Below are 57179 nucleotides of genomic sequence, written 5' to 3'. Positions count from 1 at the left end.
GAGCGCCGGAAGCTTTCCTTCGCTGACGACGAGCAGAGAGGCCCCGTTGGCAAGCGCGATCCCGGCATAGTCATGGCCATCGACGCGATCGCCTCTGATCGCGAAAAAGGCCTCGCCCTTGACGATCGTGCGGCTGTCGATCGAGATGCCGATGATTCCTTCGGGCAGGTTGCCGACCGGACGGCCGTTCATGGCCGCCAGAAGATCGCTGCATGTCCAGAGCCAGTTCAACTCACTGCCCTCCCAGCGCCTTGCGTACTTCCGCATGATCGGAGAACGGCAGCGTCACGGCACCGATCGTCTGCCCTTCCTCATGTCCCTTGCCGGCAACGATCAGCGTATCACCTGCCTTCAGCATGCCGACAGCCGTCCGGATCGCCTCGGCTCGATCGCTGATTTCGGTGGCGCCCCTGGCACCGGCCATGATCTCCGAACGAATCACCTCCGGAATTTCCGAGCGCGGATTGTCGTCGGTGACGATGACAATATCGGCCAAACGAGCCGCAATTTCACCCATGATCGGCCGCTTGCCTTTGTCGCGATCGCCGCCGCAGCCGAAGACGATGATGACTCGGCCGGTGGTGAACGGCCGCACCGATTCAAGCACGTTTTCGAGAGCGTCCGGTTTGTGGGCATAGTCCACATAGGCAAGCGCGCCGTCCGTCGTCTGGCCGACGAGTTCAAGCCGGCCGGAGGCGCCTTGCAGTTTTTCGAGCGCCGAGAAGGCGGCCTTGGCCTCGATTCCGGTGGACATGGCGAGGCCCGCGGCGACAAGCGCGTTGGCCACCTGGAAATCGCCGGCGAGCGGCACGTGGATTTCGAAGATGTCGTCACCCACATGCACTTCGGCCGACTGCTTGTGGCGGAAATGCTCGACCCGCTTCAGGCTGATGAAGTCGCCGTTGCGGCCGACGGTACGCACGTCGTGGCCGGCCTTGCGAGCAGCAGTGATCGCCTCGGCCGACCATTGGTCGTCGGCAAAGATTACTGCCGGCGAGCCCTTGGGCAGGAGCGTGCCGAAGAGACGCATCTTCGAGGCCATGTAGTGCTCGACGGTCGGATGATAGTCCATGTGGTCGCGGCCGAGATTGGTGAAGGCGGCGGCGGCCAGTCGGACGCCGTCGAGCCGGCTTTGGTCGAGGCCGTGGCTGGAAGCCTCCATCGCCGCATGGGTGACGCCCTCGTCGGCGAGTTCGGCGAGCAGCCTGTGAAGCGATACCGGGTCCGGAGTGGTGAGCGAGCCATAGTCGTTGCGGCCCGGCGCGGTGACGCCGGTGGTACCGATCATCGCCGCCGAAAGCCCGGAATGCGCCCAGATCTGCCGCGTGAAGGAGGCGACAGATGTCTTGCCCGCCGTTCCGGTCACCGCCACCATCGTCTCGGGTTGGCGCCCGTAGAAGGCTGCGGCCGCCTTGGCGAGAAAGCGACGCGTATCTGGAAGCACGAACACCGGCGCGCCCGCGTCCGGGTGGGCATCGGCAGCCACGATTGCCGCGGCGCCGCGCGAAAGGGCATCGGCGATATAAGCGGTGCCGTTCGCCTTCGTCCCGGCGACAGCCACGAACAGGTCGCCGGGCCTGACCTGCCGGCTGTCGGCTGTGAGGCCTGAGATTTCCGCATTCGCGGAATCACCGTTCAATTGCGCCGAGAGTTCCGGGAAATCTGTTCCCGCCAGGTCCTTGATCTTCATGAACTGCATGTCTCACTTCGATACCGATCCGCCAAGACGAATCGTCCGCATTTTCATTTCACGGTCAATAAGACACAAGCAAGGCAGACCCGTCTTCTCCGAATTTCGGTTCGACGCCGAGCAGCGGCGCCGAACGGCTGATGATGTCGCGCACCATCGGCGCGGCGTTGGAGCCGGCGGTACGCCCGCCGCCCTCGCCGGTCTTCGGCGCGTCGATGAAGGTCAGCACGATGTACTTGGGATCGTCGATCGGAAAGGCCGCGAGGAAGGCATTGAAGTTCAGGTCGTTCGAATAGCGGCCATTGACCACCTTGTCGGCCGTGCCGGTCTTGCCGCCGACGTTGAAGCCCGGCACGAGCGCCCGCTTGCCGGAGCCGGCAATGCCGTTCCAGCGGAGCAGGAACCGCATGTCGTCGCTGGTGCTCTTCTTCACGACCGCGGTCGCGAGCTCGTTCGCCTGCTCTTCCGTGCGCGGCAGGAAGGTCGGCGGTATCAGCTTGCCGCCATTGACGAGTGCCGCTCCCGCAACCGCCGTCTGCAGCGGCGTGGTCGAGACGCCGTGGCCGAAGGAGATGGTGATCGAGTTGATCTTCTTCCATTCGCGCGGCTGGGAGGGCGATTTGACCTCCGGCAGTTCCGTCGGCAGCTTGGAAAGCAGACCGAGGCGGGTGAGGAATTCCTTGTGCCCGGGGATACCAACGAGATCAGCGATCTTCGCCGTGCCGATATTCGAAGAATACTGGAAGATTTCCGGAACGGTCAGAACCCGCCGCTTGCCGTGGAAGTCCTTGATGGTGAAGCCGCCGATGCGGATCGGCGCCGTCGCGTCGAAGCTGTCGTTGAGCGTCACCTTGCCCGAGTCGAGACCCATGGCGATGGTGAAGGTCTTGAAGGTGGAGCCCATCTCGAACGTGCCGTTCGACATGCGGTTCATCCAGCCCTCTTCGGCGCCTTCGGCCGGCTTGTTGGGGTCGTAATCCGGCACCGATGCCATCGCCAGCACCTCGCCGGTGTGGACGTCCATGACGACGGCGCCGGCGGCGATCGCCTCATAGTTCTTCATGCCGGAAGCAATGACGTCGCGGACGATATTCTGGACGCGCACGTCGATCGAGAGCTTGACCGGCTCGAGCTTGGCATCGCTGGTCATGCCGATCGCGGCGAGATCGGCAAGCCCCTGGCTGTCGATATAGCGCTCCATCCCGGCGACGCCCCGGTTGTCGATGTTCACGTGACCGAGGATATGGGCAGCCGTCGGCCCTCCGGGATAGAAGCGGCGCTTCTCGGGGCGGAAGCCGATTCCCGGAATGCCCAGCGCCAGGATTTCGCTCTGCTGCTTCGGCGTCAATTGCCGACGCAGCCACTGGAAACGCGAGTTCGACTTGAGCTTGTTGTAGATCTCCCGGGCGTTGAGGTCGGGCAGAACCGTCGCCAGCCGCTCAACCGCCTCGTCCGCATCAACGATCTTGTGCGGCTCGGCATAGAGCGAGACGGTGCGGATGTCGGTCGCGAGGATCTCGCCGTTGCGATCGAGGACGTCGGGACGTGATGCCATGAGGCTGTCGGCGCGACCGATCGAGGAAACCGTCTCCGGCTGCGCCATGCCGTACTGCACCAGCCGGCCTCCGATCACCGCATAGGCGATGCCGAAGCTTGCGATGACGATCGCGACGCGGCTTTTCGCCTGGCTGGCGCTCTTCTTGCGCGTCCCTTGGAACGTGACGTTGACGCTCGCCTCGGCGGGGCGGTTGTTGCCGCCGGCAGAGAAATGCGCCTTGCTCTTCAACACCATGATACGGGAGAGAAACGACATCAGCGCGCCACCGAACCTGTTGCGATGTTATCGGCGTTGATGACGGCGGCGATGCCGTCGTCCTTCTTGCCCTTGCCCTTCTTATCCTTGCCTTCCTCCGGAGGCGGCACATCCGCCTTCAGCATCGGCAGTTCCTCGGGCCTGGCGAGTTGCGTCGAGGGCGTCGGCACGAGTTGCAGGTCGGCCGCGAAGGCGCCCACGAGCCGCTCCAGCCGGTTCGGCTGGGTGAGCAGCGCCCAGTCTGCCTTGAGCAGGTCGATTGTGTCCTCCTCGAGCTTGATCGCGGCGTCAAGCCTGCGGACCTCCTCGAGCTTGTTCTCGGCCTGGTGCTTGATCGTGTAGGTGACCGTGGCGGCACCCGTCATGATGACAATCAGCACGATATCCAGCGTTCTGAGCATCGTCTCTTAGCCCCCTAGTCTGGCAAGGCTCGCCAGCTCCGGCAGGTTGAAAATGGACAGATCGCTTCCCGGCGACGGAGCCTCTGTTCGGATACCGGCCCTGAGTTTCGCCGACCGGGCGCGCGGATTGCGGGACGCTTCTTCCTCGCTCGCCGCAATCATAGGCTTGCCGACTGGCGTGAAGGTTGCGTCGCGTGCCGCGACCAGCGGAAGGTGACGCGAGCCACCGGCCTTGCCCGAGCGGTCCTGGAAAAACGTCTTGACGACCCTGTCTTCGAGGGAATGGAAGGTGACGACGACGAGCCGCCCGCCGGGCTTCAGCACCCGCTCCGCAGCGAAGAGCGCATTGGCGAGCTCGCCGAGCTCGTCGTTGACGAAAATGCGCAGCGCCTGGAAGACGCGCGTTGCCGGATGGATCTTGTCCTTGGCCTTGCGGGGCGTGACGATCTCGATGAGCCCGGCAAGATCGCGGGTGGTTTCAAAAGGCTGCTCGGCACGCCGCTTCTCGATCGCACGGGCGATGCGGCCCGCTTGCTTCTCCTCGCCCAGGAAGCCGAAGATGCGAATGAGGTCGGGGACTTTCGCCCGATTGACGACATCGGCGGCCGAAACGCCGGCGCCGGACATGCGCATATCGAGCGGCCCCTGCTTCTGGAAGGAGAAGCCGCGCTGCGCCTCATCGATCTGCATGGACGAAACGCCGATGTCGAGCACGACGCCGTCGAGCCCGCCGTCCGGAGCATGATCGGCCAATTCGGAAAAGCGCGAATGAATGAGTTTGAGCCTGCCTTCGGCAGCGGCAACCATCGGCTGGCCCGCAGCGATCGCGGTCGGGTCCCGGTCGAGCGCGATCACTCCGGCACCCGCATCGAGGATCGCCGACGTATAGCCGCCGGCACCAAACGTGCCATCGAGAACGACCTTGCCGGGCGCCGGATCGAGAGCCGCAACCACCTCGGCGAGCATGACGGGAATGTGACGAACCGGTCCGCCGTCGGCTTCAGAAGCTCTGTCGCCTTGATCCGTCACCATTCCGCCTCTCCACACTATTGCGGACGCAGCCCCCGTTGCTTGCGCCCTTCCCGGGCCTCCGCCTGCGCCCTCGCAAACGCCTGCGGCTCCCAGAGCTGAAAATGATCGCCCCGCCCGACGAAAGCCACGTCGGTCGAGATGCCGGTGAAGTCGCGGATGAAATCCGTCACCATCAACCGACCCTCCGGGTCGAGCTTCACGAAGACGCCGCCCCCATGAACGAGGAGCGACATCTGGTTGGCCGCATCCGAGAACGGATCCTCGGACGCCATCTGCCTCTCGAACCGGTCCAGAAGCTCCGGCCCGCCGACGCTGATCGCCGGAAAAACGAAGTCCTGGAAGCAGTATAGCTCCTTCGCACCCGCCTCCGTAAGCACGGCGCGGAACGCCGAAGGCACGGAAACCCGTCCCTTCGCATCGATCCGGTTCGTGGCATGTGACAAGAAGCGGTTCATGACGCGAAACGGCCGCCCCCGACTGACGGACCCTGGTCATCGGCCCGAAAGAACACTCGCCTGCGCGCGCAAAAGACCCCCGCCGGACACGAGCATGCCCGCCTGAACCTCCCGAGGAAGGCACCCTGGAATTTCGCGATGATGGGCCACGACGCGGCCCTTGCGCAGTACCATTATGGGATAACATGGGACCATATGGGCGTCAATGGGAGAAGCTCGTAAACAGCCTCGCGGATGATCAAATATTGATAGGTTGTTAAGTTTAACGAAGGGTTACGATCGCCCGCCTAACGGCTTGGAATCGCGCAAGCAAGCACCCGTCCAGCCGCGTGGAAGACGCGGCTCTTCCGCCGGACTCATGCGCCAGATTGGTTCGGAGAAGAATCGCCAGTTGGCCTGTAAGCCGGGTTCTGTATGGCTCCACCTCCGAAGAGGCGAAACGTGGCAGCCATTCATCTGGGACTGCGCTTGCGCACAGCCTCGTGCAACCCACCCGGATGACGGGCCTGGAAACCGGCTGGGCGCTCGCGCGCCCGTGTCATCCCTATTCGGTCTTGCTCCCGGTGGGGTTTGCCGTGCCGTCCATGTCGCCATGTCCGCGGTGGGCTCTTACCCCACCCTTTCACCCTTACTCCGCAGGCGGAGCGGTTTGCTTTCTGTGGCACTTTCCCTGGGGTCGCCCCCGCCGGACGTTATCCGGCACCGTGTCTCCGTGGAGCCCGGACTTTCCTCGCCCCGCGGCCTTTCGGCACCTGCGGGGCGCGGCTGCCCGGCCAACTGGCAGAGGCTCATTAACCGACCGGGGCGAGAAGCGCTACAAAAAATCGGCGTCTTCACCTCGGTATGCTCATCCGCCTATCGATAAGCGACGGCAAAATCGGTCTCGTACTCACCGGCATCGAGCCGGCCCTTCAGCGCCAGCACCGCCCCGAGCCGCCCGATCTCGTCGGAACTCTTGGCCGCCTGGCCATTGCCGCCGGTGAGCACGGCGATCCGGTCGCTGGCAAAGCCGATATAAGGATAGCCGTGCCGCGTGAACGTGGTGACGCATGGCGAAAAATGCGTCGATTCCGGCTCGAAGCCCGGCATCAGGCAGGCAAGCAAGCCGCGCATATGCGCTGCCGCCTCAGCGCTCGCGCTGCCGCGGAACCACTCGCGGACCGCCGCCTCATCGGCAAGGATCCGATCGGTCGGGTCACCGCCGATCTTGATGTAGTGTTTGCCGTCGGCATAGGCAACCGGCGACAGCAGATAATAGCTCTGGTGCTGATCGGGCGCCGCACAGATCAGCGACGGCATGGCGCCAAATCGGGCGAGATCGTCGGGGCCGACCTCGGCAAAAAGCACGGTACGGGCTTTCACCGTCAAGTCGATCGGCCTCGGCAGAAGCGCTTCGGAGAGCGAGAAACCGCCAGCAGCGACGAGGACGCGCCCGCCGCGGAGCCTGTGTCCCTCGGTGGTCGAAACGTCGACCGCACCGGTGACCTCGTCGACGGCAACAACTTCGGAGCGGATCACCCGCGCACCCAGTCTCTCTGCCGCAACCGTCTGCGCACGAACCAGGGCGCGAGGGTTGATATAGCCGGCGCCCAGCGCCTCATGAATGCCGGCATAGTGCCGCGGGAAGTCGAACCACGGAAAGCGCTCGGCGAGCTGCTCGCCGTCGATCAATGGTGCTGCGACACCGAGTCCGTCCCGTGCAAGTGCAACTCTCTCGAGATAGTCGAAATTGCAGCCCGGCGCCGGTGCGGCAATCAGGCAGCCGACCTCGTGGTAAAATTCGATTCCGCTTGTCTCTGCGATTTCCCGATAGCGCTCGATCGATCGGCGGGCGAGACGCGCCCAAACGGGATCATTGTCGATCGTGCGGGTGATCCGGGCATTGTCATAGTGGCTGGCGAAAACGCCGCGGTGGTTTGCCCAATCCTCCGGTTCGTCCGGCCCGACAAGTGCGACACGGGGGCCTGCTAGGCTCAGGTGGCGCGCCGCCGCCGCACCCATCATGCCCTTGCCGACGACAACGAAATCAAAGCTTTCCGACATGGATATCCCTCGACGCTTCGCTTCGGGAATAGCATGCCGCCCGGGCAATGGCACCGAGCTCTCTCTAAAAACTATTTTGCCGGAACGCGATACCTATCCGGCTATCACCTTGGATCAGCGAAGGGTCCAAGGATCGATCGTTAACCGCTGCTCGGGGAGTAGCGACTTGTGCCCAGCATCAATTCAGGATGCTTTGGACCTTGCCGCAATAGCGCTTCGACACCGGGTTCATGCGCTTGGCGCCATGGCCGGCATTGTATTTGAGGATGGTGCCACAGGTCGTGCCGTCTGAAAGCTCCTGGGCCTTCGCCAGATACAGCATGCCGAACTTGATGTTGGTGGCCGGATCGTAGAGACCCTTGGTCGAACCGGAATAGCCCATCATGCGCGCCGTGGCCGGCTTGATCTGCATGAGACCGACTTCACCCGCGCTGCCCCGGGCACTCGCATTGAAATTGCTTTCGACCTGAACGATGGCATGGGCGAGATCGACGGGAACGCCATACTGCTTGGCGTAGCTCTGGATGAGGATCGTGTATTGCGATCCGCGCGTCAGGTCGAATTGGGGAGCCGGATAGCCTGTGGTTCTCGTCACCGAGGGGATTGCGGAAGTCTTGATGGTCTTGTCGACACCCCCTGCATACGACGTACCCATCCCGGCAACGAACATGCCAAAGCATGCCGCCGCCGCAGCAACAAACGCTATTCTCATTTAGTTTGAAGTCTCCGGTCTGGGGAACTGGCGGGACGGCGCACCCCACCGTCACGACCGATTTCCTGATCGTTTTCATTGACAGGAGCACGGCACTTAAGACGCCGCATCTCCTGCGTTGATGGACCGGAAATGAAGGGCCTAACATGGTAAACATGTGGCAAACGCGAAAAAATCGCGCAGCAAAGCGTCGAGGGCGCTAAATCAGGGCGCTCGAAAATCGCCGACTAGGCACCGAAATTCGGCAGTGTCGAGAGCAGCCGATGAAGCGTATCGATGGTGGAAGCGTCGGCGATGCCGTCTACCCGTGATTGACGGAAATGCCGTTGGAAAGCGGCCACCACGCCTTCCGTCCGCTCGCAGAAATCTCCAGTGACTTCAATGTTGTAGCCGTAGAGGGAGAGCATCGACTGGAGGGCCTCGACCGGCTGTCCGCGGTCGCCGCGCTGAAAAAAGTGCCCGCCCCCGACAGGAGCCGGTTCAACCCAGTGACCGACCCCGCGGCGAAATAGCACAATCCAGGGAAAATTTTCTCCCGGATCGACCTTGCGAATCGGTGCTACGTCGCTGTGTGCGAGCACCCTTTCGGGGGCGATTTGCCATCGTTCGCCACAGTACCGACATAATTCGGCGACCGATTGGATCTGCACTTCGGGGAAGTCCGGCAGCCCTGCCGGATGACCAGCATTGGCGATCTCGATGCCGACCGAACAGGAATTGATGTCCGTTTCGCCTTTCCAGAAACTCTTGCCGGCATGCCAGGCGCGCCGCTCCTCCGGCACGAGCTGATCGATGCGGCCGTCCTCGTGAACGAAATAGTGGCTGGAAACCTGGCTTTCCTCGCGACAGAGCCAGTCGAGCGCCGAGAGCGCCGTTTCCATTCCGGTATAATGCAGCACGATCATGTCCGGCCGGCGCCCGCCGGCCCGTTCGCCATGGTTGGGCGACGGTACGAAGCGCGCGCCCGGAAAGTCGCAGGTGCTGGCGGTCATGCGGCGCGGCGTTCTCTCTCGATCGCCTCGTAAGCTGCGTTCAACGCGGCCATGCGGTCGTTGGCAATCGCATGGAATTCCTCCGGCACGCCGCGCGCCACCAGCATGTCCGGATGATTCTCGGAGACGAGCACCCGATAACGCCGGCGGATATCGGAGAAATCGTCCTTCGGCGAAACACCGAGAACCTGATAGGGATCGCGGTCGTCGCCATGGACGTGGCGCGCCATGATGCGCTCGAACTGCGCCTCGTCCATGTTGAAGATTTCCGCAACCCGCATCAGATAGGCGAGCTCCTTGTCGTGCACGGCGCCGTCCGACTTCGCGATATGGAAGAGCCCGTCGACGATATCCTCGAGAATTGGGCAGTTGCGCTCGCAGGACGAGCAGAGCGACGCCATCTTCTCCGCATAGGCCTCATAGCCCGCCACGTCCTGGCGTGCGAGGTTGTAGAGCCGAGCGACGTTCCTGGCCTGGTCCGCGGGGAACTTGAAGATATCCCGGAACGCCGCGACTTCGGCTTCGTTGACGATGCCGTCAGCCTTCGCCATCTTGGCGGACAAGGCGATCATCGCCACCGAGAAAGCCACCTTGCGGCGTGTCTCCGGATCCCCTTCGAAAAGTGTACGGACCGCCTCCACCACACCGGCGAGCGCATTGCCGGTGGCCGTCACGATCTTCAGCAGGCTGTCCCAGAATGACATAAGTCCGATTTTCCCCTGTCCACGACCGAGCATGGCCCGACGTGGTGGCATATTGCAAGCGGCCGCCCGTGCCAAACGTCACAGATGACGGAATTGTGATGGCCCCTCAATAAATCAGGTCGCCGTAAATCTCAAGTGAATTGCACTGATGCTGCCTTTTGCCGCGCTGATGCGCGCCCTTTTCAGACATCCACAGTCCTGTCATTTTATTTCCATCGGAATTGCGTTAGACCACCCCCTGGTCCTTGACCTGCGCAATAGAGACAAGGCGGTCGATCTTTCGAACGACAGCCTGATGCCGAAATCCGAGGAGGAAACATGGCCAAGAAGAAAGTCGCAATGCTGACGGCGGGAGGGCTCGCACCCTGTCTTTCATCCGCTGTCGGCGGGCTCATCGAACGCTATACGGATATCGCCCCGGACTACGAACTCGTGGCCTACCGCTCAGGCTATCAGGGCCTGCTTCTCGCCGACCGCATCGAGATCACCAAGGAAATGCGCGGGCGGGCGCATATTCTTCACCGCCATGGCGGATCGCCGATCGGCAACAGCCGCGTGAAGCTCACCAACTCAGCCGATTGCGTCAAGCGTGGCCTGGTGAAGGAAGGCGAAAACCCGCTTCGCGTCGCGGCCGAAAGATTGGCTTCGGATGGAATCAGCATTCTGCACACGATCGGCGGCGACGACACCAACACGACCGCCGCCGACCTGGCCGCCTATCTCGGCGCCAATGGCTATGACCTGACCGTCGTCGGCCTGCCGAAGACCGTCGACAACGATGTGGTGCCGATCCGCCAGACGCTGGGCGCCTGGACGGCCGCCGAATACGGCGCACGCTTCTTCGACAACGTCAGCAACGAGCAGAGCGCTGCGCCGCGCACGCTCGTGGTCCACGAGGTGATGGGCCGCCACTGCGGCTGGCTGACGGCAGCGACAGCGCGCGCTTACATTCAGTTGGCCGCCGGCAAGGACTATGTCGATGGCTTCATGATGAACGAGCAATTGAAGAACATCGACGGCCTCTATCTGCCGGAAGTGAAGTTCGACCTCGAAGCCGAAGCCGAACGCCTGCGCCAGACCATGGACCGGAACGGCTATGTCACCCTGTTCGTGAGCGAAGGCGCCTGCCTCGACGCGATCGTCACCGAGCGCGAAGCCGCCGGCGAAACGATCAAGCGCGATGCTTTCGGTCACGTGAAGATCGATACGATCAATGTCGGCAACTGGTTCTCGAAGCAGTTCGCCGCCCTGCTCGGCGCCGAGCGCTCGATGGTGCAGAAGTCCGGCTACTACGCCCGCTCCGCACCGGCGAACGGCGACGACCTGCGGCTGATCCAGAGCATGGTGGATCTTGCGGTGGAAAGCGCGCTCAACAAGGTCTCCGGTGTCACTGGCCACGACGAGGACCAGGGCGGCAGGCTTCGAACCATCGAGTTCCCCCGCATCAAGGGCGGCAAGCATTTCGACACATCCGCCAAGTGGTTCGGCGACGTTATGGGCGCGATCGGGCAGAAGTGGCAGGCTGCGGATTGACCTGAACCTACTTCCGGAAGCTAAAGAGCAGTTGACGGCTCCGCGTTTGAATGGCTCCCTCCGAATTCTCGGCTGGACGCCTTCAAACGCGGAGCTCTTTCATGTCTTTCGAACACTGGCTTGCCTTCGTCGCCGCCTCGGCCGTGTTGCTCGCCATTCCCGGCCCGACTATCCTGCTCGTCATCTCCTATGCGATCAGTCACGGACGCAAGGCGGCGGGCGCAACCGTCGCCGGCGTGGCGCTGGGCGATTTCACGGCGATGACCGCCTCCATGCTTGGACTGGGCGCGCTGCTCGCCGCCTCGGCAACGATTTTCACAATCCTCAAATGGGTCGGCGCCGCCTATCTCGTCTGGCTCGGCATCAAGCTCTGGAAGGCGCCCGTGGGCGTCAGCGGCGCGGATGACAGTGAAGCGCCTGCCGCGCAGCGACCGCTGCGGATATTCCTCCACGCCTATGCGGTGACCGCGCTCAATCCGAAAAGCATCATCTTCTTTGTCGCCTTCCTGCCGCAGTTCCTAGACCTGTCGCGGCCCCTTCTTGCGCAGATGGCAGTCTTCGAGGCGACATTCCTCGCCCTCGCGGCCGTAAACGCGATGCTCTATGCAGTGCTTGCCTCCGTCGCGGGAGGCGCGATTCGCAAGCCAAGCGTCCGTCGCGTCGTGAACCGCACCGGCGGCTCTCTGCTCATCGGCGCAGGGCTCCTTTCGCTCGGCCTGAAGCGTGCGACGGCGTGATGTTTGCCCCGCGCTTGCCGCAACCGGCGGCATAGGTTAAGGAAGATTCAAGCGCAGCGGTTGGCAGCTGCTGATTTGCAGGGGGCTACGGGGCCCAGTAGCACGAAAGCGACCGCATGGCGAAGATCCGCATTTCCCTTCCGAAACAGGCATTTACCGCCATCGCGCTAACATCGGCAATCGCTTCGGGATGCTCCACGGTCGAGCACACCTCCCTCGAAGAACTGACGGCCGTGCAAACGGTGACCCCCATAGCGAAGCCTGGAACGGAAATGACGGCTTACGCTCTGCCGGCGCCAATCGGCGTGGCGTCGAGCACCTCCGCCGCGCTGACGCAGACGGCGTCAGCCGCCACCGCGCCGGCGGACGCGGCAACAGCTCCGCAGAGCGCAATCGCTGCTGCCGCTCAGCCCAGCATGACGCCGGCGACGGACGCGACGCTTGCCTTCGCGGCCCCGCAGACGGTTGCGGTGCCCACCTCCAAACCGGGCCAGGCCTTCGACGCGGCGATGGCAACGCCCGCATCGGCCACTATCCCGGCTGCCGCGGCTACGACCGCCGCCGAAAAGAGCGCCGAAGCGCCGGCGATATCCTCCCTTACGGTTGCCGCCTCATGGGAGTCGGATTTCGACACCGGCGAGCCCGTCGGCCTTGAAACTCTGGTGGCCAAGCGCATGATCGTTCCGACGGAGCGGCCCAAGACCGGCGTCATCGGCTCGGCGGTCGGCGCGGTCGCGAGCGTCATCCCCGATTCGCTGAAGCTGACGAAAGCCCCGACCAGTTCCAAGCCCGAACTCGACCGGTTGATCAAACATTACGCCGAGCTCAACGGCCTGCCCCTGGAACTCGTGCATCGTGTCGTCAAGCGCGAGAGCAACTACAATCCGCACGCCTACAGCAGGGGCAATTACGGGCTGATGCAGATCAGGTACAACACCGCTCGGGGCCTCGGCTATGAGGGACCGCCTGAGGGCCTCTTCGACGCGGAAACCAACCTCAAATATGCGACCAGGTATTTGCGTGGTGCCTGGATGGTCGCCGACAACCAGCACGACGGCGCAGTTAAGCTCTACGCGAGCGGCTATTACTACCACGCCAAGCGCAAGGGCATGCTCGACATGCTGGACATGCAGTAACGGGTCGCTTCCGTCCCTCCAGCCTACAACATTGCTGATGGCCACGCTCAATCGAGCGCGGCAATCGCCGCGGCTTGCAGCTTCCGCACATCATAGCCGCCGCCTCCGGGCGTGAGGCCAAGCCGAACGACTGCAAGTCGGAGCGACGGAACGAGCATGATCGACTGCCCGTCATGCCCGAGCATCCAGAACGTGTCGGGCGGGAAATTACCCGCTCCGGCGCGCGTGCCGTTCTCGATGAGCCAGACCTGGCCGGCGCCGTAGTCGCCGCCGGATGCGGCAGTCGAGCTTCGCATGAATTTCACAAAATCCTCGGGCAGCAGCGCCCTGCCCTGCCAACGGCCATCGTCCAGCAGAAACTGAGCAAACCGCGCCCAATCCTGCGCCGTGGCGTACATGTATGAGGAGCCGACGAAAGTGCCCTGCGCATCTGTCTCCATGACGGCACTGGTCATCCCAAGCGGGGCGAAAAGCGACTGCCGGGGATAGGCGAGCGCCTGAGCCGGGCTGTCGAAAGTCCGCATCCACAGGCGCGACAGGAGGTTCGTCGTTCCCGTCGAATAGTTGAACCGAGCACCCGGTGCCGCTTCGAGTGGCTTTGATGCGGCGAACCCGGCCATATCGCTTTCGAGGAAGAGCATCCGCGTGACATCGGTGACGTCGCCGTAATCCTCGTTGAAGGCAACCCCACTCTGCATCGCCAGGAGATCGGCAAGCTTGATCCGCGCTCGTTCATCGCCGCTCCATTCCGGCAGAAGGTTGGCTTTTTCCGGGTCCATGCGCCCTTCGGCGATCCGCAGGCCCACCAGTGCCGCGGTGACCGATTTCGTCATCGACCAGCCAAGCAGAGGCGTCTCGCGGTCGAAACCCTGACCATAGGCTTCGCCGACGAGGTGCCCATCCTTGACGACAAGGACGGCCCGCATGCCTGGACCGGCCAGTTCGGGATCTTCTGCCAGTTTCTGGAATGCCGGCTCGATCTCCGCCTTGTTTCCCTCAGGCCAGGCCGCGTCCGTGTTGGGTGGAGCGGCCGCCGCGTCGGCAGCGTTATCGAGCGCCGGCGCGGCCAGCGCCTGCATGGTGCCGTCCGCGGTTACCGTGCAGCCAAGTCCCGAGCGATAGACGGCTCGAACCGGGGCCGCGAAGCCGAAGATCCGCGCCGTCACCGCCTGCCGATCGCGATCGACCGACACGCTGACGAATTTGAGCAGCGGATGACCGGGCGCCTGCACGTCCTCGGCGAGCACCGCCTGCGGGTCTCGTCCCGCCAGGAAGACGTTGGAACAAACGATTTTGGCGGCATAGCCGTCGCCGACCTTGAGCAGTTCCGGTGGAAAGAAAGCCAACCAGCCGGCAGACGCCGCAGCGATCGCAACGAACAAGGCACCGGTTTTCCGCAACATACCCTTCATTGCCGCCTCCTGCCGGCCACAGCAAATCAGGTTTCCCCGAAAAGGGAAAGTGGATTTGCCGTGATCGGGAGCTCTGTCGAAGAACGCCCGCTCCAGCCTCTCTTTCGCTCGATGAACACTCGGCGAAGTGCCGCCGACCTGTGGGAATCCCGTCATCAAAGTGTAGTCGAGTCGCTCTAGAAGCGCCTCAGTTTCAACTGGATGGCAGGCAAATGACTGAACTCGCCCACGATGCCGGCTTTGGCGGAAAAAATGCCAAGCTGAAGAGCGCGCTTCTCCAGCACAGTGCCCTTTCCTTCGCCGGACTGTCGGAGCGCCTGTTCGGGCTGCTCTTCTCCGGCCTCGTCTACCCCCAGATCTGGGAAGATCCGATCGTCGACATGGAGGCAATGCAGATCGAGCCTGGCCACCATATCGTGACCATCGGCTCGGGCGGCTGCAACATGCTGACCTATCTGTCCGCTGGCCCGGCGCGCATCGACGTCGTCGACCTCAATCCCCACCATATCGCCTTGAACCGCCTGAAGCTCGCCGCCCTCCGTCACCTGCCGAGTCACAAGGATGTCGTACGGTTCCTGGGCAGTGCCGGCACGCGTTCTAACATCCAGGCCTTCGATCTCTTCATCGCGCCAAAGCTCGATGAAGCTACGCGCGCCTACTGGAACGGCCGCGACATGACGGGCCGCCGCATCGGCGTCTTCGGCCGCAATATCTATCGCACCGGTCTGCTCGGCCGCTTCATCGCCGCCAGCCACCTTCTAGCGCGGCTTCATGGCGTCAATCCCGCGGATTTCGTCGAGGCGCGCTCCATGCGCGAGCAGCGGCAGTTCTTCGACGACAAGCTGGCGCCGCTCTTTGACCGGCCCGTCATCCGCTGGATCACCGGCCGCAAGAGTTCGCTTTTCGGCCTCGGCATCCCGCCGCAGCAGTTCGACGAACTCGCCAGCCTCAGCCAGGAGAAATCGCTGGCCCAAGTGCTGCGCCATCGCCTCGAAAAGTTGACGTGCCACTTTCCGCTGCGCGAGAACTACTTCGCCTGGCAGGCTTTCGGCCGGCGCTATCCGCTTCCGCACGAGGGCGAGTTGCCGCCTTATCTGCAGACATCCAATTACGAATCTATCCGCAACCACACGGACCGGGTCACGGTCCATCACGAGAGCTTCACCGATTTGCTCGGCCGCAAGCCGGCCTCTTCCGTCGACCGCTACGTGCTCCTTGATGCGCAGGACTGGATGGCCGACCGCCAGTTGAACGACCTCTGGAGCGAAATCACCCGCACCGCCGCGCGGGGCGCCGTGGTGATCTTCCGCACCGCGGCAGAAGCCAGCATCCTGCCGGGACGTCTCTCGGATGTCCTGCTCGACCAGTGGCACTACGATGGGGAAACGTCGTCGAAGCTCGGTGCCGAAGACCGTTCGGCCATCTATGGTGGCTTCCACATCTACCGGAAGAAAGCATGAGCGCCGCGCCGTCCGTTGGAGACAGCCATGCCCGGCTCATGGACCGGATGTACCGCTACCAGCGATATATCTATGATTTTACCAGAAAATACTATCTCTTCGGCCGCGACACACTGATCCGCGAACTGGACGCCCCGCCCGGCGGTTCGGTGCTCGAGATCGGCTGCGGCACCGGACGCAACCTGGCGATGATCGGCGATCTGTATCCAAGGGCACGCCTTTTCGGCCTCGACATCTCCGCCGAGATGCTCGCAACCGCCAAGGCGAAGCTTCGGCGCCACGGACGACCCGATGCGAACCTGCGCGTTGCCGATGCCACAAACTTCACTGCCGCCTCTTTCGGTGAGACGGGCTTCGACCGAATCGTCATTTCCTATGCGCTGTCGATGATTCCCGACTGGCAGAAGGCGGTCGACGCGGCGATCGGCGCCCTCAACCCGGGAGGCTCGCTGCATGTCGCCGATTTTGGCCAGCAGGAGGGATGGCCGGGCGGCTTCCGCCGGCTCCTTCAGGGATGGCTGAAGCGCTTTCATGTCACGCCACGCGAATCGCTGTTCGACGTCATGCGCGCCAGAGCCGACCGTGACGGCGCCGCACTCGAGCTCAAGTCGATCGGCAGGGGCTATGCATGGATCGCCGTCTACCGCCGTCCGGCCACGGAGCGGCTGGCGTAACCTGCAGGCGCTGAATGCCAGCGCTTAGGCGCAAAGCCATACAGCCCAATGCAATTGGCGCTTGAGCTAACTCAATTTTTACGATGATATGGTGAAAAGGAGGTAACGCCTCCCTGGGGGACATCACCATCATGGAAACCATCGCGTGAGGCAGGATCGTCGTTCGTCTCCAAACGGAACCCTCATGCGCCGGCTTCTCCTGGCTTTGCTGCCCATCGCCACTATTCTATCCGCCTGCACGTCCACCGACTACGACCTCGTGCGCACGGCTTCCATACCGCGGCGCTTCCAGGACACCGATCCGCAGGACTTCGGCGATCGCACGCCGCATCACCACAGCGTCCACGGTGTCGACGTTTCCAAATGGAACGGCGACATCGACTGGATGAAGGTCAAGAATTCCGGCGTTTCCTTCGCCTTCATCAAGGCAACCGAGGGCAAGGACCGGGTCGATTCGCGCTTCCAGGAATATTGGCCGCGGGCCCGCGCCGCTGGGCTCGCATACGCCCCCTACCATTTCTACTATTTCTGCTCGAGCGCGGACGCACAGGCCGACTGGTTCATCGCCAACGTGCCGAAGAGCGCGGTCCATTTGCCGCCTGTTCTCGATGTCGAGTGGAACGGCGAATCGAAGACCTGCCGTTACCGCCCGTCGCCGGAGACCGTGCGCTTCGAGATGAAGCGGTTCATGGATCGGCTGGAAGCGCATTACGGCAAGCGGCCGATCATCTACACCTCCGTCGATTTTCATCGTGACAATCTCGTCGGCGCCTTCAACGACTATCACTTCTGGGTGCGTTCCGTCGCCAAGCATCCCAAGGACATTTACGTCGACCGGCGCTGGGCCTTCTGGCAATACACCAGCACCGGAGTCATTCCGGGAATCGAAGGCCATACGGACATCAACGCCTTCGCAGGCTCCGCCAAGAACTGGAAGAAATGGGTGGCGGCAGTTTCGCAATAGGCGGGAATGCCGCACATCGACGCAGTGGCGCACCGATTTCTTCATTCGGTCATAATGCTCTGAGAAAGCACCGGCACATTGATCTGCGCAAATCGCAAGCCCGACGGCCGCGCCAGGCCATACGGGTCCTCGAAAGGAATTATGATGATTGGCAAGGCCCGCTACGTGCTCCTCACCCTTGGCCTGCTTGCCCTCTCCAGCACGTCGGCACTGGCTCAGTCGCAGCCCCAACCGCAGACCCCGGTTGCCTGCGGCGGCGATCTCGCTGCCTTTCTGGAGGGCGTCAAGGCCGAGGCGCTTGCCAAGGGCATTCCCGCCGATGCCGCGGACCGGGCGCTCGCCGGGGCGGCAATTGACGAGAAGGTGTTGAGCCGCGACCGCGCCCAGGGCGTCTTCAAGCAGACCTTCACCGAGTTTTCAAAGCGCACCGTCAGCAAGGCGCGGCTCGACATTGGCGCCCAGAAGATGAAGGAATATGCCGACGTCTTCGCGCGCGCCGAGAGCGAGTTCGGCGTGCCGGCGCCGGTGATCACCGCGTTCTGGGCGATGGAAACCGACTTCGGCGCCGTTCAGGGCGATTTCAACACGCGCAATGCGCTGGTGACGCTGGCGCATGACTGCCGCCGGCCGGAAATGTTCCGGCCGCAGCTCCTTGCCGCGATCGAAATGGTCCAGCACGGCGACCTCGACCCGGCCGCGACCACGGGCGCCTGGGCCGGCGAGATCGGCCAGGTGCAGATGCTGCCGGAGGACATCATCGCCTATGGCGTCGATGGCGATGGCGACGGCCATGTCAATCTGAAGAAGAGCTCCCCTGACGCGATCCTCACGGCGGCGAAGTTCATCCAGAGCCTCGGCTTCACCGCAGGGCAGCCCCGGATCCAGGAAGTCAGCGTGCCGGATGAACTGCCCTGGGAAAAGACGGGCCTCCAGGCGGGCATGACGGCGGGCGACTGGTTCGCTCTTGGCGTCACTCCGCGCGACGGCAATACCTCGCATGGGTCGCTTGAGGCCTCGCTCGTGCTGCCCCAGGGGCGAAAGGGCGTAGCCTTCCTGACCTACCCGAACTTCAAGATCTATCTCGAATGGAACCAGTCGTTCATCTATACGACGTCGGCCGCCTATTTCGCCACCCGCCTCGCCGGCGCCCCGCCATACCAGGCCGGCAATCCCGAGCCCGGCCTTGGCGATGCCGAGATGAGGGCCCTGCAGACGAAGCTTCAGGCGCTCGGCCACGACGTCGGCAAGATCGACGGCATTCTCGGCTCGGGCACGCGCACGGCGTTGCAGAAGGAGCAGTTGAAACTCGGCCGGCCGGCCGACGGTTGGGCGACGCCGGACCTGCTCCAGGCGCTCTGACCCAATCGAAAACGCCGGCCAATTTGCAAGAAGCGGGTGGCAACGCCCGCTTCTTCGCGTTATCGCTTGCACAATCGCAAATTGCTGGATTGGATACGCCGCGCGCAACCAATGCGGCTTCGATGGCAACAGGGCCCGAAATGCTTTCATTTGCAAGACCTGCCACCACCACCATGACCCTGCGGCTTTGGCTGCTGCTGATGCTGCTCGGCCTCATCTGGGGCGGGTCTTTCTTTTTCGCCCGAGTGGCGGTTGCCCATGTGCCGCCCTTCACGCTCGTGCTTCTGCGCCTGAGCCTCGCCGCGATCGCCCTGCACATCTACCTGCACGGCAATCATGGTCTCTATCCGGCACTCGTTGGACGCTGGCGGGAATTCCTGGTCATGGGCCTTATCAACAACGCCATTCCACACGCATTCATCTTCCTCGGCCAGACGCATATCGGTGCCGGGCTTGCCGCCATCCTGAACGCGACGACGCCTGTCTGGACGGTGCTAATTGCCAATGTCGCAACGGAAGACGAGCGGTTGACCGCAGCCAAGATCAGCGGCTGCCTGCTCGGGCTCGCCGGCACCATGGTGCTCATCGGGCCGAGCGCGTTCGCCGGCCTTTTAGGGGCCGCGGGCGACGTGCCACTCTGGGCCCTCGTCCTGCCGGTTCTCGCGGCCGTGAGCTATGGACTGTCCGCCACCTATGGCAAGCGCTTCCGCAATCTGGCGCCGCCGGTGACTGCCGCCGGACAACTGACGGCCTCGACCATCGTCATGCTGCCGGTTGCCGCCTTCGCCGACACGCCCTGGATCCTCCCGATGCCGCCCCTCTCCGCCGTGCTGGCGATCCTCGGACTGGCGCTCGTCTCGACCGCCTATGCCTATATTCTGTTCTTTCGCATCATGGCGGAGGCCGGCGCCACCAACACGTCGCTGGTCACGCTCCTCGTGCCGCCAGGCGCGATTCTTCTCGGCTATCTCTTCCTTGGTGAGACACTGCAGGTGACCGACATCGCCGGCATGGCGCTGATCGCGGCGGGCCTCGCCGTCCTCGATGGGCGCATGCTGCGGCCGCGCTCTTCGCCTTGAAGGGGAATCAAAAGCAGCAGCCGGTACAGCTTTGAGACGCTTCACAGACCGTTACAAACGTTTATATTAACCTTCCGGCAGCAATTGTGAAAAAATTGTGGCAAGGAGATTCTTGAAACGATTCACGCGCTTAGGGCTGTGAATATGGGAGCGGGGGTACACGGTTTTCGCACTGCAGCACAAGTTTCGCTTTCACGCGCCGCTTTTTGGCCCTATGTTTTACCCGTCAACGCAGGGAGGATCCTATGGGACTTACACATTCGTTGAATGTCCTCATGATCAGTGCAGCGTTCGCGTTCGTGGCGGTTATGCTCTTCGTGTGACGAAAGGCCGCTGAAAGTCCAAACCGAGGGACTTGATTTTCGGGAAACTCCAATTTGCAGCAGAACAGGTAAGGCAGGCCGCTCCGAGAGCACCCGCCCAGAGCTGCGACATCAGAAAAGCCCATGAACGACGACCCGTTCATGGGCTTTGCCGTGTCGGGGAGTCGGATTCCGGCCTACGCCGTTGCGACCGCCGGATAGGATGGTGCGGCGGTGGGCCTGGCCGGTCGGCGCTGATAGCCGACCAGATCACAGACGGCCGCGATTAGCGGGGACCGGTTCATCGTGTAGAGGTGGAAGTCGCGAAAGCCCCGACGCGCCAGATCGACGACCTGTTCGGCAGCGATATGGCTCGCCTCCTTGAAACGCTCCTCCGGCTGATCGTCGAGATGAGCAAGCCGCGAGATGATCGCCTCCGGTACCTTCGAGCCGCAAAGCCCGGCAAAGCGGATGACCTGCGTGAGATTGTTGATCGGCAGGATGCCCGGGACGACCGGGATCTGCACGCCGGCGCGCCGCACCCGCTCGATATATCGTTCGAAATCGTCATTGTTGAAGAAGAACTGGGTGAGTGCGCGCGTGGCACCGCTGTCGACCTTGCGCTTCAGCATGTCGATATCCGCCGCGACATCGGCGCTCTCCGGGTGCTTTTCCGGATAGGCGGAGACGGAAATCTCGAAATCGCCGCGAGCGCGAAGCGCCTTCACAAGCGCCGCCGAGCTTTCATAGCCGCCGGGAAAGGGCTCGTAGGCACTGCCGATACCGCCCTGCGGGTCCCCCCTCAGCGCCACGAAATGCCGGACGCCACAGGCGACGAACTCGTCAATCACCGCATCGACCTCGGCCTTCGGTGCGCCGACGCAGGTCAGGTGGGCCGCCGTGTTCTCCAGCCCCATCTCCCCGATCATCCGCTTGACGGTGGTCAGCGAACGCGCCTTGGTCGAGCCGCCAGCGCCGTAGGTCACCGTCTGGAATGCCGGCGCAAAGACCGAGAGATCCGCCACGGTCTGGAAGAGTTGGATTTCCATTTCTTCGTTCTTGGGCGGAAAATACTCGAAGGAAAGTCTGAGATTGCCGCGCTCCGCGGGATAAAGCGTCCGTGCGTTCATTCTCAAATTCCCCCTGCCTGCAGGCGCTGTCGCGGCATATCGGCCACGTCCGCAGCCCGCTGGTCGCGCGCCAGCCAGATCGTCACCGTCAGTTTCCCCTCTTCCCCGCCTTCCGGGGCAAGATCCGTCGTCTTCTCGAGCATCAGACCGGTCTTCTGTAGCCAATCGGCCATCGTCTGGCGGGCAAACCCGAGGCGGGCATGAGCGTGTTCGTTGCGCAGGTATTCGAGGCCATGCGGGGCAAAATCGATGATCACGAGCCGCCCTCCGGGCACGAGCATGCGCGCCGCCTCGGCGATCGCCGCTTCCGGATCTTCGAGGAAGTGGAGCACCTGGTGGATCGTCACGAGATCGAAGGACTGGCCGTCAAGCGGCAGGTTGAAGATGTCGCCGTGGCGGATCGAAGCCTTGGTGATGCCGGCCCGGTCGAGATTGGAACGCGCCACCGCCAGCATGTCGCGGCTGGCGTCGACGCCGATGCCGCGCCGGTAGAGCCCCTCGAAGAGCTGCAGGATCCGTCCCGTGCCGGTGCCGAGGTCGAGCAGGCTGTCGACCGGTTCGTCGCCGACCATCGCCTTCAAGGCTGTCTCGACGTCACCTTCGCTGACATGCAGGCGCCTCAGTTCGTCCCACTCGGCGGCATTGCGGCTGAAATAGGCCTGAGCCTTCTCGGCCCGCACCTTCTTCAGGGTCGCCAGCCGGGTCGAATCTCTGGCAAGGATGGCATCGTCCGGCGCTGCGGCGGCGAGAAGTTCGCGGACAAGCGCGACCCGCCCTCCCTCTTGCCGCAGACGGAAATAGGCCCAGGCGCCCTCCTGGTAGCGATCGATCAGCGCCACTTCCGCAAGCAGCTTCAGGTGCCGGGAAATGCGTGGCTGCGACTGGCCAAGAATTTCGGTAAGATCGGTAACGGTCAGGTCGCCGGCCGCAAGCAGCGCCAGAAGACGCATGCGCGTCGGCTCGCCCGCCGCCTTCAAGACGTCGACCAAGGCATCCAAACCAAGCGTTCCACGGTTCGTCATTGCCGATCCTCATCAACACATAAAGATATCTTTATGTGATTTGAAGGCGGCATGCAAGCGGGATTTGCGCGCAAAGGCAAGGAGATGGCGCTTCCCGGACATGACAGCGGGCGGACCATAACGATCCGCCCGCGCAGCAATGAAGCCAATCTGGACGCGGCCGCCGCGGAGACAAGAGGCGGGGCCACACAAGTGCCGCTACCACTCCGTCGCGCAAGTTGTCACACTCGCGCGACCGAGATCCAACGGCGTGTTCGGCGTCCGCGCGGGGCTGGTTACCGCGTCAGGCGCTTGTAGGTCACCCGCTTCGGGTTGACCGAATCCGGGCCGAGCCTGCGGATCTTGTCCTTCTCGTAGTCCTCGAAGTTGCCTTCGAACCACTCGACATGGCTATCGCCTTCGAAGGCGAGGATGTGTGTCGCAAGCCGATCGAGGAACATGCGGTCGTGGCTGATGATCACCGCGCAGCCGGCGAAGTTTTCGAGCGCATCCTCGAGTGCCGCCAGCGTTTCGGTGTCGAGGTCGTTGGTCGGCTCGTCGAGCAGGATGACGTTGCCGCCGGCCTTCAGCATTTTGGCGAGGTGCACGCGGTTGCGCTGACCGCCCGAGAGCGTCCCGACCTTCTGCTGCTGGTCGCCACCCTTAAAGTTGAAGGACGAGCAATAGGCGCGCGAGTTGACCTCGTGCTTGCCGAGCTTGATGACGTCGTTGCCGCCGGAGATTTCCTCCCACACCGTCTTGTTGCCGTCGAGCGCGTCGCGGCTCTGGTCGACATAGCCGAGCTGCACGCTGTCGCCGATGCGGATCGCGCCCTCTTCGGGCTGCTCCTGGCCGGTGATCATCCGGAACAGCGTCGTCTTGCCGGCGCCGTTCGGGCCGATGACGCCGACGATGCCGCCCGGCGGCAGCTTGAAGCTCAGGCCTTCGATCAGCAACTGGTCGTCATAACCCTTGGAGATGTTCTCTGCCTCGATGACCACCTGGCCGAGCCGCTCGCCGACCGGAATGATGATCTGGGCGTCACCCGGACGCCGGTCGGCGGCCGCCTTGACCAGTTCGTCATAGGCGCGGATACGTGCCTTCGACTTGGCCTGTCGGGCCTTCGGGCTCGAGGCGATCCACTCCTGCTCGCGGCTGATGGCCTTCTGGCGGGTCGCCTCTTCACGACCTTCCTGTGCCATGCGCTTGGCCTTTGCCTGCAGATAGGCGGAGTAATTGCCCTCATAGGGAATGCCGCGGCCCCGGTCGAGCTCGAGAATCCAGCCGGTGACGTTGTCGAGGAAGTAGCGGTCGTGGGTGATCATCAGCACGGCGCCCGGATATTCGCGCAGGTGCTTTTCGAGCCAGGCGATCGTTTCCGCGTCCAGGTGGTTGGTCGGTTCGTCGAGGAGCAGCAGGTCCGGCTGCGACAGGAGCAGCTTGCAGAGCGCGACGCGGCGCTTCTCGCCGCCGGACAGGTTGGTGACCTCGGCGTCGCCCGGCGGGCAGCGCAGTGCGTCCATCGCCATCTCGACCTGGCTGTCAAGGTCCCAGAGGTTCTGGCTGTCGATGATGTCCTGGAGCTTCGCCCCCTCTTCCGCCGTCTCGTCGGAATAGTTCATCATCAGCTCGTTATAGCGGTCGATGATCGCCTTCTTCGCGGCCACCCCTTCCATGACGTTCTCAAGCACGTTCTTCTGCGCATCGAGCTGCGGCTCCTGCGGCAGGTAGCCGACGGTCGCGCCTTCGGCGACCCAGGCCTCGCCGGTATATTCGTGGTCGAGCCCGGCCATGATCCGTAGAACGGTGGACTTACCGGCGCCGTTGGGGCCGAGAATACCGATCTTGGCGTCCGGATAGAACGACAGATGGATATTCTCCAGGACCTTCTTGTTGCCATAGGCCTTGTTGAGCCCGGCCATGTGATAGATGAACTGACGTGCCATAAAGGAATGCTCCGCATCGGAAGGGGAAATTTGCCCGCTATGTAGGCGAATTATGGTGGCGGGGCAATCGCCAAAGGCCCTGCCCCGCGCCCTCCCTTCGCTGCGACAAGCCTTCCGTTCAGCCCCGCCCGGCAGCGTCGGCGATCCCCTTGGCGCATTTGAACTCGGTCGGCCCGGCCGCCTTTATGAGACCCGTGAGGCCCGCCTTGCCCGAGAGATCGCCGGAAAGACCGATGGTGAGACCGGTGATCACGCTGCGACCCTCGACGGTCTGGCAGCGCATGCGCACCCGATCACCGGCCCCCGCTCCGAAACTCTGGTCGAAGGCCGCCTTGATCTGCTGTTCGCCGATCTCCGAACCGATCCTGTCGGCAAAGAGGGCACGCACCGCCGATGTGTTCAGTTCGTCGAGAAGACGAAGCTGCAGGGTGAAATAGTCGTCGGCGTTGTCGGTCTGGCAGGTGCCGCTGCGCAGCCATTGGTGCCGGTCGAGCCCGGATTTCACCCCCGGCATGGCGACGATGAGACGGGCGGCCGTGTCATCGGCCATGGCAAGTTTCGGCAGGTCGAGCCAATCGCCCTTGCGGTCCTGCGCCTTCAGCTCCGCCTCCACGCCGCAATAGCTCTTCTTCAAGGGCCACAGGCCGTGGAGCGAGAAATGCGTCGCATCGAACCGATCCGAGGTCTGATCGATGCATTCCTTGCGCGTCGGCCGCGTCTCGCAAAAGCCCGGCTGCCAGCTGACCGCCAGCACGTACTCCGTCCTCGCCCCATCCGGCACTGCCTTCGCCTCTTCGCCCACCGATTCCTCTGCGGCGGCCAGAGACGACATCCCCAACCCCAGAGCAAGCACTGCAACTCTTACCACCTGTACCATAGCCCGCACTGCCATAACGGCCTCCAGCAAAAAACAAAACAAGAACAAACTAACAACAAAAGCGGGAAAGTTGCAACCCCTAATATGCCCCTCCGTATTGGTTCTGATCTCATGCGCAAGAAGCAACAAGCAGCGATTGCCTTTGGCCGACAAATCGATTTGATATCTGCGGCGACTGGAACCTGGCGATTTGTTCGGGAGTGAGGCATGTTCGGGCAGGCAAGGACACTTCAAAGCCCGACGGGTGCGACGCTCGTCTGGCGCCATTGGCCGGCTTCCGGTGCGCCGCGAGGCCTATTGCTGGTCAGCCACGGGCTTGCAGAACATTCCGCGCGCTACGCCCGCTTTGCCGAAGCCATGGCCCAGCATGGCTTCCATATCTACGCCCACGATCATCGCGGCCACGGCGCGAGCCAGGCGCCCGATGCGCAGCTTGGTCTCTTCTCCCGACGCGGTGGCTTCGAGACCGTGATTGCCGATCTGCGCGCCGTACGCGAGATGGCGGTCGCCAACCATCCCGGACTGCCGGTCGTACTCTTCGGCCACTCGATGGGCGGGCTGATCGCCCTCAACGCTGCCGAGACCCATCCGGAACTTTATGACGCGCTGGCCGTCTGGAACTCCAACTTTCGCCCCGGTCTTGCCGGCCGCGGCGGCCAGCTGATCCTGGCGATCGAACGGATGCTGAAAGGCTCGGACGTTCCAAGCCCGCTGCTTTCGAAACTCACCTTCGGCGCCTGGAGCAAGACCATTGCCGCTCGGAAAACCGATTTCGACTGGCTGTCGCGCGATGAGGATGAAGTTGCCAAGTATATTGCCGATCCGCTCTGCGGCTTCGATGCAAGCGTGTCGCTCTGGATCGACGTCTTCGAACTTGCCTTTGCCGGCGCCCGGCCCGACCGGCTCGCCCGCTTGCCGGCGAGGCTGCCGGTCCATCTGGTCGGCGGCAGCGCCGATCCCTCAACCTTGAATGGCGACGTTGTCGACTGGCTCGGCCGACGCATGAAGGCGCGCGGCATGACCGACGTGACGGTCACCATCTATGAGGGAATGCGCCACGAGACGCTCAACGAAATCGGCCGTGAAATCGCGACGGAAGATTTCGCCCGCTGGTGCCTGAAGGCCGTCGGGGCGAGGAACCGCATAGGCGAAACAACATGACGGATCCCGAACGCCGGCGATCTGATCGAACGGAAAGCATTGGGAGGTGCTGATATGAAGACGGGCGGGCAATTGGTGGTCGAGGCGCTCATCGCAAATGGCGTCAAGCGCATCTCCTGCGTGCCGGGCGAAAGCTATCTGGCCGTTTTGGATGCGCTCTACGACACCGACATCGACGTCGTCGTCTGCCGCCAGGAGGGCGGTGCGGCAATGATGGCGGACACCTGGGGCCGCCTGACCGGAGAGCCCGGGATCTGCATGGTCACGCGCGGCCCCGGCGCCACCAATGCCTCGGCCGGGCTTCACGTCGCCCGCCAGGATTCGATCCCGATGATCCTCTTCATCGGCCAGGTCCAGCGCGACGCCCGCGAACGCGAGGCCTTCCAGGAGATCGAATACCGACGCGCCCTCACCGAGGTCGCCAAATGGGTGGGCGAGATCGACGATCCGGCACGCATACCTGAATTCGTCACCCGCGCCTTTGCCGTCGCGACCTCCGGCCGTCCCGGGCCGGTGGTGCTGACGCTGCCGGAAGACATGCTGACGGAGAGTACGGAAGCTCCAGCCGCCCGCCCCTACCAGCCGGTCGAAAGCCATCCGGGAGAGAGCCAGATCGCTCGGCTCGCCGATCTCCTCGCGGAGGCGAAGCGTCCGATCGCCATTATCGGCGGCACCCGCTGGTCGGCCGAAAGCGTCGCCGAATTCCAGCAATTCGCCGAACGCTGGCATCTCCCGGTCGGCTGCTCCTTCCGCCGTCAAATGCTCTTCGATCACCTGCACCCCAGTTATGCCGGCGATGTCGGCATCGGCGTCAGCCCGGCGCTGGCAAAGGAAATCAAGGAGGCGGATCTCGTCCTGCTTCTGGGCGGCCGCTTCTCGGAAATGCCCTCGTCCTCCTATACCCTCCTCGATGTCCCCTATCCGAAGCAGACGCTGGTGCATGTCCATCCGGACCCGTCCGAGCTCGGCCGCGTCTATCGGCCGGACCTGGCGATCGCCGCGAGCCCGCGCGACTTCGTCGCTGCACTAGCGGGGATAGAGCCCAGCGTGACGCCCGTCTGGGCGCAGCGCACGGCCGCCATGCACGAGACCTATCTCAAATGGTCGACGCCGCCGGAGACCGGGCCGGGCGAAGTGCAGATGGGGCCGATCATGAACTGGATCGAGGCGAACACGGCGCCGGACGCGATCTTCACCAATGGCGCCGGCAACTATGCCACCTGGCTGCACCGCTTCCACCGCTTCCGCCGCTACGGCACGCAGGCCGCGCCGGCCTCCGGCTCCATGGGATACGGCCTGCCGGCAGCGGTCGCCGCGAAACAGCTTCACCCACGCCGTGAGGTCATCTGCTTTGCCGGCGACGGCTGTTTCCTGATGCATGGGCAGGAATTCGCCACGGCGGTTCGTTACGTCCTGCCGATCATCGTGCTCGTCATCAATAACGGCATCTACGGCACGATCCGCATGCATCAGGAGCGGGAATATCCCGGCCGTGTCAGCGCCACGGACCTGACAAATCCGGATTTTGCGGCGCTTGCACGCGCCTATGGCGGCCATGGCGAGACGGTCGAACGCACGGAAGAGTTTGCGGAGGCATTCCTGAGAGCGCGTGCCAGCGGCAGGCCGGCGATCATCGAGATAAAGCTCGACCCGGAGGCGATCACGCCGACGCGCACGCTGAGCGAAATACGGAAGGGCTGAGGGGGAAAAGAGGGGCGCCTAAATGAGAGCCCGGCCGGGAGCGGGCGTCGGCACTTCCTGGCGCTTTTCAGACTGTCCGGATCATCTCCCAAAGCTGGTCCCCGTCTTTGACGCCGGTCTGATAAAGCTTGACGATTTTCCTGGCGAGTTCGTCGGCCTCCTCGCTGCCGATCGACACATTGCGCTCTTCCAGAGCGCGATGCAGAACGCCTTCAAGGATCGCGACATGGCCGGGAAGGATCGGATAATCTCTGAAACTATTGAAAGGATCCATGGCCGATCTCCTCTATGAAGCCGTGCGCCGAGACCCTCGCGCGTCCGACGGGACGGCGAACCGCAACTATTTACGCGACGGGCAGGTAACAGCGTCAGAAACGCAAAAGCGCGCTTGTTTGGGCCAAGCGCGCTCCAAGCGAACGATCTTCAAAGGGCGCCGGCACCCTCGATCGAACATATCCAATATAGCACCGAATGCCGGCGGGAAACAGCGAAAAGCGGCCGTTCGCCCGCCCGATCTTCGCCGCCCAACGGACGATCGATCGGCGCGCCGGCCTAGCTGCGAATATGCTGCGTCTGCTGGTAGACGGCCGTCGAGCGGGCGCCGGAGCGGCAATAGCCGAGCATGGGGCGCTCGAACTCGTCGAGCGCGTCGACCATGCGGGTCACCGCATCGGCCGTTACGCCCATCGGGCCGACGGGGATATGGGCAAAGTCCAGCCCGAGTTCCTGGGCACGCGCGGCAATCGCGTCGAAGGTCGGCTGGTCGGGAGCCTCGAAATCCGGACGGTGGCAGACGATGGACTTGAAACCGAGCGCCTTGATCTCGTCGAGATCCTCGATCGTGATCTGGCCGGAGACCGAATATTCATCGTTGATCTGGCGAATGTCCATGATGTCGCTTCCTCAAGACTGCGTTGCCTTGGTGTAGGCCGCACGCCCGCCGGCGTCAATCGCGAAGCGATTTCAGACGACGCCGAAGGCAAGCGCGTAATCGCGTAACTGTCCCGGCTCAAGCAGATCGAGCTCGCCGGCGGCCGAGAGTTCAACCCGCTTGGCAATTCGGTGCGATGCCGGCTCGATGCTGACGACATTGGCGCCGCCGCGTTGACAGCGCCACATCTGCAGGAAAGGCAGAGTGTCGGTCAGGAACCGCACATGCAAGGCGCGCCCTTGAAGCCCGGGCAGCGAAGAGAGCGAAACCTCCGCCCAGGGGTCTTCGCCGGCGACCGCGGTCCGGCAGAAATGCGCGCTCTCGCCTTCCCCGAACCGCCAGGCAAGCGACCCGCCCTCCACCGAGGCACTGTCAATCCGCGTTTCATCGCCAAGCAGCCGGCCGCCGATGTTCATGTGGTACATCATCATCGGCGCGAAGGCGGACGCGCCGATATTGACGACGCGGTCCTTGAGCATCACACCGCGCCCATTCCCGTGGACCTGCCAGACACGCTCGATCGCCGCCCTGCCACCGCAGGCAAGATCGACTTCCGTGAGCGCCGAGCAGCGCAAGCCATCGGCCGACATCTCCGTCCAGCTGACCGCCGTACCGGCGAGCGACCCGTGCAACGGATAGCATACCTGATCGTCACGTCCCGCAACCGGCTCCGGATGACGGATGTGGTCGGGGCCGCAGGTGAAAAGAAACCCGGCCAGAGCCCGGTCGATCCGCGGGTCGCCGTCGGAGGGAATCGCCGCTCCCGGCGACAGATCGATGCCGTCCGTAAGGAAAGCGGCAATGTCGAGCGCCGAGGAGCGGTCGAACAGGAGATGGCTCTCCCTGCCGTGATAGGCACTCAAGATGGTCTCTATTCTCGCCTCCTGCCCGCACCCAGAATCACGGATCGTGAACGCATGATAGCGCAGTCGTCCCGCTGAGGTGGCCGCTCTTTCGTATTGAACCTTCCGGGAGGAAAAACGTTATGAATTCAATGGCTCGCCAGGTGATTCCGGTCTTCCGACAGAGGTCGGGTGTTGCAACGGCTCGGAGGCTCGCCTAATTAGATTTAAGGGATCGTTCATGATGAATTCACTTTTTTCACATTAACGTCGGAATCGGTATGTACCGCCGCAAAGCAGCCACCATGAAAACAGGTTCCAACTTGTCAGCGACCCGCACCGGCCTTTCGCTTCTCGCCGCACTCGGCCTTCTGGCCGTGGAGCTCGTGCCCGCCCGCGCCCAGGATGGCTACGGCGGCTATTGGGGAGGCGGCGATGTGATGCTGGTTACTCCCGAGGGCGATATTCTGGACTATGTGCCCGGGCCGGACGAGGTTCAGGCGGTGCGCGACCGCCGCGGCCGCACGGTGCTTGTGGATCCCTGGGGCAACGTCGTCGCCACCGTCGTGCCGAATGACGGCTACGACGTGCGCCGCCGCCAATACGGCGACGACGGCTATTCCAACGAGCGCGAGCGCGGCTACGGCTATTCCGAGCCCGGTGAATACACCGGCACCGTTCCCGACTATCGCGACGCGACCCCTGCCCCGGTCGAACGCGAGGAACTGCCGAACAGCCTTCCATCACTCAGCGAGGAACAGGCCGCCTACGATCCGCAGTACCAGGATCCTTTGGGCCAACCGATGCCGCCGGCGATCGAAATGAAGGGCAAATCGCGCGCCGAAATCACCGCCCTTCAAGTCTTCCTCGACCGCGAAGGCTTCTCGCCCGGGGTCATCGACGGCAAAATGGGTTCCAACGTCACCAAGGCGATTGAGGCCTGGCAGCAGGCGACCGGCGAAAAACTCGACCCCAACAACACCGAAGACATTCTTGAACGGCTGCGCTTCAATGGCGGCCTTCCGATCACCACCTACACGATCACCGCCGCCGACGCAGCCGGCCCCTATGTCGCTGCCATCCCCGAAGACTATGCCCACAAGGCGCAGCTTCCGCATCTTTCCTTCACGTCCACCGCCGAGATGCTCGGCGAGAAATTCCATATGGACGAGAACTACCTGCGCGAGCTTAATCCGGGCGTCGACTTCTCCATCCCGGGCACAACGATCAAGGTCATCAATCCCGGAGCGAACAAGTCCGGAAAGGTGGCACGGATCATCGCCGACAAGGGGCGCAAGCAGGTGTTCGCCTATGACGATGCCGGCAAGCTCATCGCCGCCTACCCCGCCACCATCGGTTCGGCTGATACGCCTTCACCGTCGGGCACGGTCTCGGTCGAGCGGATCGCCTTCAATCCGGGTTACACTTACAATCCGAAGATCAACTTCCAGCAGGGCGCCAACAACAAGATCCTGACGCTGCAGCCGGGACCGAACGGCCCGGTAGGCACCGTCTGGATTGCGCTATCGAGGCCGACCTACGGCATTCACGGCACGCCCGATCCTTCGAAGATCGGCAAGACCCAGAGCCACGGCTGTATCCGCCTGACCAACTGGGACGCGACCGAACTTGGAAAGATGGTGAGCCCTGGTGTGACTGTGGAATTCGTCGACGAGCCGGGGGCGCCGATTTCAGCCGACTCAGCAGATGTTTTGACTCCTTATTAAGAGTTCGCCCCCACCACAGGTGAGGCGGAGCCGCGCGAGGGGTCGCCGCCTCTTTCACTTTGCCCGGCATTGTTGGTCTTCATGACTTAATGAAACATTGTCATGAAGAACTTTGCCGCGATGGTTCTATCAAAGGCAAAGAATCCCTCGATTACCGCAAAGGAATGGCCCGCAATGGCGATGGAGCGCCCTCTTCCCAATCTCTGGCATGCAACGGCTCCAGCCGCACCCGAAACAGGCCGTCTCGGCGGTGATATAGCTGCGGATGTGGCGATCATCGGCGGAGGCTTCACCGGACTCTCGGCCGCCCTTCACCTCGCCGAAATGGGCGTCAAGGCCGTGGTGATCGAGGCGCGCATGATCGGCTACGGCGGCTCCGGCCGCAATGTCGGCCTGGTCAATGCCGGCATGTGGGTGAAGCCGGACGATCTTCTCGCCACTCTCGGTGCTCAAGCCGGCGGCCGCCTGCTGAATGAGCTCGGCCACGGCCCATCGCTTGTCTACGATCTTGTCGAGCGTCATCGCATTGAGTGCGAGGCGGTCCGCAACGGAACGCTGCACATGGCGGTCGGGCCGGAAGGGCTCAAAGAGATCACCGAGCGCGAAGCGCAATGGCGGAAGCTGGGCGCCCCCGTTGAGGCGCTTCCGGCGGAAAAGGCCAGGATGCTTTCAGGCGCCGAAGGCTTCACTGGCGCATTGCTCGACCGGCGGGCCGGCACGATCCAGCCGCTCGCCTATGCGCGCGGGCTGGCCCGGGCAGCGCTGAAGGCAGGTGCCCAGATCTTCACGGAAACGCCGCTGGTTGCCGCCGAGCGCAGCGGCGACGTCTGGAAGCTTTGGGCCGGTCGCGGCACGTTGACCGCTCGGCATGTCATCGTCGCTACCGAGGCCTATGGCGCGCTCATAGACGGCGCGCCCTGGAGGACACAGACGCAGGAACTCACGGTCCTTCCCTATTTTCAATTCGCGACCAATCCGCTGCCGCACGATGTCGCCGGCCGAATTCTCCCCGAGCGCAAGGGCGGCTGGGACACGGGCCTCGTCATGACCTCGTTCCGCATGGACCGGCAGAACCGGTTGATCTTCGGCTCGATCGGCCGCCTCGACGCGATGGCCGCGGGGACGCATCGCGCCTTCGCGGCGCGCTCCGTGCGCAAGCTCTTCCCCTATATCGGCGATTTCCGCTTCGAATATTGGTGGGACGGCCGGATCGGCATGACCACCAATCACCTGCCGGTCATGCACGCGCTGGCGCCGAATGTCGTTTCCGTCAGCGGCTACAACGGCCGCGGCATCGCCCCCGGCACGGTCTTCGGCCGCGCCCTTGCCCGGCATGTCACGGGCGACGTCTCGGCGATCCCGCTCGCCGAGACCCCGATCACGCCGGATCCCTGGCGGAACGTGAAATCCGCCTTCTACCACGCCGGCGCCCAGGCCAAGCATTTCATAGACAGGCGGTTCTGACGGAAGGATTTCGACCGGAACGACCTACTGCATGTCTCCTTAAACCGACCTCGATTTAAGGACAAAGACATTCAGCAAATCAAAGTGCTACAGCCACCTTTGCGCGTCTGATAAGACGCGCGGCGCTGTATGTCAGTTCCGGTCGGCCTTGGGAGGCAATCGGGGCGGAGTGGCGTTTAAGCTGCCCGCGGCAAGGAGCGCAAGCGAGACATAAGGGCACGGCGTGGCGTTACCGGCAGCAGGCTTTGCACCTCGCTGGCGAGCGCGAATGCGTTTTCGCGCGCCTTGTCGAGATTGCTGACGCGGTTTGGGTCCATGGTCTGCAAGGTGCCGCCCAGTTCGAAGATCTCCCGATAGGCGGCGCGTTCGATAATCGGCGTGTCGAGGACAGAAACGCCGCGCGAGGCGAGCAGCGCCTTGATCGCCTGCAGCGCCCGCGTCGTCACTAGGGAGTTGACGCGCGTCAGGACCACCGAGTGGTTGATGCGCACCCTGGCCTTCTGTTCGATCTGGCGAATGAGCTCCAGGATTTGGACTGCGCCGCGCGCGTCCATGGCACAACCCTGCACCGGGATCAGCACCTGATCTGAAAGCCCGAGTGCCAGCGCGACGATCGCGTCCCTGGCACCGGCAAGATCGACCACGATGTAATCTGCCTCGTCTTTCAGTTCGCGGATATGGCAGGGCAACGAGGCGGGCGTAATGTGCGAGATCACCTCGAGATTGGCGATGTAGCCGGAGACTTCCGACCAGCTGGTGATCCACCGCTGCGGATCCGCATCCAGGATCACCACGCGGTTGCCCTGCCTGGCCAGTTCCGACGCCAGGATCAGGGCAGCCGTCGTCTTGCCGGCGCCGCCCTTTGCATTGGCCAAAGTAATGACCGCCATCTCGTCACCTCATTCTCTCAGTGCCCCGTCGCCTTGGGCTCAGGTGCAGGTTCGGTTAACAGAACCTTTCAGAAGATGGTTAACAAAATGGAAATTTTGGCTGGCAAAGATTAACCGGCGCCGCCGACGGCTTGCGGCTTTCCGATAAAAAAGCCCGGGAAATCAACGATTCCCGGGCCTCGAAAAAATTAATGCGATGGCTCAGATGCACTCGGCAAAGAGCTTCTTTGCAGCGTCGAGCGTCAGTTCCACCGGATTGCCGCCGGCGGTCGGGTCGGCGATCGCCATCTCCGCCATCTCGCCGACTCGATCAGTGCCGACCCCGAGTGCAGAGAGCTTGTCCGGCACGCCGAGTTCCTCGCGCAGTTGCAGCACATAGTCATAGAAGCCGTCGAAGCCGCCGGCGATGCCGAGATAGGCGGCCGCCCGCGCGATCTTCTCCTCGATCGCTGGCCGGTTGAAGCGCAGCACCGGCGGCATCACCACGGCATTCGTCATCCCATGATGGGTGTTGTAGATCGCGCCGACCGGGTGCGAAAGCGAGTGGATCGCCCCGAGCCCCTTCTGGAATGCGACCGCGCCCATCGCCGCCGCGCTCATCATATTGGCGCGCGCCTCGATGTCCGTGCCGTCCTTGTAGGCGCGCGGCAGGTATTCCTTGACAAGCCGCATGCCTTCGAGCGCGATGCCTGCCGACATCGGATGATAGAAGGGCGAGGAATAGGCCTCCAGGCAATGGGCAAAGGCGTCCATGCCGGTGCCGGCGGTGATGACCTTCGGCATGCCGACCGTCAGTTCCGGGTCGCAGATCGTCACGGCCGGCAGGAATTTCGGGTGGAAGATCACCTTCTTCACGTGGCTCGCCGAATTGGTGATGACGCTGGCGCGGCCCACTTCGGAGCCGGTGCCAGCCGTCGTCGGCACGGCGACGATCGGTGCGATGCCATCGACGCTGGCGCGCGTCCACCAGTCGCCGATATCCTCGAAGTCCCAGACCGGCCGGGTCTGGCCGGCCATGAAGGCCACGCATTTGCCGAGATCCAGGCCAGAGCCGCCGCCGAAGGCGACGACACCGTCATGGCCGCCATCCTTGAAGGCCTTGATCCCGGCCTCGAGATTGACGTCGTTCGGGTTCGGGTCGACCTCGGCGAAGAGGGCACGCCCAAGGCCAGCAGCTTCCAGAATATCGAGCGCGTTCTGCGTGATCGGCATCGACGCAAGCCCGCGGTCGGTGATCAGCAGCGGCTTCTTCATGCCGGCGGCCTTGCAATGGTCGGCAAGCTCCTTGATGCGGCCGGCTCCGAACTTGACGGCGGTCGGATAGCTCCAGTTGGCGGTGATCGTCATGCTGTGACTTTCTTCAGATGGAAGGATTTCGGACGGGTGAGATTGTGGAAGCCGAGCATTGACAGCGAGCCGCCGCGACCTGTCTCCTTGACGCCGGTCCAGCAAAGTGCCGGGTCGAGATAGTCGGCGCGGTTCATGAAGACCGTGCCGGTCTCAAGCTCGCGGCCGATGCTTGCGGCGCGCTCGGCATCTTTGGTCCAGAGCGATGCGGTAAGACCATACTGGCTGTCGTTCATCAGTTCGATCGCCTCGGCGTCGCTCTTCACCTTCATGATGCCGACCGCCGGCCCGAAGGTTTCCTCGCGCATGAACTCCATCGAGTGATCGACATCGACGAGGACCTCCGGCGCGAGATAGGCGCCGCCGTCGTCCTCAGGGAAACGCTTCGGATCGATCAGCGCCCTGGCGCCCTTCGATACGGCATCGGCGATCTGGTTACGGACGGTTGCCGCAAACCGCTTATTCGCCATTGGCCCGAGTGTCGTTTCCGGATCGAGCGGGTTTCCGAGCTTGTAGTTGGAAACCCAGGCGACCGATTTCTCGACGAAAGCGTCATAGAGCGATTCGTGCACATAGATGCGCTCGATACCGCAGCAGCACTGGCCGGAATTGTAGGTGGCGCCGTCCATCAACGTATCGACAGCCGCATCGAGATCGGCGTCCTCCATCACGTAGCCGGGATCCTTGCCGCCAAGCTCGAGGCCGAGGCCGGTAAAGGTGCCGGCCGCCGCGCGCTCGATCGAGCGCCCGCCCTCGACCGAGCCGGTGAAGTTGATGAAATCGAAGGTGTTCGCGGCAATCAGCGCCGCGGTCGTCTGATGGTCGAGGAAAAGGTTCTGGAAGACATCGGCCGGCACACCCGCCTCGACGAAGGCACGCACCATGCGCTCGCCGACGAGGATCGTCTGGCTGGCATGCTTGAGGATCACCGTATTGCCGGCCATCAGCGCCGGCGCCACCGTGTTGATCGCCGTCATGTAGGGATAGTTCCACGGCGCGATGACGAAGACGACGCCATGCGGCTCGCGCTCGATGCGCCGCTCGAAACGGTCGCTCTCCTCGACGATGAGCGGCTTCAGCGCGTCGGCCGCGATCGAGGCGACGTAGTTGGAGCGCTCGTTGAAGCCCTTGAACTCGCCACCATAGCGGACCGGCCGGCCCATCTGCCAGGCAAGTTCCGGCACCACCTCGTCGACCATCTCGTTGAGACGAGCCACACCGGCAAGCACCAGCTTGACGCGCTCGTCGAGCGGCCGCTTCGACCAGCTCTTCTGCGCCAGCCGCGCCTGCGCCACCGCCTGTCTGGCAAGCTCCAGCGGCATTGCCGGCCGCTCGGCATAGACCTCGCCATTGACCGGCGAAATGCATCTGATCATCGTCATGATCGTCTTCCTGTTTCTGCTTTCAAAATAAAGACTCCTCCCAACCCCTCGCCACAAGTGGGAGGGGTCGCGGCACTTCCTTCCAACAATAGCTCAGGCGTACCAGCTGTTGAGGCGCTGAGCTTGGGCAGGGCGGTGACGCCAGCAAAGCCCCCCCTCGTGGGAAGGGGTTGGGGAGGGGTAAAGCCGCAAATACCTAAGCCCTCTCAAACCCGCGTGCGACCTCCCAGTCGGTGACACGCCGGTCGTATTCCTCCTGCTCCCACCGGGCGGCGCGGGTATAGTGGTCGATGACCTCTTCGCCGAAGGCCTCCCGCAGCATCTTCGACCCCGTCAACGCTTCGGCCGCCGCCCGCAGCGTGTGTGGAATTTCGCGCACCTCCTTGCCCTGATAGGCATCGCCGACGAAGGGCGCCTCCAGTTGCATCTTGTTCTCGATGCCGGATATGCCGGCTGCGAGCAAGGCGGCGAAGGCGAGATAGGGGTTGAGGTCGGAGCCGCCGACGCGGCATTCGATGCGGATCGCCTTGGTGTCTTCGCCGCACAGGCGATAGCCGGCGGTGCGGTTGTCCTTGCTCCAGATCGCCTTTGTGGGCGCGAAGGTCCCGGCCATGAAGCGCTTGTAGGAATTGATGTAGGGCGCCAGGAAATAGGTGATCTCGCTCGCATGGGCGAGCAACCCGGCCACGTACTGCCGCATCAGCTCGGACATGCCGTATTGCCCCTCCTTGTCGTAGAACAGCGGCGTCTTGCCGTCGACGCTCCAGAGGGACTGGTGGACGTGCGACGACGAGCCGGCGGCGGAGTAGTTCCACTTGGCAAGGAAGGTGATCGCCTTGCCCCGCGACCAGGCAATCTCCTTGCAGCTATTCTTGATGATGGCGTGCCGGTCGGCCATCGTCAGCGCGTCGGCATAGCGGACGTTGATCTCCTCCTGGCCGGCAGACGCCTCGCCCTTGGAATTCTCGACCGGAATGTCGGCGCCCTGGAGTCCGTTGCGGATCGCCCGCATCACATCCTCTTCCTTGGTGGTCTGGAAGATGTGGTAGTCCTCGTTGTAGCCGCTGGCGAGTTGCAGGTCGCGGTAGCCGGAGAGCCGCGCATCGTCGTAGGACTGATCAAACAGGAAGAATTCGAGCTCGCTCGCCATGAAGGCCTTCAGCCCCATGGCTTCGAGCCGTGCGATCTGCTTCTTGAGGATGGCGCGCGGCGAATGCGGCACTTCCTCGTGCGTATGGTGATCGAGAACGTCGCAGAGAACCAGCGCCGTGCCTTCCAGCCAGGGAATGCGCCGAAGCGTCGCAAGGTCCGGCTTCATCGTGTAGTCGCCGTAGCCCTTCTCCCAACTGGTCGCCTTGTAGCCGGGCACGGTCTCCATCTCGATGTCGGTCGCCAGCAGGTAGTTGCAGCTATGCGTTTCCTTCCAGGCGCTATCGACGAAATACTGCGCGTGAAAGCGCTTGCCCATCAGGCGGCCTTGCATGTCCACCTGGCAGGCGAGCACCGTGTCGATGCGCCCGGCGGCAACATCCTCTTTCAATTCATCGAACGAGTAGCTCATGAAGCAAATCCCATGTTTCGGCGCGGCCGTTCCCACTGCATATGTCGTTAACGCGCAGCTGATTTAACGACAGAAATATGCAGCAACTCAAAGTGCTGCAGCGTCCTTTGTGCGTCTGAACAGACGCACGGCGCTGTAGCCGCAAATAGGAAGCGGAGATCGCGGACGCGACCTCCGCCTCTTGTATTGTCCTTAGACCTCGCCGACCGCCTTTTCAGCGGCGGCGATCTCGGCCTGGCGGCGCGCGACCTCAGCGCCGATCGGCGGCCCGCGGAAGCGGCGGCTCTCGAAACCGAACCAGATGATGCCGGTGACGACAAGGAAGCCGACGGTAATGTAGAGCGCCCAGTCATTCGGCGGCTGGATGCCGAGGACGAAGATCAGCACCATCGCGATGATCGACAGGATGGCGAAGAGCTTGAACATGCCCTCGCCGAGGTTCCAAGGCCCCATCTTGTCCCACTTCGAGGTTCCCCAGGCGAAAAGGCCGAGCGTGATCGGGATCGCGAAGGAGAAGAACAGGAAGATGACGGTGCAGGACACGACGATCGTATAGACCGGCGTCTCACCGATCGATACGAGCGACGAGCCCCAGACGAACAGCACCGAGAGAACCGAACCCGTCCAGATGGCCGCAACCGGCGAGCGATGGGTCGGGCTCACCTTCGAGAGCGGCTTGGAGGCCGGCAGGCCGCCGTCGCGCGAGAAGGCGAAGATCATGCGCGAGACCGAGGTGACAGTTGCCAGGCCGCACAGCCATTGGCTGACGAAGATGGCGAGGTAGAGGATGTCCTTGATGAGCGGGTGGACCTGCGCGTCCATTGCCCAGAAGAAAACGTTCCAGCCCTGTTTGGCAGCCTCGTCCATGTTCGGGATCATCAGCACGAAGGCGCACAGCATGATGTAGCCGAAGAGCGCCGACCAGAGCACCGAGGAGACCATGCCGCGCGGCACCGATTCCGCTGCCTTGACCGTCTCCTCCGACGTGTGAGCCGAAGCGTCATAGCCGGTGATCGTGTAGATCGGCAGAAGCAGGCCGAGCAGGAACACCCAGGTTCCGGAGGTCTGCGGCCAGACGTTGCCACCGGCTTCTCCGGAATAGTTCGAGAAAGTGAACAGCCGCCCGACCTCGTAGGTGTCGGCGGCAGCCAGGCAGACAATCGCCAGCAGGATCGAGGTGGCGAAGATCAGATAGCCCGAGAAGTCGGTAAGCTTCGCCGTCAGGCCGATGCCCATGTGGTTCACAAGCGCCTGCGCGCCGGTGATGATCGCCAGGAAAATGATGCGGGTCGCGGTCGTGTCTTCCAGTCCGAAATAGGGTGTCCCGAAAGAACCCATGAAGAAATAATAGGTGCCGACATTGATGGCGCCGAGAACCGTCACCAAGCCAAGCAGATTGAACCAGGCCGTCAGCCAGCCGGTAAAGCGGTTCCCGAGGATCGAGCCCCAGTGATAGAGGCCGCCGGCCGTCGGATAGGCCGAGCTGATCTGCGCCATCGCGACGGCAAAGACGAGCGAGATGAAGCATCCGAGCGGCCAGCCGATGCCGATCGCCGCTCCGCCGGCGCCGGCGGTCGCCTGCGCCAGCGAGTTTATGCCGCCGGATAGGATACAAATGATCGAGAAGGATACGGCGAAATTCGAGAACTGGCTCATGCGCCGCTCGAGTTCCTGGGCGTAGCCCATCGAGTGCAGGATGTGCAGATCCTGCTTCTTATCGGTTTCGGAATAGTCTGACATCTTTTTCCCCTGTTTCTCCTGACCCGGCGCGCCATTGCGAAAGGTCACGTCACCACCTGCTCCGCCACAGGAACAGGACCGCGGCTTCGCCGCTCCCCTGGGTCTTTATTTTTTCGGAAGGGCGGCCGCGCTTCTGGCGAGCAGCCCTCCCAGATAATCGGCCATGACCCTCTGGCCGACTTCGTTGCGAATGAGATCGTTCCTGATCTCGATCATCACGTTCGGCAGCCCATGACGGACGCCGTATTCTATCAAGCTGTGCGTTACCCCGTCTGCCGGCCCGTAGGGCTCGTTGCGGCGGATGTCGTATGCGACCTCTCCGGTGGTGGCGACCGCCAGCATGCGATCGGCGAGCCGACTGTCGGCGTCGTGCAGGATGCCGAGTTCTACGCTGCGCGATTTGCCGAAGTAGACCGGCGTGAAGCTGTGCATGGTGACGAGGATGGGTTGCCGGCCAACCGCCTTGCGGGCCGCGACGAACTCGGACACCGTCTCGTGGAACGGCAGATAGACCTCGTCGACCCGCGCCTGACGCTCCGCAGCAGACATCGCCCGGTTCCCCGGGACCTCATAGACCTCGCTGACGACGGGCGTGGCCGCATCGGACTCGGGCGGCCTGTTGCAGTCATAGACGAGGCGCGAAAAGCGCTGATGGATGAGCGTCCCGTCCAGCTTCCCGGCAAGCAGCCTCGAAACCGCCAGCGCGCCTGGGTCCCAGGCAATGTGGCTCTCAAGCGCTTCCTTGGGGAGGCCGAGCGTTCCAAGACGCTCGGGCAGACGGCTGGACGCGTGCTCGCAGACGAAGAGGAAATCTCCCTTCGCATCGCCATTCTCAATGGCGACCGGGTCGCCCTCTGCCTGCGTCAAAAGCCCCGTCAAAACCGGCCCCCATTGCCTCGTCAGACGATCACAATGAAAAGAATTCTTCACGAATCGGCGAGTGTCAATCAAAATCTGAAACGATCTCTTCAGATTTTGATTGACTCCGATTGCGCCGACGATGTTTAATTTCCTTCAAGCTGGCAAAGACCGGCTGAGGGGCATGATATTGAACGGCAACACGGCATCCATGACGGTGTCGGATGTGATCAACGCACATTTCGCGGCGCTGACGCGCGCCGAGAAGCGTTTGGCGGAGACACTTCTCGACAACTATCCGGTCTCCGGGCTCGGCTCGATCACCACGGTCGCCGAGAACGCCGGCGTTTCGACGCCGACGGTGGCGCGCATGGTTCAGAAGCTCGGTTTCCGCGGCTTTCCCGATTTTCAGTCAAGGCTCCACCAGGAATTGGAGGCGACGATCTCCAATCCGATCGCCAAGCACGATCGCTGGGCAGCGAGCGCACCGGGCACCCACATCCTCAACCGCTTCGCCGATGCCATCATGGGCAACATGCGCCAGACGCTTTCGCAGATTGAGCCCGGCGAATTCGATCAGGCGGCTGCCTTCATCGCCGATCGGAAGCGGAATATCTATCTCGTCGGGGGCCGTATCACCCGCTCGATGGCGGACTATCTCTTCACCCATCTCCAGGTCATCCGAACCGGCGTCACGCAGATCGCTGCCAATCCGAGTTCCTGGCCGCACTACGTCCTCGACATGAAACAGGGCGACGTCCTCATCCTGTTCGATATCCGCCGCTATGAACAGGAAATGGAGACCCTCGCCCGTTCCGCGCGCAGCCGCGGCGTCGAGATCATCCTCTTCACCGACCAATGGGGTTCGCCCGTCGCCAAGTCCGCCTCCAAGGTCTTCCGCGCCCAGATCGAGGTGCCCTCAGCCTGGGACAGCTCGGTCATGCTGCTGTTTCTCGTAGAGGCGTTGATCGAGGCGGTGCAAAGCTCGAATTGGGACGAGACGAGGGATCGAATGAAAACGCTCGAGGGCCTCTTCGATTCGACCCGCATCTTTCGCAAGCCAGGTTAGGAGGTGCCGGTCGAAGACTGAATGTCCGGAGGAAGAAGTGGAGGTGCAAGGCGCGCCGTGCACCGCTTGGAACACCCGCCTCCCGAGGCGGCCTTCTCGCCGCAAACGGGAAAATGGCCTGTCACACAAGTTTCATCGCGCCGCTTTAACAGCATCGCCGAAATTGACTGAAAACCGATAAGGAGAACGCCAGTGATTTCAAAGACTCAACGCCTGCTCTCGCTCTCGACCGCCATTTTGCTGGCAACCACGGCCGTGGCCGCTGCCGAGCCGAGCGAAGAGCTTATCGCCGCCGCCAAGAAGGAAGGCACGCTCACAACCATCGCGCTGCCGCACACCTGGTGCGGATACGGCGATGTCATCGCCGGCTTCAAGGCGAAGTACGGCATCGAGGTCAACGAACTGAACCCGGACGCCGGCTCCGGCGACGAGATCGAAGCCATCAAGGCCAACAAGGGCAATACCGGCCCGCAGGCGCCCGACGTGATCGATGTCGGCCTGTCCTTCGGCCCCTCTGCCAAGGCCGAAGGCCTGATCCAGCCCTACAAGGTCTCGACTTGGGATACGATCCCGGACAGCGCCAAGGATCCGGAAGGCTTCTGGTACGGCGACTACTACGGTGTTCTCTCCTTCATCGTGAACACCGATATCGTCAAGGAAGTGCCGAAGGACTGGGCCGATCTCAAGAAGTCGGACTACGCGAACGCGGTCGCTCTCGCCGGCGATCCGCGCGCTTCGAACCAGGCCGTGCAGGCCGTCTACGCCGCTGGTCTCGCCGCTGGCGAAAAGGATGCGGCCAAGGCCGGTGAAGCAGGCCTCGCCTTCTTCGCGGAAGTCAACAAGGCCGGCAATTTCGTTCCGGTCATCGGCAAGTCCGCTTCGCTCGCACAGGGCTCGACTCCGATCATCATCGCCTGGGACTATAACGGCCTCTCCTGGCGCGACAGCCTGAACGGCAACCCGCCGGTCGAAGTCGTCGTTCCGGCCTCCGGCGTCGTCGCCGGCGTCTATGTGCAAGCGATCTCGGCCTTCGCTCCGCATCCGAATGCCGCCAAGCTGTGGATGGAATATCTCTACTCGGACGAAGGCCAGCTCGGTTGGCTGAAGGGCTATTGCCACCCGATCCGCTTCAACGATCTCGCCAAGAATGGCAAGATCCCGCAGGAAATGCTCGACAAGCTGCCGCCGGCAGCGGCCTATGAAAAGGCCGTCTTCCCGACGCTCGACGAGCAGGCCAAGGGCAAGGAAGCGATCACCACCAAGTGGGACAGCGTCGTCGGCGCCAACGTTCAGTAATCATTGCCATGCCTCCCCGCTCGATCGGCGGGGAGGCTGTTTCCTTCGACTCGGGAATATCGAAGCCTTCATGACCACGACGACAGCAACCGCACCCCTGATCAACAAACGAGCGGTCATCGATTGGCTCGGGATAGCCCCGTTTGCGATCTTCGCCCTGATGTTCCTGATCGTTCCGACGCTCTATCTCGTCACCGGCGCCTTTCTGACGCCCGAAGGAACCTTCACCTTCAAGAATCTCGCTGATCTCTTCACGCCGACGATCCTCAGCGCCTATTGGATCTCGATCCGTGTGTCGGTCGCCTCCTCGCTCGGCGGCGCGCTGATCGGCTTCTTCCTCGCCTGGGCGATCGTGCTTGGCGGCGTACCGAACTGGATTCGCTCCGGCCTGCTGACCTTCTCCGGCGTCGCCTCGAATTTCGCCGGGGTGCCGCTGGCGTTCGCGTTTCTTTCGACGCTCGGCCGCACCGGGCTCGTCACCGTCTTCCTGCGCGACTGGTTCGGCTTCAATCTCTACGGAACCGGCTTCAATCTCTTAAGCTTCTTCGGCCTCACCATCACCTATATGTATTTCCAGATCCCGCTGATGGTGCTGATCCTCACCCCGGCGCTGGACGGCCTCAAGAAGGAGTGGCGCGAAGCGGCCGAAATCCTCGGCGCTTCCACCTGGCAATATTGGCGCATGGTGGCGCTGCCGATCCTGTGGCCCAGCCTGCTCGGAACGACCCTCCTGCTCTTCGCCAATGCCTTCGGCGCCATCGCCACGGCTTATGCGCTGACTGGCAGTTCGCTGAACATCGTGCCGATCCTGCTCTACGCGCAGATCCGCGGCGACGTGTTGCACAACCCGAACCTCGGCTACGCGCTCGCGCTCGGCATGATCGTCATCACCGGCATTTCCAACATTCTCTATATCTGGCTGCGCATGCGCGCCGAACGGTGGCAGAAATGAAAGCACAACGCCTCGGCGCCTGGATCGCCATCGCCATCGGAGCCAGCTATTTCATCATTCCGCTGCTCGGCACGCTGGAGTTCTCGCTGCGCATGCGACGCGGCGCCTATTCCTTCGATGCCTATGAATCGGTTTTCGCCGACCTCCAGTTTCGCGAGACCTTCGGCTATTCGATGCTGATGGCCGTGCTGACGATCGCCTTCGGCATGCTGCTCGTGGTGCCGACGGCCTACTGGGTGCGGCTGCGCCTGCCGCAGGTGCGCCCGATCGTCGAATTCGTCACGCTGCTGCCGCTCGTCATTCCCGCGATCGTCATCGTCTTCGGCTATCTGAGGCTCTACAATTCCTCGTCGATCCTGCCGCTCACCGGCTCGACCTCCGGCACGAACGCGCTGCTGATGTTCTCCTACATGACCTTGTCGCTTCCCTACATGTACCGAGCCGTCGACACGGCGATGCGGGCGATCGATGTCAGGACTCTGACGGAGGCGGCAGAAAGCCTCGGCGCCAAATGGCCGACGATCCTTTTCCGCTGCATCTTCCCGAATGTGATGAGCGGCGTGCTTTCCGGCGCCTTCATCACCTTCGCCATCGTCATGGGCGAATTCACCATGGCGGCGCTGCTCAACCGCCCGGCTTTCGGTCCCTATCTGCAGCTCGTCGGCGCCAACAAGGCCTATGAGCCTTCGGCGCTCGCCGTCATCGCTTTCGCAATCACGTGGCTGAGCATGGGGCTGATCCAGCTCGTCTCCCGCTTCCAGAAATCCGCTTCGCCCAAGGCTTGATCACATGGCTTTTCTGACACTGACCAATATCCAGAAATCCTTCGGCCTGGTTCAGGTCGTTCACAACTTCAACATGGGGATCGAAAAGGGCGAATTCGTCTCCTTCCTCGGCCCGTCCGGCTGCGGCAAGACCACCATTCTGCGCATGATCGCCGGTTTCGAGACACCATCCGGCGGCTCGGTCGTCATCAACGGCAAGGACCAAGGTGCCCTGAAGCCTAACCAGCGCAATATCGGCATGGTGTTCCAGGCCTATGCGCTGTTCCCGAACATGAACGTCCATGACAACGTCGCCTTCGGCCTGAAGGTCGCCGGCGCCTCCAAAACGGACATCGACATACGGGTGAAGCAGATGCTCGGGCTCATCAAGCTCGAGCACCTGGCGGACCGCTTCCCCTATCAACTGTCCGGCGGCCAGCAGCAGCGTGTGGCGCTCGCCCGCGCGCTTGCCGTGAAGCCGCAAGTGCTGCTGCTCGACGAGCCGCTCTCGGCACTCGATGCGAAGATCCGCATCTCGCTGCGTGAAGAGATCCGGCAGATCCAGCAGCAGCTCGGTATCACCACGGTGTTCGTCACCCACGACCAGGAGGAGGCGCTGTCGATCTCCGACCGGATCGTCGTGATGAATGCCGGCCGCGCCGATCAGATCGGCACGCCGTTCGAGATCTACAATACGCCGGCGACCCGCTTCGTCGCTTCCTTCGTCGGCACGCTCAATATCATCGAAGGCAAGGTTGCCGATCCCGCCACCGGTGCCGTCACCATCGGCGGACAGCGGATTGCCCTGAAGGAGCCGATCGCCGGCCTGAAGGGCGGCGACAGCATTTCGCTGGCGCTTCGGCCGGAAGCGGCATCGATCGCCGAGGGCTCCAAGGGCGATACCTCGCTGCCTGGCGAAGTCGTCTCGACGAGCTTCCTCGGCTCGGTCATCCGGACCAAGCTGCGGGTTGGCGATGATGTCATTTCGTTCGACATGTTCAACGATCCGGGCATTACACCACCTGTTGCCGGCGAGAATGTCAGCTTGCGCTTCGCCGCCAAGGACCTGTTGGTCATTCGCGAGTAGCGAGGCTGCCGGAATGAACTATCGCGGACCGGACAATGCCTGAAAAATCTGTCGTGATTTCTCGCTTTTTCGTCGGAGCCTGCGTTTGACGGGCGCCGATCTCTCTATATAGTCGCACGCGTTCTCAGGGCGGGGTGAAATTCCCCACCGGCGGTAGCGATCGGCGGATCCAAAGATTCGATGGTCGGAGCCCGCGAGCGCTTCAGGCGAGCCGCCTGAAGGTCAGCAGATCCGGTCAGATTCCGGAGCCGACGGTCACAGTCCGGATGGAAGAGAGCAAGCAGTGCGAACCCTTCGCGGGGTTGTGTGCATGCATGTTCGCCCGACGGGATCATTGGAACAAACGCCAACCCTGAAAGGCTTGAGACCATGACCATTCTTTCCCATCCTTCTACCAAAATCGCCATCGTCCGCGCCCGCTGGCACGCCGATATCGTCGACCGGTGCGCCGACGCCTTCGTCGCCCAGTGGTCGAAGCTCGGCGGCAACGCGGCCGATGTCGAGATCTTCGACGTGCCGGGAGCGCTGGAAATTCCGCTGCATGCGCAGAAGCTCGCAAAGACCGGACGCTATTCGGCGATCCTCGGCACTGCCTTCGTCGTCGATGGCGGCATCTATCGCCACGACTTTGTCGCCGGAACCGTGCTGGACGGCATGATGCGCGTCCAGCTCGACACGGATGTGCCTGTGCTCTCCGCAGTGTTGACGCCGCACAACTTCCAGGAAAGCGAGCCGCTGATCGCCTTCTTCCGCGACCACTTCGTCACAAAGGGCGAAGAGGCGGCGAATGCCTGCGCACAGCTTCTCGACGCGCGTGCCAAGCTGGCGCTTGTCAACGCCTGAGAGACTTCGAAATCGATGGAAAAGAGAGGGCGCAGCCGGCTGGCGCGCCCTTTTTTGCCTTGCCAATAAAGCGGCTGCCGACAGGTGTCAGTGGCCGAGGTTCTTGATGTAGAGCGACAGCAGCTGCGTTTGCGAGGAAATTCCGAGCTTGCGATAGACGTTGCGACGATGGACTTTGACGGTCCCTGTCGAGATGCCGAGCCTCAATCCGATCGACTCCGACGAATGCCCCTGCAGGACCAGTTCGATGATTGCCGCTTCTCGATCGGTGAGGTTGAGATGTTGCCAGACCCCGTCCGCGGGTGGATGCAAGGCCTTGCGGCGGCTGCGGCCGGTTTTCGCGAGCGCCGCGTCGAATCGGTGGTCGAGGTCGGCCCAATGATGGCGAGCGAGTGCGGCCACCAAGGGCTCGGCCCTCTTGAGCAGGGCGAACTCGGCTGCGCCGAAAGGCCCGGTCGCCTCCCGCCGCATCAGCGATAGCACGACGGTGACCTGTTCGCTGATCGGCACGAAGAAACCCACCTCCTCCGCAAGCCCGGTCTGCACATAATAGGTGCGGTAATATTCGCTGGAGAAAAAGCGATCGGGCGCCAGCTCCCGCATCCGCCACACGCCAGGTCGGGGCGCGCAGGCGGCATGATAGAAGGGATCGAGCAGGTATGGACCCGCCTGGTAGAGGCTCACGAAGAGCACGTGGTCCTTGGCATCGAAAGTACTGTAGAGATCGAGCGGACGCTCCTTGCCACGATAGGCAAAGACGACGACATAGTCGAAGGCCATCAGGCTCGACATCAGCTGGCGGAACGCACTGCCGACGGCCTCGTCGCCCATCGCCGAACCATTCATCAACGGCGCCAGGGCTTGGAAAAGCTTCTCGAAGTCGACGCCCAAACCGCCCTCCCCAGTCCCCTGCGCTGCCACTTGGACGGCTTAACCGGGGTATACTCCTTCCACAAGCAAATTCCGGTTAGAATACCTCTCTCGGGGTATATACCGACGCGGCTTCCCGTGACTAGGCTGTTGGCAATGACGGTGGGAACACGAGGCGCAAGGACCGCGTCCGATTCCTATAATAGCGCCGCAGGGAACAGACGTGACATCCGATTCAAACGACATCGAATTCCGTTCGGTCGCCAAACGCTATGGCAGCGTGACGGCGGTGTCGGATATCAGCCTCGGGGTGCCCAAGGGGGCTTTCGTCGCCTTGCTCGGCCCGTCCGGCTGCGGCAAGACCACCTGCCTGCGAATGATCGGCGGCTTCGAACAGCCAAGCGCGGGGATGGTCTATATCGGTGGCCAGCCGATGAACGGCGTGCCGGCCTATCGGCGCCCGGTCAATATGGTCTTCCAGCAATACGCGCTGTTCCCCCATCTTGATGTCGAGCAGAACGTCGCCTACGGGCTGAAGCAAATGCGCCCGCGCATTGCCGCGGCCGAAATCAGCCGCCGCGCCCGGGAGGCGCTGGAGATGGTCCGCCTTGCCGGCTTCGGCAAGCGCCGCATTCACGAGATGTCGGGCGGACAGCAACAGCGCGTGGCGCTTGCCCGCGCCATCGTCAACAAGCCGAAGGTGTTGCTCCTCGATGAGCCTCTTGCCGCGCTCGACAAGAAGCTGCGCACAGCGATGCAGATCGAACTCCAGAGCCTCCAGCGCGAGCTCGGCATCACCTTCATGCTCGTCACGCACGACCAGGAAGAGGCGCTGTCGATGAGCGATCTCGTCTGCGTCATGAATGCCGGGCGAGTGGTCCAGATCGGGCCGCCGCAAGAAATTTACGATCGCCCGGCGAATCTTTTCGTCGCAGATTTCGTCGGCAAGACCAATCGCATCGCAGCGACGATCGAGCCCGGCGCGAATGCGGTGCGGCTGGCAAACGGCGTCGGTTTGGCAAAGCCCGCGCGCGCCAATGGAACCGCGGGTGCGGCCATGGTGGCGTTCCGTCCGGAATCGATAAGCCTTGTGCGTGACGATACCGCCACGCTGCATGGCACGGTGACCCACCGCATTTTCCTCGGCTCATCGGTCGAATACTCCGTCGAGGTCGACGGGCTTGGCGATTTTCTGGTGACCGCCGACCGCCGCAGCCTGGATGAGTCCGACCTCGCGGAACCTGGAGAAAGGATCGGACTCCGCTTCGATCCGAACGCAATGCATGTCTTTCCGGCCTGAACGGGCCGACGCTCTGCCATCAAATGCATGCCAACGACAAGGGAACAGCATCATGACCAAGTGGTACAGAGAGAATGCCCCGATAACCGCGGAAAAGCTTGCGGACGAGCTGATGCGCCTGAAACGCGGCTCGGTGACCCGCCGCCATTTTCTCGGCGTCACCGGCCTCGGACTTGCCACTGCCGTGCTGGCGCGCGCGCCCGGCCTCTTCAACGCGACGGCTTTCGCCGAAGACCTCGGCACGCAGATGTCGCTCGCGACCTGGCCGAACTATCATGATCCCGCCACCTTCGAAGCCTTCAAGGCCGCAACCGGCGTCGCCGTGGAAGTCAACGTTTTCGGCTCGAACGAGGAAATGCTGGCGAAGCTGCAGGCAGGCGGCACCGGTTGGGACCTCTTCGTCCCGACCAATTACACGATTTCGACCTATGCAAAGCTCGGCCTCATTGATGAACTCGACCTGTCGAAGCTGCCGAACTACGACGCCTCGACGGAAAACGCCCGCTTCACCAATGAAGGCGTCATCGACGGCAAGACCTATGCGGTGCCGAAGAACTGGGGCACGACCGGCATTGCCGTGAACAGCGCCAAGATCAAAAAGCCGGTCACGAGCTGGAAGGAGTTCTTCGAGGTAGCGATGGCCGAGGCAGACGGTCGCGCCATGGTGCATGACTACCAACTCACCACCATCGGCAATGCGCTCGTCTCGCTCGGCTACTCCTTCAACTCCGTGAAGCCGGACGAACTTGCCAAAGCCGAGGAACTGCTGATCAAGGTGAAGCCGCATCTTTATGCGATCAACAGCGATTACCAGCCATCGATGCGGGCGACCGACGCCTGGATGACCATGTGCTGGACCAATGACGGTGCGCAGCTCAACCGCGACATGCCGGAAATCCAGTTCGTGCTCGGCAAGGATGGCGGCGAGATCTGGTCGGATTTCTACGCGATCCCGAAGAGCGCCGCCAACAAGGCTGCCGGCTATGCCTTGCTCAACTACCTGATGACGCCGGAAAACGCCGTCAAGGAGCACATCGCCAACGGCGCGCCGACGACGGACAGCCGCGTCCTGAAACTGCTGCCGGCCGACGTCACCTCGAACAAGATCGTCTATCCGGACGAAGCGGCACTCACTCCGCTCGAATTCGGCGCCGCCGTGACGCTGACCGATCCCGGGCGCGCCGAGCTGATGGCGCGTTTCAAGTCGGCGTGATGTCGAAAGTTCGCCCCTCACCCTGGCCTTCCCCGCCAGCGGGAGAGGGGACGGGCGCCGCGGGTTCCCTCTCCCCGTTCGAAGGGGAGAGCGACTGGCCGGCGGGCCGGATGAGGGCCCAGTTCAATACACGTTTCAACGGACTGACCATGCGTGCGGCAAAGAACACGAAGAGGAACCTGGTGACGGCGGCGCTGGTAGCGCCGGCGGCGGCGTGGCTCTGCGTCTTCCTCGTTCTCCCATTCATCGCCATGCTCGTCTTCGCTTTCTGCGAGCGGGCGCCGGAAGGCGGCTATCAGGCGGCTTTCACCTTCGCCCAGTTCGCAAACCTGCCGACACGCGCCGCAGCCTTCTGGAACACGCTGATGCTTGCGCCAGCCGGCGCCCTGCTCTGCCTGCTGGTGGCCTATCCTGTCGCCTACTACCTCGCCGTCAGGGCAAATCCGCGCTATCGCCTGATCCTCGTCTCGCTGGTCGTCGTGCCGTTCTGGACGAGCCTGCTGGTGCGCACCTATGCCTGGATGTATATCCTCGGCTCGCGCGGCATTCCCAATCTGCTCGCGATGATCGGCATCGAGGACGTGCGGATGCTCAACACGCCCGGCGCCGTGCTGCTCGGAATCGTCTACGGCTACCTGCCGCTGATGATCATGCCGATTTATGTGAGCCTCGAGAAACTCGACCGGCGGCTTCTGGAGGCTTCCGCCGACCTTGGCGCCAAGCCGGTTTCCAGCTTCTTCGGCGTCACCCTGCCGCTGTCGCTCCCGGGCGTCATGACCGATGTCGCGCTGGTGACGATCCTGCTCCTCGGCGAATATCTGATCCCGCAGCTTCTCGGCGGCGGCAAGGTCTTCTTCATCGGCAACGCGCTGGTCGATCTCTTCCTGCAATCACGCAACTGGCCCTTCGGCTCGGCGATCGCCGTCACGCTGGTCGCCGTCGTCGTCGTCGTGCTCATGGTGGCGATGCGCATCGCCTGGAAGGTCGCCGGAACAAGACAGGTGGATCTCGTCTGATGCGTGCTCTCGTCTCCTCCGTCTATCTCTTCCTCTATGCGCCGATCGCGCTCGTCGTTCTGTTCTCCTTCAATGCGGGGCGCAATGCGAGCGAGTTCACCGGCTTCTCCGCTGCCTGGTACGGCAAGGCTCTCAGCAACACCTTCCTGGTTTCAGCACTGCAGAACAGTCTGATGATCGCCTTCACCAGCGCTACGCTTGCGGCGGTCTTCGGGACCATGGCGGCGCTTGGCATGGAGCGCCTCGGGCCGCGCATGCGAGCCTTCTTCGATGCCCTCTTCGCCGCTGCCATCGTCGTTCCGGGTGTCGTCATCGGTATCGCCACGCTCGTGGCGCTGGTCGCCGTCTTCTCCTTCGTGAATCCAGCGCTCGCGATGATCTGGCCGGGCGATCACCCGCCACAGCTCGGTCTTGGCTACGGCTCTATCATCGCCGCCCATGGGCTGTTCTCGATGGCACTCGTCGCCATGATCGTGAAGGCGCGGATCGCCAGTCTCGGCCGTGACATCGTCGAGGCGTCCAGCGATCTCTACGCGACGCCGCTCACCACCTTCCGGCTGATTGTGCTGCCGCAGATCCTTCCCTCGATTCTTGCCGGCTTCCTGCTCGCCTTCACCTTCTCCTTCGACGATTTCATCATCGCCTTCTTCGTCGCAGGCTCGAAGACCACCTTACCTATCTATGTCTTCGCCTCGATCCGTCGCGGCGTGACGCCGGAGATCAATGCGATCGCAACCTTGGTTCTCGTCGCGTCGCTTCTCCTGATCCTGACTGCGCGCGTGCTGATGCGCGAGACGAAAAGCAAATCCGGGGAGTGAAACCATGATCCTGAAAGACCGGATCGCGATCGTGACCGGCGGCGGCTCCGGGATCGGTCAGGCGGGTGCCGCCATCATGGCGCGCGAAGGCGCCCATGTGGTGGTCGTCGACCGTAGCGCGAAGGCTTCGGAAGAGACCGTGACATCTATCGCCGCCAAGGGCGGTAGCGCCGAACCTCTAGCCATCGACGTCACCGACGACGCCGCGCTGTCGAACGGCATTGCCGAGGTGCTTCGGCGGCATGGCCGCATCGATATTCTGCACAATCATGCCGGCGCCCAGGTGGCCGGAGATCTGGAACAGGTCGAGGTGGCGGGTTTCGATCGCTCGTGGAACCTGAACGTTCGCGCCCACTTCATGGCGGCTCGCCTCGTCATGCCGTCGATGAGGGCGGCGGGGCGCGGCGTGATCGTCAACACCTCGTCCTCTTCCGGCGTTCTCTACGACCGTGAGATGATCGCCTACACCACGACAAAGCACGCCGTCATCGCCATGACGCGGCAGATGGCCGGCGACTACGCGAAATACGGTGTGCGAATAAACGCACTCTGCCCCGGCTGGGTCGACACGCCGTTCAACGAACCTTTCATCACTCAGATGGGCGGTCGGGGCGCCATCGAAGCCTATATCCGCGAGAAGGTGCCGCTCGGACGGTGGGCAAACGTCGACGAGATCGCCGAAGCGATCCTCTTCCTTGTCTCCGACCGGTCCTCCTATATGACCGGCCAGGTCCTTGTGGTCGACGGCGGCGAGACGGTCGTCTGAGCTACTGGCATCCTGCTCCGGTAGCAGATGAGAAGGAACTCCGCGAGCTTTCACTTCGGTGGCAGCGAGAGCACGTAGCCGAGCGCCGCATCGAGCAGGCGCATCCGCAGCGCGTCGTTGCCATAGGCCTCGGCGGCGGCACGCACCCAGCCTTGCATCCTCCGCTCGCCCATCACCATCTGGGCAATACCCGGCAGCGCCAGCGCCCAGCCATCATTGCCCTTGCCGAGCCGGACCAGCATCCCGTCCTCGCGCGCGCCGCAGACGAGATTGCCGTTCACGAGAAAAGCCAGGCCGCCGAACATCGGCTTTTCGGAAAGCCCCGGCCGGTCGCCGAGTTCTTGCCTTACCAATTCCTCCAGTCCCGTGTCGCGCATGGTCGTCTCCCTCATTCTTGTGCCGCAGGGCGGCGTGTGCCTGAATCAGCTTCCCACAAGCCGGCGATAGGTCGCTGATTCGATTCATCAAAACGACACCTGCTGAATCGCCCTATGAAGGCGTTGAATCAACTCTTGAGCTTCAGCCGCCGGCGTGTCTCGCTCGGGCTCTCGCGGTAGTGGGCGCGATAGCTGCGGGAGAAAGACGACGACGAGTTGAAGCCGGAAATTGCCGCGATGTCGGCGAACTCCATCCGCGTCTCGATCACCTTGCGGCGCGCTGCATTGAGCCGCAGCGCCAGATAGTGTTCGTGCGGCGCCACGCCCATGGTGTCCCTGAAGAGGTCCTGCAGGTGGCGGGCGCTGACGCCGACCCGGCGCGCAAGCCTCGCAAGCGTCAACGGCGCCTCGACCGTCTCCTCCATCAGCTTGACCGCCGCACCGACCCGCGCATCAAGGATGCGCATATTGCCGATCGCCGGCACCTGTAATAGGTCGCCGCGCGTGCGTTCCTGCTCGTAGATGAAGAGACGCGAGACTTCGAGCGCCAGCGAATAGCCATGCGCGCGCCGGATCAGTTCCAGCATCAGATCGAGCGTCGGCAGCGAGCCGCCGGTGGTGATTCGCTTGCCATCGATGACGAACCGCTCGCGAGCCATCGTCACCTGCGGATAGGCGCTGGCGAAATCCTCGAAGTCTTCCCAGTGGGTGGTGGCGGAAAAATCGTCGAGCAGGCTCGTCTCCGCCAGCAGCCAGGAGCCGGATTCGATTCCCGCCATCGCCTCCCGGTGCCGGGCCGTCTGCGACAGCAGCATCTTGAGCTGCGACGTGGCGCTGCGCCGCCAGTTGTAGCTCGACAGCACGAAGAGCGGCGCCGTTTCGCGTTGCGGCCGGAAGGGGCCGGACACCGGAATCGGGATACCGCTTTTCGTCTCGATCGCTTCGCCGTCCGGACTGAACATCGTCCAGCTGTAGAGGGTTCGTCCGGCGATGCGATTGGCGGCACGCAAAGGCTCGACGACCGAGGCGACGAGAATCAGGTTCGTCTCCGGCAGGATGAGCAAATCGATATGCTGCGCCTGCGAAACGACGGCATCCATCGCGAAACTTCCTCCGCCTGTTGCCGACAATGTATAGGATCATTCCACTTATGGAAAGCAGCCTCACCGTTTCTGGCTCGTAATGGGTCCAACGAAAAGGGAGACAGCCATGCCGCTCAGCATGAACCGCGAGGTTTTCGTCACCTGCGCCGTCACTGGCTCCGGAGACACCGTTTCGAAATCCAGCCACGTTCCGATCACGCCGAAACAGATCGCCGAAGCGGCCGTCGAAGCGGCCAAGGCGGGTGCCGCGATCGTCCATTGCCATGTCCGTGATCCGGAGACCGGCGCCCCGGCCCGCCGCCTCGACCTCTACAGGGAGGTGACCGACCGCATCCGCTCCGCCGAGATCGACATCGTTCTCAACCTGACGGCCGGCATGGGCGGAGACCTTATCTTCGGCCATGTCGAAAGCCCTCTCCCGCTCAACGAGAAAGGCACCGACATGGCTGGCGCCACCGAACGCGTCGCCCATGTGGCCGAATGCCGGCCGGAGATCTGCACCCTCGACTGCGGCACGATGAATTTCTCGCTCGGCGACTACGTGATGACCAACACGCCGTCGATGCTGCGCGAGATGGCACGGCAGATGACCGCCCTCGGCGTACGCCCCGAGATCGAGGCCTTCGACACCGGGCACCTGTGGTTCGCCAAGCAGCTCGTCGAGGAGGGCCTGATCGAGGACCCGGTGCTGATCCAGCTCTGCATGGGCATTCCCTGGGGCGCACCGGACGACCTCAACACCTTCATGGCGATGGTCAACAACGTGCCGTCAAACTGGACCTTCTCCGCCTTCTCGATCGGCCGAAACGCGCTCGCCTATCCGGCCGCGGCGATCCTTGCCGGCGGCAATGTCCGCGTCGGGCTGGAGGACAACCTCTATGTCGGCAAAGGCCAGCTCGCGACGAACGGCCAGCTCGTCGAAAAGGCTGTGTCGGTGATCGAGGGCATGGGTGCGAAGATCATCGGACCCAAGGAGGTCCGCGAGAAGCTGAAGCTGACGAAGCGGTGACAAGACCCCTCCCCACCCTCCCCACAAGGGGGAGGGCTTAACCTGCGGCAAACGTCGGTTCCCCGAAAGAGGCGTCAGCTTCGGCTGAGATGCCCGCTTCAGGAAAAACCGAAGAGACAGGTGGGCAGTTGGAGAGGGACAGAGAGGATCGGGCGTCGCCCACCCCTCCTCCTTGTGGGGAGGGTGGCCCGAAGGGCCGGGAGGGGTTCCCACGGAACAGTTGGATGGAGAGGACATGACCACCATCACCAAGGCCGCCTGTGTCGGCGGCGGCGTCATCGGCGGGGCCTGGGCGGCGCGTTTCGCGCTCGCCGGCATCGACGTCAACATTTTCGATCGGCATCCGGAAGCCGAGCGCATCATCGGCGAGGTCATGGCCAATGCAGAGCGCGCCTATGGCATGCTGACCATGGCGCCGCTGCCGCCGCGCGGCAAACTCACGTTCTGCAAGAGCATTGAGGAAGCCGTTCACGACGTTGACTGGATTCAGGAAAGCGTGCCCGAACGGCTGCCGCTGAAGCGCGGCGTCATCACCGAGATCGACGCGGCCGCCCGCCCCGACGCGTTGATCGGCTCATCGACCTCGGGCCTGCTGCCGTCCGACCTCCAGGCCGAGATGAAGCATCCCGAGCGCATGTTCGTCGCCCACCCTTATAACCCGGTCTACCTGCTACCACTGGTCGAGCTCGTCGGCGGCAGGAAGACCTCGCCCGAGACGATCAGGCGCGCCGAGGAAGCGGTCGCCGAAATCGGCATGAAGGGCGTCATCATCGCCAAGGAGATCGAGGCCTTCGTCGGCGACCGCCTGCTCGAGGCGCTCTGGCGCGAGGCACTCTGGCTGATCCAGGACGACATCTGCGACACCGAGACGCTCGACGACGTGATGCGCTATTCCTTCGGCATGCGCTGGGCGCAGATGGGCTTATTCGAGACCTATCGCATCGCCGGCGGCGAAGCCGGCATGCGCCACTTCCTCGCCCAGTTCGGCCCCTGCCTCAAATGGCCCTGGACGAAGTTCACCGATGTCGTCGATCTCGACGACGCGCTTGTCGAGAAGATCGGCGCGCAGTCCGACGCCCAGGCCGCCGGCCGCTCGATCCGCGAACTGGAACGCATCCGCGACGAAAACCTCGTCGGCATCATGCAGGCGCTGAAAGCCGGCAATGGCGGTGAAGGCTGGGGCGCTGGCAAGCTGCTTGCCGATTTCGAGAAGCGCCTCTGGGCAAATGGCGGCAATCAGTCGAAGACCTATGACGCCTCCACACCGCTGCGCCTCGTCGAAACCAAGGTCAATGCCGCCTGGGTCGACTATAACGGCCACATGACCGAGCATCGCTATCTGCAGCTCTTCGGCGATACGTCGGATGCGCTGCTGAGGTTGATCGGCGTCGACTTCGCCTATGTCGAGGCCGGCCACAGCTACTACACGGTGGAGACGCATATCCGCCATCTCGGCGAGGCGAAGCTCGGCCAGGCGCTTTATACGACCCTGCAAATTCTCGCCTCCGACGAAAAGCGCATCCACTTCTTCACGCGGATCCACGATTCCGCCTCGGGGGACGTGATCGCCACCGCCGAGCAGATGATGCTGCATGTCGACGCCAAGGCCGGCAGGTCGGTGCCGGCACCGGAGGAGGTGC

General features: G+C 63.0%; 52 protein-coding genes, 1 other RNA gene and 1 riboswitch (2 of these 54 only partly in view). Of the genes, 25 read left to right on the top strand and 28 right to left on the bottom strand.

What is annotated here, in order from left to right; all coding sequences use genetic code 11:
• The 11 genes from ATC00_RS07985 to ATC00_RS07935 all read right to left on the bottom strand — a co-directional run.
• On the bottom strand, positions 1-231 hold the 5' end (the start) of the coding sequence (locus tag ATC00_RS07985) for a UDP-N-acetylmuramoylalanyl-D-glutamyl-2,6-diaminopimelate--D-alanyl-D-alanine ligase (RefSeq protein ID WP_064252470.1). Its footprint begins 1203 nt before the window's first position; 231 of the gene's 1434 nt are visible here — the first part of the coding sequence; it begins with the start codon at positions 229-231; its stop codon lies off the left edge, out of view.
• Between the two features lies 1 nt (position 232).
• Positions 233-1690: a UDP-N-acetylmuramoyl-L-alanyl-D-glutamate--2,6-diaminopimelate ligase gene (locus tag ATC00_RS07980; protein ID WP_064252520.1), complete on the bottom strand. Its 1458-nt coding sequence runs from the start codon at positions 1688-1690 to the stop codon at positions 233-235.
• 64 nt (positions 1691-1754) lie between these two features.
• Positions 1755-3503, bottom strand: coding sequence for a peptidoglycan D,D-transpeptidase FtsI family protein (locus tag ATC00_RS07975; RefSeq protein WP_037386969.1), 1749 nt, complete (start codon positions 3501-3503; stop codon positions 1755-1757).
• The gene (gene ftsL / locus ATC00_RS07970; protein ID WP_064252469.1) at positions 3503-3904 is read right to left on the bottom strand and encodes a cell division protein FtsL; all 402 of its coding nucleotides are present in this window, start codon (positions 3902-3904) and stop codon (positions 3503-3505) included. The genes ATC00_RS07975 and ftsL overlap by 1 nt, the downstream gene beginning before the upstream one ends.
• Positions 3905-3910: 6 nt before the next feature.
• On the bottom strand, positions 3911-4936 hold the full coding sequence (gene rsmH / locus ATC00_RS07965; protein ID WP_064252468.1) for a 16S rRNA (cytosine(1402)-N(4))-methyltransferase RsmH: 1026 nt from the start codon (positions 4934-4936) through the stop codon (positions 3911-3913).
• A 14-nt stretch (positions 4937-4950) separates the two neighbouring features.
• Positions 4951-5391, bottom strand: a complete 441-nt coding sequence (gene mraZ, locus ATC00_RS07960; protein ID WP_037386979.1) for a division/cell wall cluster transcriptional repressor MraZ — start codon at positions 5389-5391, stop codon at positions 4951-4953.
• Between the two features lie 383 nt (positions 5392-5774).
• An RNA gene (gene rnpB, locus ATC00_RS07955) (RNase P RNA component class A) lies at positions 5775-6172 on the bottom strand.
• 74 nt (positions 6173-6246) lie between these two features.
• Complete coding sequence (locus ATC00_RS07950) at positions 6247-7434, bottom strand: NAD(P)/FAD-dependent oxidoreductase (RefSeq protein ID WP_064252467.1); 1188 nt, start codon at positions 7432-7434, stop codon at positions 6247-6249.
• A gap of 178 nt (positions 7435-7612) precedes the next feature.
• Positions 7613-8146, bottom strand: a complete 534-nt coding sequence (locus ATC00_RS07945) for a lytic transglycosylase domain-containing protein (protein WP_037386982.1) — start codon at positions 8144-8146, stop codon at positions 7613-7615.
• A gap of 227 nt (positions 8147-8373) precedes the next feature.
• Complete coding sequence (locus tag ATC00_RS07940; RefSeq protein ID WP_064252466.1) at positions 8374-9138, bottom strand: N-acetylmuramoyl-L-alanine amidase; 765 nt, start codon at positions 9136-9138, stop codon at positions 8374-8376.
• The gene (locus tag ATC00_RS07935; protein ID WP_037386987.1) at positions 9135-9842 is read right to left on the bottom strand and encodes a J domain-containing protein; all 708 of its coding nucleotides are present in this window, start codon (positions 9840-9842) and stop codon (positions 9135-9137) included. The genes ATC00_RS07940 and ATC00_RS07935 overlap by 4 nt, the downstream gene beginning before the upstream one ends.
• Before the next feature lie 318 nt (positions 9843-10160).
• On the opposite strand from ATC00_RS07935, the gene ATC00_RS07930 reads away from it, so the two are divergent.
• The 3 genes from ATC00_RS07930 (at position 10161) to ATC00_RS07920 (ending at position 13248) form a co-directional block, all read left to right on the top strand.
• Positions 10161-11375, top strand: a complete 1215-nt coding sequence (locus tag ATC00_RS07930; protein ID WP_064252465.1) for a pyrophosphate--fructose-6-phosphate 1-phosphotransferase — start codon at positions 10161-10163, stop codon at positions 11373-11375.
• A 101-nt stretch (positions 11376-11476) separates the two neighbouring features.
• On the top strand, positions 11477-12112 hold the full coding sequence (locus ATC00_RS07925; protein WP_064252464.1) for a LysE family translocator: 636 nt from the start codon (positions 11477-11479) through the stop codon (positions 12110-12112).
• Between the two features lie 116 nt (positions 12113-12228).
• Positions 12229-13248: a lytic transglycosylase domain-containing protein gene (locus tag ATC00_RS07920; protein WP_064252463.1), complete on the top strand. Its 1020-nt coding sequence runs from the start codon at positions 12229-12231 to the stop codon at positions 13246-13248.
• 47 nt (positions 13249-13295) lie between these two features.
• On the opposite strand, the gene ATC00_RS07915 is transcribed toward ATC00_RS07920, so the two are convergent.
• Positions 13296-14660, bottom strand: coding sequence for a serine hydrolase domain-containing protein (locus ATC00_RS07915; RefSeq protein WP_064252462.1), 1365 nt, complete (start codon positions 14658-14660; stop codon positions 13296-13298).
• A 212-nt stretch (positions 14661-14872) separates the two neighbouring features.
• Between ATC00_RS07915 and ATC00_RS07910 the strand changes: the two genes are divergently transcribed.
• From ATC00_RS07910 to ATC00_RS07890, 5 genes are all read left to right on the top strand, one after another.
• Complete coding sequence (locus tag ATC00_RS07910; RefSeq protein WP_064252461.1) at positions 14873-16120, top strand: BtaA family protein; 1248 nt, start codon at positions 14873-14875, stop codon at positions 16118-16120.
• A complete protein-coding gene (locus ATC00_RS07905) occupies positions 16117-16794 on the top strand; it encodes a class I SAM-dependent methyltransferase (protein ID WP_037386999.1) in 678 nt (225 codons plus the stop codon). The genes ATC00_RS07910 and ATC00_RS07905 overlap by 4 nt, the downstream gene beginning before the upstream one ends.
• Before the next feature lie 184 nt (positions 16795-16978).
• Positions 16979-17758, top strand: coding sequence for a glycoside hydrolase family 25 protein (locus ATC00_RS07900; protein ID WP_064252460.1), 780 nt, complete (start codon positions 16979-16981; stop codon positions 17756-17758).
• A 144-nt stretch (positions 17759-17902) separates the two neighbouring features.
• The gene (locus tag ATC00_RS07895; protein WP_064252519.1) at positions 17903-19117 is read left to right on the top strand and encodes a lytic murein transglycosylase; all 1215 of its coding nucleotides are present in this window, start codon (positions 17903-17905) and stop codon (positions 19115-19117) included.
• Positions 19118-19257: 140 nt separating this feature from the next.
• Positions 19258-20196, top strand: a complete 939-nt coding sequence (locus ATC00_RS07890; RefSeq protein WP_064252518.1) for a DMT family transporter — start codon at positions 19258-19260, stop codon at positions 20194-20196.
• Positions 20197-20695: 499 nt separating this feature from the next.
• On the opposite strand, the gene metF is transcribed toward ATC00_RS07890, so the two are convergent.
• The 4 genes from metF to ATC00_RS07870 form a co-directional block, all read right to left on the bottom strand.
• Entirely contained in the window at positions 20696-21628 is a 933-nt protein-coding gene (gene metF / locus ATC00_RS07885) for a methylenetetrahydrofolate reductase [NAD(P)H] (protein WP_064252459.1), read from the bottom strand.
• 2 nt (positions 21629-21630) lie between these two features.
• Positions 21631-22650, bottom strand: coding sequence for an ArsR/SmtB family transcription factor (locus tag ATC00_RS07880; protein WP_037387006.1), 1020 nt, complete (start codon positions 22648-22650; stop codon positions 21631-21633).
• Positions 22651-22925: 275 nt separating this feature from the next.
• The gene (ettA, locus tag ATC00_RS07875) at positions 22926-24575 is read right to left on the bottom strand and encodes an energy-dependent translational throttle protein EttA (protein WP_064252458.1); all 1650 of its coding nucleotides are present in this window, start codon (positions 24573-24575) and stop codon (positions 22926-22928) included.
• Between the two features lie 118 nt (positions 24576-24693).
• On the bottom strand, positions 24694-25467 hold the full coding sequence (locus ATC00_RS07870) for a ribonuclease T2 (RefSeq protein WP_064252457.1): 774 nt from the start codon (positions 25465-25467) through the stop codon (positions 24694-24696).
• Positions 25468-25659: 192 nt separating this feature from the next.
• On the opposite strand from ATC00_RS07870, the gene ATC00_RS07865 reads away from it, so the two are divergent.
• Both ATC00_RS07865 and ATC00_RS07860 read left to right on the top strand, forming a co-directional pair.
• Complete coding sequence (locus ATC00_RS07865) at positions 25660-26613, top strand: alpha/beta hydrolase (protein ID WP_064252456.1); 954 nt, start codon at positions 25660-25662, stop codon at positions 26611-26613.
• Positions 26614-26667: 54 nt separating this feature from the next.
• Positions 26668-28314, top strand: coding sequence for a thiamine pyrophosphate-binding protein (locus tag ATC00_RS07860; protein ID WP_064252455.1), 1647 nt, complete (start codon positions 26668-26670; stop codon positions 28312-28314).
• A 67-nt stretch (positions 28315-28381) separates the two neighbouring features.
• Here the strand turns inward: ATC00_RS07860 and ATC00_RS07855 are convergent, their stop codons facing one another.
• From ATC00_RS07855 to ATC00_RS07845, 3 genes are all read right to left on the bottom strand, one after another.
• Positions 28382-28588 (bottom strand): hypothetical protein, encoded by a 207-nt coding sequence (locus ATC00_RS07855; RefSeq protein WP_037387019.1) that lies wholly within the window; start codon positions 28586-28588, stop codon positions 28382-28384.
• Positions 28589-28866: 278 nt separating this feature from the next.
• Positions 28867-29205 carry a protein tyrosine phosphatase family protein gene (locus ATC00_RS07850; RefSeq protein WP_064252454.1) on the bottom strand — a complete coding sequence of 113 codons (339 nt, stop codon included), beginning with the start codon at positions 29203-29205 and terminating at the stop codon, positions 28867-28869.
• A gap of 72 nt (positions 29206-29277) precedes the next feature.
• Positions 29278-30120 carry a DUF4432 family protein gene (locus ATC00_RS07845; protein ID WP_037387024.1) on the bottom strand — a complete coding sequence of 281 codons (843 nt, stop codon included), beginning with the start codon at positions 30118-30120 and terminating at the stop codon, positions 29278-29280.
• Between the two features lie 248 nt (positions 30121-30368).
• On the opposite strand from ATC00_RS07845, the gene ATC00_RS07840 reads away from it, so the two are divergent.
• Both ATC00_RS07840 and ATC00_RS07835 read left to right on the top strand, forming a co-directional pair.
• A complete protein-coding gene (locus ATC00_RS07840; protein WP_064252453.1) occupies positions 30369-31814 on the top strand; it encodes a L,D-transpeptidase family protein in 1446 nt (481 codons plus the stop codon).
• 174 nt (positions 31815-31988) lie between these two features.
• Positions 31989-33278 carry an NAD(P)/FAD-dependent oxidoreductase gene (locus ATC00_RS07835; protein WP_064252517.1) on the top strand — a complete coding sequence of 430 codons (1290 nt, stop codon included), beginning with the start codon at positions 31989-31991 and terminating at the stop codon, positions 33276-33278.
• A gap of 176 nt (positions 33279-33454) precedes the next feature.
• Here the strand turns inward: ATC00_RS07835 and ATC00_RS07830 are convergent, their stop codons facing one another.
• From ATC00_RS07830 to ATC00_RS07805, 6 genes are all read right to left on the bottom strand, one after another.
• Positions 33455-34168, bottom strand: a complete 714-nt coding sequence (locus ATC00_RS07830; RefSeq protein WP_064252452.1) for a ParA family protein — start codon at positions 34166-34168, stop codon at positions 33455-33457.
• Positions 34169-34369: 201 nt separating this feature from the next.
• Positions 34370-35515 carry an iron-containing alcohol dehydrogenase gene (locus ATC00_RS07825; RefSeq protein ID WP_037387031.1) on the bottom strand — a complete coding sequence of 382 codons (1146 nt, stop codon included), beginning with the start codon at positions 35513-35515 and terminating at the stop codon, positions 34370-34372.
• Positions 35512-36897, bottom strand: coding sequence for an aldehyde dehydrogenase family protein (locus ATC00_RS07820; RefSeq protein ID WP_037387033.1), 1386 nt, complete (start codon positions 36895-36897; stop codon positions 35512-35514). The genes ATC00_RS07825 and ATC00_RS07820 overlap by 4 nt, the downstream gene beginning before the upstream one ends.
• 196 nt (positions 36898-37093) lie before the next feature.
• On the bottom strand, positions 37094-38458 hold the full coding sequence (locus tag ATC00_RS07815) for a glutamine synthetase family protein (RefSeq protein WP_064252451.1): 1365 nt from the start codon (positions 38456-38458) through the stop codon (positions 37094-37096).
• Positions 38459-38650: 192 nt separating this feature from the next.
• Positions 38651-40198: an amino acid permease gene (locus tag ATC00_RS07810; RefSeq protein WP_037387038.1), complete on the bottom strand. Its 1548-nt coding sequence runs from the start codon at positions 40196-40198 to the stop codon at positions 38651-38653.
• 105 nt (positions 40199-40303) lie between these two features.
• The gene (locus ATC00_RS07805) at positions 40304-41077 is read right to left on the bottom strand and encodes an N-formylglutamate amidohydrolase (protein ID WP_037387040.1); all 774 of its coding nucleotides are present in this window, start codon (positions 41075-41077) and stop codon (positions 40304-40306) included.
• A 169-nt stretch (positions 41078-41246) separates the two neighbouring features.
• Here ATC00_RS07805 and ATC00_RS07800 point away from each other — a divergent pair, with 169 nt between their 5' ends.
• From ATC00_RS07800 to ATC00_RS07775, 6 genes are all read left to right on the top strand, one after another.
• Positions 41247-42125 carry a MurR/RpiR family transcriptional regulator gene (locus tag ATC00_RS07800; protein ID WP_037387302.1) on the top strand — a complete coding sequence of 293 codons (879 nt, stop codon included), beginning with the start codon at positions 41247-41249 and terminating at the stop codon, positions 42123-42125.
• Positions 42126-42317: 192 nt separating this feature from the next.
• Positions 42318-43421 (top strand): ABC transporter substrate-binding protein, encoded by a 1104-nt coding sequence (locus ATC00_RS07795; protein WP_037387043.1) that lies wholly within the window; start codon positions 42318-42320, stop codon positions 43419-43421.
• Between the two features lie 70 nt (positions 43422-43491).
• Positions 43492-44373 carry an ABC transporter permease gene (locus ATC00_RS07790; protein ID WP_037387045.1) on the top strand — a complete coding sequence of 294 codons (882 nt, stop codon included), beginning with the start codon at positions 43492-43494 and terminating at the stop codon, positions 44371-44373.
• Positions 44370-45158, top strand: a complete 789-nt coding sequence (locus ATC00_RS07785; protein ID WP_037387048.1) for an ABC transporter permease — start codon at positions 44370-44372, stop codon at positions 45156-45158. Before ATC00_RS07790 ends, ATC00_RS07785 begins: the two co-directional genes overlap by 4 nt.
• Positions 45159-45162: 4 nt before the next feature.
• Positions 45163-46224, top strand: a complete 1062-nt coding sequence (locus ATC00_RS07780) for an ABC transporter ATP-binding protein (protein WP_064252450.1) — start codon at positions 45163-45165, stop codon at positions 46222-46224.
• 116 nt (positions 46225-46340) lie between these two features.
• Positions 46341-46506, top strand: a riboswitch (FMN riboswitch).
• Between the two features lie 87 nt (positions 46507-46593).
• Complete coding sequence (locus tag ATC00_RS07775) at positions 46594-47067, top strand: 6,7-dimethyl-8-ribityllumazine synthase (protein ID WP_064252449.1); 474 nt, start codon at positions 46594-46596, stop codon at positions 47065-47067.
• A gap of 87 nt (positions 47068-47154) precedes the next feature.
• On the opposite strand, the gene ATC00_RS07770 is transcribed toward ATC00_RS07775, so the two are convergent.
• A complete protein-coding gene (locus ATC00_RS07770; protein ID WP_412458381.1) occupies positions 47155-47898 on the bottom strand; it encodes a helix-turn-helix transcriptional regulator in 744 nt (247 codons plus the stop codon).
• Between the two features lie 262 nt (positions 47899-48160).
• On the opposite strand from ATC00_RS07770, the gene ATC00_RS07765 reads away from it, so the two are divergent.
• The 5 genes from ATC00_RS07765 (at position 48161) to ATC00_RS07745 (ending at position 53050) form a co-directional block, all read left to right on the top strand.
• On the top strand, positions 48161-49237 hold the full coding sequence (locus ATC00_RS07765; RefSeq protein WP_064252447.1) for an ABC transporter ATP-binding protein: 1077 nt from the start codon (positions 48161-48163) through the stop codon (positions 49235-49237).
• Positions 49238-49289: 52 nt separating this feature from the next.
• Entirely contained in the window at positions 49290-50450 is a 1161-nt protein-coding gene (locus ATC00_RS07760; protein ID WP_037387058.1) for a polyamine ABC transporter substrate-binding protein, read from the top strand.
• A 149-nt stretch (positions 50451-50599) separates the two neighbouring features.
• Positions 50600-51466: an ABC transporter permease gene (locus ATC00_RS07755; protein WP_064252516.1), complete on the top strand. Its 867-nt coding sequence runs from the start codon at positions 50600-50602 to the stop codon at positions 51464-51466.
• Positions 51466-52284 carry an ABC transporter permease gene (locus tag ATC00_RS07750; RefSeq protein ID WP_037387060.1) on the top strand — a complete coding sequence of 273 codons (819 nt, stop codon included), beginning with the start codon at positions 51466-51468 and terminating at the stop codon, positions 52282-52284. Before ATC00_RS07755 ends, ATC00_RS07750 begins: the two co-directional genes overlap by 1 nt.
• Positions 52285-52288: 4 nt before the next feature.
• On the top strand, positions 52289-53050 hold the full coding sequence (locus ATC00_RS07745; protein WP_064252446.1) for an SDR family NAD(P)-dependent oxidoreductase: 762 nt from the start codon (positions 52289-52291) through the stop codon (positions 53048-53050).
• A gap of 50 nt (positions 53051-53100) precedes the next feature.
• On the opposite strand, the gene ATC00_RS07740 is transcribed toward ATC00_RS07745, so the two are convergent.
• Both ATC00_RS07740 and ATC00_RS07735 read right to left on the bottom strand, forming a co-directional pair.
• On the bottom strand, positions 53101-53427 hold the full coding sequence (locus ATC00_RS07740; protein WP_037387064.1) for a TfoX/Sxy family protein: 327 nt from the start codon (positions 53425-53427) through the stop codon (positions 53101-53103).
• Positions 53428-53555: 128 nt separating this feature from the next.
• Positions 53556-54527, bottom strand: a complete 972-nt coding sequence (locus ATC00_RS07735; RefSeq protein WP_037387068.1) for a GlxA family transcriptional regulator — start codon at positions 54525-54527, stop codon at positions 53556-53558.
• Between the two features lie 109 nt (positions 54528-54636).
• On the opposite strand from ATC00_RS07735, the gene ATC00_RS07730 reads away from it, so the two are divergent.
• Together ATC00_RS07730 and ATC00_RS07725 are read left to right on the top strand one after the other, a co-directional pair.
• The gene (locus tag ATC00_RS07730; protein WP_064252445.1) at positions 54637-55539 is read left to right on the top strand and encodes a beta-keto acid cleavage family enzyme; all 903 of its coding nucleotides are present in this window, start codon (positions 54637-54639) and stop codon (positions 55537-55539) included.
• A 235-nt stretch (positions 55540-55774) separates the two neighbouring features.
• Positions 55775-57179 carry the 5' portion of a carnitine 3-dehydrogenase gene (locus ATC00_RS07725; protein ID WP_064252444.1) on the top strand. The gene runs 86 nt beyond the window's last position, so 1405 of the gene's 1491 nt are visible here — the first part of the coding sequence; its start codon is at positions 55775-55777; the stop codon falls past the right edge of the window.

The organism is Sinorhizobium americanum (assembly GCF_001651855.1).
GTDB classification, from domain to species: Bacteria; Pseudomonadota; Alphaproteobacteria; order Rhizobiales; family Rhizobiaceae; genus Sinorhizobium; species Sinorhizobium americanum.
The sequence above is the reverse complement of the archived record's forward strand: the minus strand, read 5'-3'. Positions and strand labels throughout refer to the sequence as shown.

Bases quoted from the DNA above. Each gene is read 5' to 3' on its own strand.
- ATC00_RS07980 (WP_064252520.1), bottom strand. From the start codon at position 1,690: ATGAAGATCAAGGACCTGGCGGGAACAGATTTCCCGGAACTCTCGGCG.
- ATC00_RS07975 (WP_037386969.1), bottom strand. From the start codon at position 3,503: ATGTCGTTTCTCTCCCGTATCATGGTGTTGAAGAGCAAGGCGCATTTC.
- ftsL (WP_064252469.1), bottom strand. From the start codon at position 3,904: ATGCTCAGAACGCTGGATATCGTGCTGATTGTCATCATGACGGGTGCC.
- rsmH (WP_064252468.1), bottom strand. From the start codon at position 4,936: ATGGTGACGGATCAAGGCGACAGAGCTTCTGAAGCCGACGGCGGACCG.
- mraZ (WP_037386979.1), bottom strand. From the start codon at position 5,391: ATGAACCGCTTCTTGTCACATGCCACGAACCGGATCGATGCGAAGGGA.
- ATC00_RS07950 (WP_064252467.1), bottom strand. From the start codon at position 7,434: ATGTCGGAAAGCTTTGATTTCGTTGTCGTCGGCAAGGGCATGATGGGT.
- ATC00_RS07945 (WP_037386982.1), bottom strand. From the start codon at position 8,146: ATGAGAATAGCGTTTGTTGCTGCGGCGGCGGCATGCTTTGGCATGTTC.
- ATC00_RS07940 (WP_064252466.1), bottom strand. From the start codon at position 9,138: ATGACCGCCAGCACCTGCGACTTTCCGGGCGCGCGCTTCGTACCGTCG.
- ATC00_RS07935 (WP_037386987.1), bottom strand. From the start codon at position 9,842: ATGTCATTCTGGGACAGCCTGCTGAAGATCGTGACGGCCACCGGCAAT.
- ATC00_RS07930 (WP_064252465.1), top strand. From the start codon at position 10,161: ATGGCCAAGAAGAAAGTCGCAATGCTGACGGCGGGAGGGCTCGCACCC.
- ATC00_RS07925 (WP_064252464.1), top strand. From the start codon at position 11,477: ATGTCTTTCGAACACTGGCTTGCCTTCGTCGCCGCCTCGGCCGTGTTG.
- ATC00_RS07920 (WP_064252463.1), top strand. From the start codon at position 12,229: ATGGCGAAGATCCGCATTTCCCTTCCGAAACAGGCATTTACCGCCATC.
- ATC00_RS07915 (WP_064252462.1), bottom strand. From the start codon at position 14,660: ATGAAGGGTATGTTGCGGAAAACCGGTGCCTTGTTCGTTGCGATCGCT.
- ATC00_RS07910 (WP_064252461.1), top strand. From the start codon at position 14,873: ATGACTGAACTCGCCCACGATGCCGGCTTTGGCGGAAAAAATGCCAAG.
- ATC00_RS07905 (WP_037386999.1), top strand. From the start codon at position 16,117: ATGAGCGCCGCGCCGTCCGTTGGAGACAGCCATGCCCGGCTCATGGAC.
- ATC00_RS07900 (WP_064252460.1), top strand. From the start codon at position 16,979: ATGCGCCGGCTTCTCCTGGCTTTGCTGCCCATCGCCACTATTCTATCC.
- ATC00_RS07895 (WP_064252519.1), top strand. From the start codon at position 17,903: ATGATTGGCAAGGCCCGCTACGTGCTCCTCACCCTTGGCCTGCTTGCC.
- ATC00_RS07890 (WP_064252518.1), top strand. From the start codon at position 19,258: ATGCTTTCATTTGCAAGACCTGCCACCACCACCATGACCCTGCGGCTT.
- metF (WP_064252459.1), bottom strand. From the start codon at position 21,628: ATGAACGCACGGACGCTTTATCCCGCGGAGCGCGGCAATCTCAGACTT.
- ATC00_RS07880 (WP_037387006.1), bottom strand. From the start codon at position 22,650: ATGACGAACCGTGGAACGCTTGGTTTGGATGCCTTGGTCGACGTCTTG.
- ettA (WP_064252458.1), bottom strand. From the start codon at position 24,575: ATGGCACGTCAGTTCATCTATCACATGGCCGGGCTCAACAAGGCCTAT.
- ATC00_RS07870 (WP_064252457.1), bottom strand. From the start codon at position 25,467: ATGGCAGTGCGGGCTATGGTACAGGTGGTAAGAGTTGCAGTGCTTGCT.
- ATC00_RS07865 (WP_064252456.1), top strand. From the start codon at position 25,660: ATGTTCGGGCAGGCAAGGACACTTCAAAGCCCGACGGGTGCGACGCTC.
- ATC00_RS07860 (WP_064252455.1), top strand. From the start codon at position 26,668: ATGAAGACGGGCGGGCAATTGGTGGTCGAGGCGCTCATCGCAAATGGC.
- ATC00_RS07855 (WP_037387019.1), bottom strand. From the start codon at position 28,588: ATGGATCCTTTCAATAGTTTCAGAGATTATCCGATCCTTCCCGGCCAT.
- ATC00_RS07850 (WP_064252454.1), bottom strand. From the start codon at position 29,205: ATGGACATTCGCCAGATCAACGATGAATATTCGGTCTCCGGCCAGATC.
- ATC00_RS07840 (WP_064252453.1), top strand. From the start codon at position 30,369: ATGTACCGCCGCAAAGCAGCCACCATGAAAACAGGTTCCAACTTGTCA.
- ATC00_RS07835 (WP_064252517.1), top strand. From the start codon at position 31,989: ATGGCGATGGAGCGCCCTCTTCCCAATCTCTGGCATGCAACGGCTCCA.
- ATC00_RS07830 (WP_064252452.1), bottom strand. From the start codon at position 34,168: ATGGCGGTCATTACTTTGGCCAATGCAAAGGGCGGCGCCGGCAAGACG.
- ATC00_RS07825 (WP_037387031.1), bottom strand. From the start codon at position 35,515: ATGACGATCACCGCCAACTGGAGCTATCCGACCGCCGTCAAGTTCGGA.
- ATC00_RS07820 (WP_037387033.1), bottom strand. From the start codon at position 36,897: ATGACGATGATCAGATGCATTTCGCCGGTCAATGGCGAGGTCTATGCC.
- ATC00_RS07815 (WP_064252451.1), bottom strand. From the start codon at position 38,458: ATGAGCTACTCGTTCGATGAATTGAAAGAGGATGTTGCCGCCGGGCGC.
- ATC00_RS07810 (WP_037387038.1), bottom strand. From the start codon at position 40,198: ATGTCAGACTATTCCGAAACCGATAAGAAGCAGGATCTGCACATCCTG.
- ATC00_RS07790 (WP_037387045.1), top strand. From the start codon at position 43,492: ATGACCACGACGACAGCAACCGCACCCCTGATCAACAAACGAGCGGTC.
- ATC00_RS07785 (WP_037387048.1), top strand. From the start codon at position 44,370: ATGAAAGCACAACGCCTCGGCGCCTGGATCGCCATCGCCATCGGAGCC.
- ATC00_RS07780 (WP_064252450.1), top strand. From the start codon at position 45,163: ATGGCTTTTCTGACACTGACCAATATCCAGAAATCCTTCGGCCTGGTT.
- ATC00_RS07775 (WP_064252449.1), top strand. From the start codon at position 46,594: ATGACCATTCTTTCCCATCCTTCTACCAAAATCGCCATCGTCCGCGCC.
- ATC00_RS07770 (WP_412458381.1), bottom strand. From the start codon at position 47,898: ATGGGCGACGAGGCCGTCGGCAGTGCGTTCCGCCAGCTGATGTCGAGC.
- ATC00_RS07760 (WP_037387058.1), top strand. From the start codon at position 49,290: ATGACCAAGTGGTACAGAGAGAATGCCCCGATAACCGCGGAAAAGCTT.
- ATC00_RS07755 (WP_064252516.1), top strand. From the start codon at position 50,600: ATGCGTGCGGCAAAGAACACGAAGAGGAACCTGGTGACGGCGGCGCTG.
- ATC00_RS07750 (WP_037387060.1), top strand. From the start codon at position 51,466: ATGCGTGCTCTCGTCTCCTCCGTCTATCTCTTCCTCTATGCGCCGATC.
- ATC00_RS07745 (WP_064252446.1), top strand. From the start codon at position 52,289: ATGATCCTGAAAGACCGGATCGCGATCGTGACCGGCGGCGGCTCCGGG.
- ATC00_RS07740 (WP_037387064.1), bottom strand. From the start codon at position 53,427: ATGCGCGACACGGGACTGGAGGAATTGGTAAGGCAAGAACTCGGCGAC.
- ATC00_RS07735 (WP_037387068.1), bottom strand. From the start codon at position 54,527: ATGGATGCCGTCGTTTCGCAGGCGCAGCATATCGATTTGCTCATCCTG.
- ATC00_RS07730 (WP_064252445.1), top strand. From the start codon at position 54,637: ATGCCGCTCAGCATGAACCGCGAGGTTTTCGTCACCTGCGCCGTCACT.